Source organism: Shewanella sp. AC91-MNA-CIBAN-0169 (assembly GCF_040310165.1).
Classification (GTDB): domain Bacteria; phylum Pseudomonadota; class Gammaproteobacteria; order Enterobacterales; family Shewanellaceae; genus Shewanella.
The window spans coordinates 57672-115342 of record NZ_JBEOPM010000009.1 but is presented as its reverse complement, the minus strand read 5'-3'; the positions used below and the strand labels follow the sequence as shown (position 1 = coordinate 115342).

The window sequence follows — 57671 nt, the reverse complement described above, 5'->3', positions numbered from 1 at the left end:
GGTTGGCGATGTGGTCACTGCCGCGGTGATATTAGACCCAAATAAACCGATTGTTGGCCTTAATGATTCTAAGAAGCTTAGCGAGAAACGTCGTAATTCCTTATATCAACAGATTATGGATAATGCGCTAAGTGTCAGTATTGGCCGTGCCAGCCCTGCTGAAATCGATGAGCTGAATATTTTGCATGCCACCATGTTGGCCATGCAGCGCGCAGTAGCCGGGTTATCCATTTTACCAGAACGAGTGCTGGTTGATGGTAATCGGGTACCGGATTTTGGTATTGCCAGTCATGCGATAATTAAAGGCGACGGCTTAGTGGCTGCTATTAGTGCGGCATCCATTATTGCCAAAGTCACTCGTGATGCCGAGATGGACGCGTTAGACAATCTGCACCCGCAGTATGGCTTTGCTAAGCATAAAGGGTACCCAACCAAAGCGCACTTTGAAGCGCTAGCCTTGTATGGTGTGTTGCCTGAGCATCGTAGAAGTTTTAAACCTGTTGCGGAGCGTATATTGCTTCAGGATACATTTTGATAATAGCCAAATTAAGCGAGTTTATCGTTGGATAACATCGCGTAGTTTGGTAGTCTAAATCCCGCATTTTCGTGTTGTTTCATTCATCTTTTTCGAAGAAAAAATATTCTATGTCCGATCCTCGTTTTGTTCATTTGCGCGTCCACAGTGATTATTCAATGTCAGATGGCGTTGCTAAAGTTAAACCTATTATTGCTGCTGCTGAGAATCAGGGGATGGCAGCAATAGCGTTAACTGATCAAAACAACTTTTGTGGTTTGGTTAAGTTTTATGGTGCTTGTAATGGTGCGGGGATAAAACCGATCATTGGCGCAGATTTTTGGGTGCAAACACCTGGTTTTGAAAAAGAATTTTGCGCCTTAACCATTATTGCGATGAACAATGAAGGTTACCAAAATCTGACTCAGTTGATCAGTGAAGCTTATCTTCGTGGTCATGTCGATAACCGAGTGGTGATCGACCAAGATTGGTTAGTCAAATATAACAGTGGCTTGATCATTATCTCAGGTGCCAAAGATGGCGATGTCGGTAAGGCATTATTAAAAGGTAATCAAAACCAAGTAGAGTCGCTGATTGCCTTTTATCAACAACACTTTGAAGATCGCTATTACCTCGAGCTTATCCGCACTGGTCGTGCCCATGAAGAACGCTATTTACACATGGCGGTTGAGCTAGCATCAACCAAAGGTTTACCTGTAGTTGCCACTAACCAAGTGGTGTTTTTAAAGCAAGATGACTTTGAAGCACATGAAATCCGGGTGGCAATTCATGATGGTTTTACCTTAGTCGATCCTCGTCGCCCTAAAACATACAGCGATCAACAATACCTGCGCACCGAAGATGAAATGATCGCATTGTTTGCCGATATTCCGTCGGCAATTCAAAACAGTGTTGAAATCGCGAAACGCTGTAATGTCACCATTCGCCTAAATGAATACTTTTTGCCTAATTTCCCTACTGGCGACTTATCCATTGAAGATTTCTTGGTTAATGTGTCCGTTAAAGGCTTAGAAGAACGTCTCGAATTTTTATTTCCAGATCCACAAGTTCGCGCCGAAAAACGTGTCGAATATGACGAACGCCTCGAGATTGAACTGAAAGTCATTAACCAGATGGGTTTCCCTGGTTACTTCCTTATCGTCATGGAGTTTATTCAGTGGGGCAAAGACAACGGCATTCCAGTTGGTCCCGGCCGTGGTTCGGGTGCGGGTTCATTAGTCGCATACGCGCTTAAAATTACCGACTTAGATCCACTAGAATACGATTTACTGTTCGAACGATTCTTGAACCCTGAACGTGTATCCATGCCCGATTTCGACGTCGACTTTTGTATGGACCGACGCGACGAAGTCATTGATCACGTTGCCGAGTTATACGGCCGAGAAGCGGTATCACAGATTATTACCTTTGGTACTATGGCGGCCAAAGCCGTTGTGCGCGATGTAGGCCGCGTATTAGGTCATCCTTACGGCTTTGTTGAACGGTTAACTAAATTAATCCCCGCAGAACCAGGGATGACATTGGCGAAAGCCTTTGAAGTTGAACCCGCGCTTCCTGAAGCCTATGACGGCGATGAAGACGTTAAAGAGCTTATCGATATGTGTCGCCGCTTAGAAGGCGTAACACGTAACGCGGGTAAGCATGCCGGTGGTGTGGTTATCGCACCGACTCGAATTACCGATTTTGCACCGCTATATTGCGATGCCGAAGGCTTAAACCCAGTAACACAATTTGATAAAAATGACGTTGAAACTGCTGGTCTGGTTAAGTTCGATTTCTTGGGCTTACGTACCTTAACCATTATTGATTGGGCATTGCAGATGATTAATCCGCGCCTGATTAAAGAAGGTAAAGAACCCGTTAGTATCGAAGCCATTCCGCTTGCCGATCCTGCCTGTTTTAGATTACTGCAACGCTACGAAACAACCGCGGTATTCCAGCTGGAATCTCGCGGTATGAAAGACCTGATTAAACGTCTGCAGCCCGACTGTTTTGAAGACATGATTGCACTCGTGGCACTTTTCCGCCCAGGTCCTTTGCAGTCAGGCATGGTTGACAACTTTATTGAACGTAAGCACGGCCGTGAGGAAGTGTCATATCCAGATGCTGAATATCAGCATGAGTCACTAAGAGAGTTATTGTCACCGACCTACGGCATTATTTTGTACCAAGAGCAGGTGATGCAGATTGCTCAGGTATTGTCGGGTTACACCCTCGGCGGTGCGGATATGCTCCGTCGTGCAATGGGTAAGAAAAAACCTGAAGAAATGGCCAAGCAGCGCGGCACGTTTAAAGAAGGGGCGATTAATAACGGCGTCGACGGCGACTTGTCGATGAAGATCTTCGACTTAGTGGAAAAGTTCGCCGGTTACGGTTTTAACAAATCGCATTCTGCCGCTTATGCACTGGTGTCGTATCAAACCTTGTGGTTAAAAACCCATTTCCCATCGCAATTTATGGCCGCGGTAATGTCTGCCGACATGGACAACACCGACAAAATCGTCACCTTGGTTGACGAATGTGAACGCATGGGCTTGCCGCTAATTCCGCCCGATGTCAACAAAGGCTTATTTAAGTTTACTGTCGATGACGACCTTAATATTGTTTATGGTATCGGCGCGATTAAAGGCGTCGGTGAAGGCCCGGTAGATTCTATTTTAACAGCCCGTAAAAATGGACCGTTTACCGATCTGTTCGATTTTTGTGCTCGAATTGATTTGAAAAAACTCAATAAGCGAGTAATTGAAAAGCTTATCCTTGCAGGCGCCTTAGACACATTAGGCCCGCATCGAGCATCAATGATGGCGACCTTGCCTCAAGCGATTAGTGCTGCGGCGCAACATGCTAAAGCAGAAGCGACTGGTCAAAATGACATGTTTGGTTTACTCAATAGTGAACCTGAAGACAGTAAGCAAAACTTTGTCCATTGTACTCCGTGGCCAGACAAAATCTGGTTGGAAGGTGAGCGCGAAACATTAGGACTTTACCTTACTGGTCACCCTATTAATCAGTATTTAAAAGAACTTAAGCAATACACTAATGGCCGCTTAAAAGACATTCACCCAACCGAGCGCGGTAAAACCGTAAAAGCAGCTGGTCTAGTGGTGGCAACACGGGTGATGATCACTAAGCGTGGCTCTAAAATGGGCTTAGTCACATTAGATGATAAAAGTGCCCGTTTAGAAGTCATGCTATTTACCGAGCCGTTTGAGAAGTTTGGTCATATGCTTGAAAAAGATCGCATTCTTATTTGTGAAGGTGATGTCAGCTTTGATGATTTCTCTGGCGGCAATCGCATGAACGCCCGTAATATCATTGAAATTGGCGAAGCGCGCAGTCACTTTGCCAAAGCGGTTGAAATCAATGTTCATGGCGATGATGTCACGCCAGAGTGGTTACAAACCTTTGAGCAAACATTAACACCGTGGCGTAAGGGCGCTGTGCCTGTGGTGATTAACTACACCAAACAACAAGCCAGCGGCAAAATCGTGTTAGGTGAAGAGTGGCGAGTTAATCCTAGTGATGAGTTAATGTTAGCCCTCGAAAGCATGCTTGGTTCAACTAACGTCAAAATTGTGTTTAATTAGGCGCGCATCATGATTGAAAAGTCTTTGTTATCAGAGCAAATAAGTGCACCACAACTGCTAAGTTTGCTCGAACAAGCGATATTACCCCTTTATCAAATGAATGTAGTTAAAGGTGAATCATCGCCTAAGTTAGTACTGGCTTACAGTGGCGGCGTTGACTCAGAAGTGCTCGCATGTGGATTAAGTGCCTTGGCACACAAGCATCCGCATATTGCTTGCCTACTTATTCATGTTCATCATGGACTTAGTGTCAATGCTAACACTTGGGTACAGCACTGTATCACTCGAGCTAATCATTATCAGCTTCCAGTGCAGATTGAACGAGTTAAGGTTGAAAAGGGTCCTCGGCAGAGTTTAGAGGCGCAAGCCCGTGATGCTCGTTACCAAGCATTTGACCGTTATCTTAATCCCGGTGATATTTTATTGACCGCACATCATCAAGATGATCAACTTGAAACCTTATTACTCGCGTTAAAACGTGGCCAAGGCCCAAAAGGCTTAGCGGCAATGGGGGCGGTACAAGCTTACAAACAAGCTTGGTTAGTTAGACCATTATTAGATATCAGTCGCGATCAAATTGAGCAATTTGCGGCGCAAAAACAACTATCCCATATCGAAGATGAAAGTAACCAAGACGACAGCTTTGATAGAAATTTTTTACGCCTCGATATCATTCCAAGATTAAAACAGCGCTGGCCAAGTATTGCGATTACCGCAGGGCGTAGCGCCGCATTATGTGCCGAGCAACAACAGGTTATTGACGACGAAGTGAGTCATCGCTTACCCGAGTGGTTAATAGTGCCCGGCGATACAAATGCATTAATGACCGAATCAACCGGGTTTAAACTCACCGGGTTTGGTCAATTGAGTGCCGCTTGGCAAGCATTACTGTTTCGCGGTTATTTAATTCATTGTGGCGTTAGTTTACCTTCGCAAGCGCAATTACAGCAGATCCTGTCACAACTGTTAGCGGCTAAAGACGACGCGAATATGTCGATTCAGTGGGGCGATTATCAGGTTAAACGTTTTGCTGGCATCGCTTATGTGGTTAGTCATAAAGAGTTAGAGGTTATTGATGCAAGTACAGTGCAACAACCATTTGAGCAACTGCTTAAAGGCGAGCTGCAACAGATAGTGTGCCGCGTTGCTCACAAGCAATACCCGCTGGGTCTGCAAATTGCTGCGGACAATACGCCGCTACTTGCTTTACCCAATAATACCGCCGTGAGCATACGCTTTGGCGCGGCAGGTTCAATTAAATGTCAGCCACAATTTGCCACATCACAACGGCAAAAACCGCGCGAATTAAAGAAACTGTGGCAAGAATGCAATATCCCGCCATGGCGTAGACCACAAATCCCGTTAGTTTTTTATGGTGACACCTTAGTCGCCGCCGTTGGTTTATGGGTCGACAAACGCTACCTTGCCCAAACGGGTGAGCAAGGGATTTGTATACCGCTTTTTGACGCACGATGAAGAGTGATAACAGCAGGTTAAGACGATAACAAGCGATAGAAACAGGCAAAAGCGGTAACAGTCTGTCAAAATGGTAACAAGTGATAAAAACAGCTTAAAGCGATAACAAGCTACAGCCGATAATGCCCATGACTAAGTGCTAGAAAGCTTCACTGCTATATGCGATAAAAGCGTTAGGTTTAGGGTGATGAAGGCATAGCAGTAAAGCCTAACACTGCACTAAGTTACTATCTAAAATAGGTAGTATTAAATTGTTTCAGTTAGGCCACAGATGTTTAGCTTTCCTGTTAATTGACGGCTTGACAGATCCTTTCTGGCTGGAGCAATTTCTCCGCCTGACTTTCAATATGTTCTCCAGATCCTGTTTGACCGTAATTAAATTCAGTTGCAAAAAATGAAGCATCCATTTCTGTTTTATTTTTTAATGCTATCGGTAATACAGAGCAAAGTTTTTTAACCGCTAAGTCTATTTTGTTTGACTCAATCAATTGTAATGTCGTTGTCGACATTTGGATCTCTGCCGCGGCAACACTTTGCCCGCCATAAGCGAAAAACTTCAATGCAACAAAACCTGCACCTACAGCACCAAGTGTAAAGCTGATTAAAGCCACCATAATAAATTTCATGTATTTTCCTTTTCACATTAATTAGCGTTAAGAGATAGAGTGAGTAGTGCGAAATAACAACGGTACGCATATTCCATATCAAACTTACCCAGAGACATATTATCTTTGATATACAGCCTTTGACATAATATGTCTCACTATGTTTGCCAAGACATATTATGTCAACTTATTTTTGATATAGGCAAAATTAACTCAATATTATTATGTGAAACAGAGCAGAGTTTTATTTCCAACTTTTACGAATAATAATGTTTACTCTAATCCTTTTTTCAATGTGGCGATCTTGTTGCTACAATGGTTTTTCTTAATACTCAACAGAGGATGTTGTCTGTGAATACCTTTCGTTTATTAGCCGTGTTTGGTGTGTTACTTCTGCCAAGCGTAAACGCTACGCCATTTCAATTTGATCAAAAAACCTATCGTCAAGATGTGCAAACCTTAGCCAGTGATGAATTTGAAGGCCGTGGGCCGTTATCTCACGGTGAAAAACTGACGGTTGAGTATTTAGAGAACGCCTACAAAGCAATTGGACTCGCTCCAGGTTTTGGTGACAGTTATCGTCAAGCTGTGCCAATGGCTAAAATTACTGCCGATCAAACAATGCAGCTGAGTATGGGGGATTTAGTGTTTAACAACGGCACTGACTTCACCGCACGTACTGAACAAGTTCAGCCTCAAGTGAATGTAGATAACAGCGATGTAGTGTTTGTTGGCTATGGTATTAATGCGCCAGAATATCAATGGAATGATTACGCCAACATTGACGTTAAAGGCAAAACCGTGATTATGCTGGTCAATGACCCAGGCTTTGCGACTCAAGATCCTGCCATCTTCAAAGGCAATGCCATGACCTATTATGGCCGTTGGACTTATAAGTATGAAGAAGCTGCAAGGCAGGGCGCCAAAGCGGTGTTTATTGTCCACGAAACTGCACCCGCAGCCTACGGTTGGAACGTCGTTGAAAACAGCAACACTAATACTAAATACACTTTAGTTGATGACCACAAAAACCAATCACACATTGGCGTCATGGGTTGGATCCAACATCAAACCGCGCAAAAAGTGTTTCAAGCAGCAGGGCTAGACTTTGATAAAGTCAAACTCACCGCAGCAAAAGCGGGTTTTAAGTCTATACCACTTAAACTCAAAGCCAATTTAGTAGTAAAAAATACCATTGAATTAGCCACATCATATAACGTAGCAGGGTTGATACCAGGTACCAGCCAAGCCGACGAATGGTTGGTCATGCATGCTCACTGGGACCATTTAGGTAAAACCGTACAAGATGGTAAAACCGTTATTTTAAACGGTGCCGTCGACAATGCCTCTGGCGTGGCAGGTGTGTTACAGCTTGCTCGTCATTTTAAAGCGCAAAACAAAGCACCCAAACGCTCTATTCTGTTTACTGCATTTACCGCAGAAGAAACCGGACTCATTGGTGCGCAATACTTTGCTGCCAACCCACCCGTACCGACTAAACAACTGGTATCGTTTTTAAATATAGATGGCATGAATGTAGGCAAAGGTGTTAATTACATCCTGCGTTATGGCCAAGGCGTATCAGAACTTGAAACCTATTTAGACGATGCCGCCAAAGCACAAGGCCGCACTGTAAAAGCTGATCCTCGTCCACAAAATGGCTTAATGTTCCGTTCAGACCACTTTGCCTTAGCCCAACAAGGCGTCCCCGGGTTAATGTTCATGAGCTTAGGCGACACTGATCCAGACTACATTGCCCATAAGTACCATCAAGGTGCAGACGACTACGATGCCAGCTGGAATTTAGGCGGGGTAGAGCAAGACTTAGCTTTAATCAGCGACATCATTGAAAAGCTTGCCAACAACAAAGACTGGCCAAAATGGATTGAAGATTCAGACTTTAAAAAACGCAGAGCGGAAGACGGTAAGTAGTGTTAGCTAGTTGGATAAAGAGAGGAGGCGAAAGCCTCCTTTTTTATTAGATATGACCTACGGTCACCAACGTCGTGGCGCTTCACCCACACCAGACTTTTTCAAACTTCGTTTGAAGTAAGATCGCAAGGTTCCACCCTGCACTGGCCAAGAGGGGATCAACAGCAATCCCCTCTTGGATCACCTCTGCCGTACCGGCAACATTTTCAAACAGCGAAAAGGTCGCGACGGAAATTGATCCAGCTTTTAACTTCGTCTTAATGTTCTTCGGCCTTATTCGAAAATGCTAACGCTTCCGATGGTACATCCTGTACCGCGAAAGCTAGCCTGACATCCATGTCATGCTCACGCTATTTTCATCAACGTCCTCAAGTTCAAAGTTGAATCACACCTATTGAAAGTAAGGTATACAAATCATTTATGTCGGGTAGACGACACTTGTTGCCAAGTGCCGCCCCCCTAAGAACCCAGCGTGCAACTTTCACTGCACTAGGCTCAAGCCTCCACAAAAGTATCGTTTGATACCCAGCAACTTATAAAGCAGTGAGAGCAGGTTCATTCCAAGCGTTACGAGCTTGCCTTTTCGATTTTCTCCTAGCCAAGTATTCTTGGTATTGAGGATCGAATGGTATAGCCGCACTTCGAATTTTCACATGTCTCTCAATAGGCACTTTGGCTATTTGGAATAGATTGAATTGGCAATCCATATCCTTGACCTTCTGCCAACCGTGAAATTGCCATTGGCCTTTTCGGTTGATGAAGTATTTAAGGGCTACCCAAGTCTTAGACTTTGTTGGGTGACGCCTTACTGCCCAGTGCCATAACGAATAGAATAGTTTGTGCCCAACATACCCGAATACTTGTTTAGCAACACAATGACGATAATAATTCGCCCACCCCCTTAGTTTCGGATTTATCAGTTTGATAAGGTCGTTAACAGGGATGGTTGCGTGCTTTTTGATGAGTTCGCGCAGGTTACTCAAGAACAACAGCGTGTTGGATTTACTCGGTTTAATGAGTAATTTTCCTTTGTACTTCCTATGATTGAACCCTAAGAAGTCAAAACCATTGCTGATGTGGGTAATATGCGTTTTCTCTTCGGAGAGTGTTAAGCCTCTTTCCGCTAAGAAATCAGCGATCAACGGTTTGATATCGTTCTCGAGCACTTCCTTTGAAGCGCAGGTGACGACGAAATCGTCGGCGTATCCAATAAAGTTGGCTCTGGCACCCTTTTTGAGTGCTGTAGACTTTATGCGCTGCTCAAGTCCAGCAAGAGTCATTAGCTTCAAGGTGGGGGATATAACTCCTCCTTGTGGCGTGCCCTCATCAGTACGATAAAACAGCCCTTTGTCCATAAAACCAGACTTTAACCATTGTTCCAACATACGTTTATCGATGGCGATGTTATCAATTAGCCATTGATGCCCGATTTTGTCGAAGCAGGATTTGATGTCTCCCTCAAGAACCCATTGCGCTGATTTCTTTTGAACCAAGCATTTGAAGCACTGATCGACTGCGTCAGCAGTGCTACGATTGGGTCTAAATCCATAGCTGTTAGGGTCGGCAAGCGTCTCCGATATAGGCTCTAATGCAAGAAGGTGGAGCGCTTGTTGTGCTCTGTCTATCATGCATGGGATACCAAGAGGTCTAAGTTTGCCATTCTTTTTGGGGATATAGATACGCTTGAGTGGTTTGGCTTGATATGCCTTCCTGCTCAATTGATTTACTGCTTTCATGCGGCGGGTATCTGTATTCCAGATAACACCGTCTATTCCAGGCGTTTTACTGCCTTTATTTTGTGATACACGCTTAACAGCAAGAAGTTTTGCTGAACGCGAGTGAGTCAGTATCCACTGCAACGCTTTCGCTTTACCGTGTTTCCCTTCTCGTGTTGCCTTTGCAATACGCATCTGAAGCTTTAATACAGGCGGTTCAACGGATTTCCAGTCTATTGACTGCCATTGAGCGCTGTCAGGAGAGGCACTAATTTCTGTTGAAATCATCATTTGCGTTTCTCCTTGAATAAAGTTCTTCAAATTATCTTGCAACGGGAGACCAGTCGGAAGTGGGCTCACTTTCGTGACCAGACACAAGTCTGTATCTGCATCGTTACAATGCAGCCTTTGCTTTTTCCAACCTCCTATACCCACATCGCTATCGGCCAAATCAGCTTTCCCAAAGGGAGCGATATAGGCTTACCGTGTTCCGTATGTCGCGCAATGTCAGGTTAGATGCCCGCTATAGTGCGAAGAGCTTAACGATCACGAAAGAGCATGGGGCAATCTCTTTCCAACTCTCATGCCTTTTGGCTACAGCGTATTAACCACTTCCGCTGTTTCATCACATAACGCACCTTGCGCGGATTCACTTATGTTCATCATACTGACTACCTAGCACTCACCCAATTTGTGGTTATCAGGAGGATCGTTCTCTCACGATTTAGATCCCGATTGGTCTATAACCAATCTTCATTACATTGTCAGAGCCGCTACTTTATTCAGGCTCCTAGGTTCATCTGGTGATACAGATGGTTCACTCAAAAGTGGTGAACAGCGCTTCATACGACCTCACGTCGCACGCCCCAAAGCTTGTTAGGGTAATAGGTTGTAGAAGTAACAAAGAAAGATAAGCAGCTATATCTGTTCAGTTTAGACATAACTGCTTTTTGAGGGTGAGAGGGTAACGCTATTTCACTTCGTACCTAAGTAGAACTTCATTATCTAATACAACATTTGTTGACCAAATAAAGCTTGCTCCAGCACCGCTGAATTTCTCAATAAAGTTCATGTAAGATTTCTTGTTATTCACACCAATTTCATCTTCTGAGTACTCAGTCGCTTGAGGCCATGAAACTGCATCAAAATCTTTTGCCATCCAGTTACTTGGGGTTTCCCAGTGAGCTGCATAAGCATTTGCACCGTTATCTGTGCCTTGTGTTGTGCAGTTCTCCGATAATCGCTTCCCATCAACTTCACTCAGGCAACTTAAATCATAGATTGGTGCAGTATAAAATGTCTGAGCTTGCCAATCGGAACCCGTCACAGTGCCGTCACTAAAGCTTGCGATAAAGCCACCATCACCTGGGTGGTATGCCTTGCCTCGGTTATCTTCTGTACCTAAACCTAAGTTTTCTTCCCAATCAATTACTTTTACGGCAATAGTGTATGGCTTATTTACCTTAAACTTTACGATACTAGAGTTAAACGGTGTAAAAGGTACTGTGTCTACTGCAACGAGCTGACCATTAATATATAACTCAAAATAGTTGTCAGCAAAGATGTAACCAGTGATCTCTTCACCATCTGAATCAATAATAGCCACAGGGACAGAGTCTTCATCCACATTTGTTATGCTTTCGGGTGTGATGTTGGCGCACTCTTCATAAAGGTCTACAGCTTTTGACGCTGTTGTGAAATGGTTTTGAGCAGGAACTGTCCATACTTTTCCGTCAGCGTCAGCGATTTCACCAATACCTGCAACACGGCTTCGACCGTTTACACATTCAAAAAGATTTGCTTCTACTGTTTTTGCAAGACCTTGGGTAATGCTAGCTGAACCTTTGTAGTCACTAGTGCTTCCGCTTATTGTTAGGTCGGATGTTGGAGAGCAACCAGCCAACAATAAGGCGATTGATGAAAGGGCAATAACTTGATTGTTTGTAGTAATCATTGATAAAAATCCAGTAATAAGTAGGAATATTAAGTGTAATTTTTAATTTAGGTAGAGCAATAAGTTGAATTAGTCTCTTAATAAGGTGCATATATTAGTCGATGTATTGTAAATGAACGTAAACGATATGTAATATGCGGTAAACTCATTTCTGTCCAAAAACGAGTTAGTCTCAGCTTTCAAATGGTTAAATTCAACTCTGGACTTGAGGTCGTTGAAGAAAATTACGTGAGCTAGCCAAGGATGGCGAGCTAGCTTTCGAGGGGAAGGGACGCCCCATCGGAAGCGTTAGCATTTTCGAATAAGGCCGAAGCAGGCTATAAATGCAGTTAAACGCTAGATCAATTTCCGTCGCAATTTTTTCGCTGCTGTTGTTTGGTTAAAAAGCGAAAATGTTGCCGGAACGGCAGGGGTGATCCAAGAGGGGATTGCTGTTGATCCCCTTTTGGCCCGTGCAGGGTGGAACCTTGCGATGTTAATCTGGTATGGGCGAAGCGCCACGACGTTGGTGGCCGCAGGCCATAAGAACAAAGCTGGATTCCAGTTCAACAGCACTACCAGAACGACAGTAAATTTGACCTGATCAAGGTGGAACCTTGCGATCTCAATTCAAACGCAGTTTGCAAAGCCAGTTGTGGTTGCAGGCCATAAAAAGCTTAACCATCTTAAGCCAAAGATGATTTAACCACTAGACAAGACACCTGTTTCTGCTTCCCATACTGCATCACTTGCGCCAGCTCTGACTGACTAATCGGTACATACGCTGCATTAATCGCATCTTTTTGTGCTTCAACAAATGGGTCGTGAATAAACATGAACTGCTCGTTGTAACCGCTTAATACCACCCAATGTGGGCCTTTCTCGCCATTAAAGCGATAAGTACTTATCATCAGCAAAACGGCATAACCGCTGTCAATCCAATGTTTAATTTGAACCAGTGTAGGTGCCGCGTTGTGTGTCTCAATACCTTGCGAAATCAGCTGTTGGCAAAAATCGTCATGCACAATCGTAATGACGGCTTTTTTATTGCTATCACGGACGCTATCAATAAAAGGAACCGAGGTTGATTGGCTGTACATTTCAATTTGTAAGCCACGCTTAATCGCTGCTAAGGCTAAGCCATGAACACTGCAACCGCCGTGGCCGCTGGTCATAAAAATAGTGGTGGCTTCGCGCCAGATGCTCAGCTCATCAACTCGACTTGGATTATATTGCGGCTTTACCGCACTCATGGCCATCATTAAGCAGGCCGCGCCACAGGTAAATGGGGTGGTTTGTACATACAAAGGCATCTTGATGACTTTGCTTGGCCCTGGTGGGTCTAGGCGTTTGTGCATGCGCACGCCATCAGCCAAGTCGTCATAATAATGCACTAAGGTTTTTAGGACTTTATAACCCATTTTTAAATAAAGATTTTTGGCAGCGATATTGTCGTTTCGCACTTCTAGGCGTAATGTAATGAAACCACGCTCGACTACTGTGTGCTCACATTGTGTGACCAGTTCGAAGGCAATGTTGCGACCTCTAAATTCGCTTGCAACGGCAATAGAGTACAGCCTGGCTAGCCGAGTGCCTCGATGAAACAGCACCAGAGCATAGCCTGCAAGTGTGCCGTCTATTTCGGCCACTAATAAGCTGTCCAGAGGTGAATTGAGAAAGCGTTTCATCTGCCGAGAACTGATTTTATCGCCACTAAATGCATTGTTTTCGATGTGGTTTAGTTGCGGTAAATCGCTGGGGGTCGCTTGACGAATAAGCATGAGTCGGCTCGAGTTGGCAAAACATGATAGTGGCTTAATTTACGCGCTAAACCGCACAAGAGGCAACAGATATTTATGGCTCATTTTTTAATTGTCACCGACGATGTTAATGATTGGCGTCCCTATTTGCCCAGTGACCATATGGTCACGGTTCATGATTATTTAGAAATGGGTGCATTTGCAGATCAAAGCGCCATGCAAGTGATTAACTTGTGTCGTAGTTATGACTATTTAAGCACAGGTTATTACTGCTCGTTAATGGCGGAAGCCCGTGGGCATCGCGTGATCCCTCGGGTAATGACCATTAATGATTTATCTCAGGACCGTTTTTTTAGTTTGCCGCAATCAGGCTTAGATAAGCTGCCAGAGACGGTGAATGAAATCAGCATGAAGCTGTATTTTGGCTATTGTGATAATCCGTTGCTAGACAAGCTTGCGCGTAAAATATTTGAACGCTTTACTGTGCCTGTATTGCAGGTGAATTTGTTAAAAATGTCAGGTAAATGGCAAGTTAACACCATTGAGCCTGCTGCGTTTCAAGATTTAACCGAGCCTGAACAAGATTTATTTGCCAAGTATCTTGAAGTGTTTTCACAAAAAGTATGGCGTTTACCGAAACCGTCGAAACGTTATCGTTACGAAATTGCCATGCTGGTGGATGAGCATGAGAAAATGCCGCCATCAGATAAAGCCGCGTTAAAGTTATTTACTAAGTCGGCTAATCGTATTGGCATGGATTTAGTCCAAATTGGTTCTCATGATCTGGCTCGGTTAAGTGAATTTGATGGTTTGTTTATTCGCTCAACCACTAATATCAGCAACTTTACTTATCGGTTTGCTAAAGCGGCTGAGCAACTTGGGCTAGTGGTAATGGATGATCCTGAATCCATTATGAAGTGCACTAATAAGGTGTTTTTAACCGAACTATTAAACAAGCATAAAGTGCCCGTACCCAAGAGTTTAATCTTTAAAGCCTCAGATAAAAACTGGGCCGATAATGTTATTAACACCATAGGGTTACCAATTGTACTTAAAGTACCCGACGGCGCATTTTCGCTCGGGGTGGTTAAAGTTAAAGACCGTGAAACTTTACTTGAACAAGCAGCGATAATCTTTGAGCACAGTGCGCTAATTTTAGCGCAGGCGTTTATGCCAACCGATTATGACTGGCGTATCGGCGTGCTAAATCGCCAACCTATTTATGCCTGTCGTTACTTTATGAGTCGTGGTCATTGGCAGATTTACCAACATCATCAAAGTGGTCGTGTTAGCAGTGGTGATTTTGACTGTATCGATTTGAAGATGGTGCCACAAAATATTGTCGATGCAGCGGTTAAAGCGTCTAATTTAATTGGTGCTGGCTTGTATGGCGTCGACTTAAAAGAAATCGACGGTAAGGCTTATGTGATTGAAGTCAATGACAATCCGAGTATCGACCATGGCGTTGAGGATTTGTTTTTAGGTGATTTAGTCTATGACCGAGTGATGACTGAGTTTTTAAGGCGTATTCAGCTTCGCGGTATGTAATTACCATACAATAATCAACCAATAAAAAAAGACCTGTTAAGGTCTTTTTTATTAATTAGTTGTTACTACATAAGTATAAGGTTGTGCTAATTAGCGCAAATTCGGTAGCAGTTACGTCCGGCAGCTTTCGCGGAATACATGGCTTTATCGGCACGCTCATATATATTTTCTGCTTGTTGCTGCGGTTTGGACTCCGCAATACCTAAACTGCACTGAATGTTATATTCGGTGAGCTCAGAATGTTTTGGCATCATATCAATGATACGTTGGCATACTATTGCAGCGGCCTGGGCATCCCCTTGGGTAACGATCACAAACTCATCACCGCCAATTCTAAAGGCTTGGTCTGTATTACGAATGGCTTCATTAATTAATGCGGCAAAGCCTACTAATACAAAATCACCGACTTTATGGCCATGCGCATCGTTAAGTTGTTTAAATTTATCTAAATCTAATACAATTAAAGACACTTGGCCTTGCTGGCGATTAGCTCGTGCTAATGCGATGTCGATTGCCTGGCGGTAATAATAACGATTACCTAATTGGGTTAGTGCATCAAACATGGCTTGATTAGACATATTTTGATACTTCAACGCATTATTCAACGGTTGAATTAATATGCCTTCAAGTTGCTCTAAAGTGTGTTTTTGCGCCGAACTAAGTGCTACAGACAACTGATAGGTTATGATAAACGTATCTTGGTTATCGTTAATAGTACGTTGCAGTTCAATACCGTAGTGACGTCCCCAAACAAACTTTTGTTTGTCTAGGTTCAATTGTAGTCCTTTAATCGGCAAATGTTGTCCTAGGATCTTGCCGAAGCAGGCAAAAACTGTCCGAGGATCTAAACTTCCATGTAGTTGTTGAATCACTTGAATAAGGTCCAGTTCGGGTTCCATATTCAAGTAAGCGTCTGAACGGTACCAGTAATCTTCAGGATATAATTCTGTCGCTATTGAAAAATCCATAATATTGGTTCCAGTACGTTACAACTAATTACCATATTGTTAGCAATAATCGTGCCTATGAAAAATTTTCTATAGTTATTAATTGGTTGTTGTTTTACTGTAGTGCTAACAAAACGTTTTATTTCCCTTTCGACAGTTTTTTGACAAGGAGCCAAAGCCACAATGGAACACAGTATTTTTATCCATATTTTGTTGATGCTTGTGATTGCTATTGTGGCTATTGCATTGTTACGTCGACTCGGCTTACCGGCCATTTTAGCTTATTTACTCACCGGGGTTGTTAGCGGCCCCAGCGGTTTTCATTGGTTTACCCAATTACAAATGCAATCTGTGGCTGAGTTAGGCGTAGTGCTACTGATGTTTACCCTAGGACTTGAGTTTTCGGTACCGAGGTTGTGGGCAATGCGCCGAACGGTTTTTGGCCTAGGTAGCGCCCAAATGCTGGTAACAGCCTTTGTGGCTGGCGGCATTGCTATGTTGGTTGGGCAAAACTTAGTGGCTGCGGTGGTGATCGGTTCGGCTATTGCGCTGTCGTCAACGGCCATAGTGTTAAAGCTGCTTAATGAACAAAACTGGTTAAGGCGCAGACACGGCGAGCTGTCGGTCAGTGTATTATTATTTCAAGATTTAGCGGTGGTGCCGCTATTGATTTTAATGCCGCTATTAGCCAAAGGCGGTGCTGAAATGAGCTTCAATAGTATCGCGTGGGGATTACTCACCGGTATTTTGGCCTTTTTAGGATTAATGTCATTTGGTAAATGGATATTGCCACGTATTTTTGACGAAGTAGCTCGCTCACGTTCAAATGAGTTATTTGTATTATCTACCTTAGTTGTCGCTTTAGTGACGGGCGCGTTTACTCAATGGCTTGGATTATCGATGGCGTTAGGGGCATTTATTGCTGGGATGTTACTTGGCGAAAGCCAGTATCGACGCCAGTTAGAGGCTGACATAAGGCCATTTCGTGATTTATTAATGGGTTTGTTTTTTATTTCCATCGGCATGCTACTGAATTTCGATTTAGTGATGCAATATTGGTGGCAAGTGTTATTGATTTTGGCAGGTGTGGTGCTCGCCAAAATATTAATCGTGCACGGTTTACTCAAACTTGTGGGTGAAAATACTAAGGTATCACTCAGTACCGCAATCAGTTTAGGTCAAGTCGGTGAGTTTAGTTTTGTGTTACTGGCATTAGCAGTAAATTATCAATTACTCGATACCGAAGTAAGCACTGTGTTAGTCGCCGTGGCGGTGATATCTATGTCAATGGCGCCTTGGTTGATCCGTCACAGTGTTGATATTGCCAAAAAGGTTAGCGGCAATAAGCTGCCACCTAAAAATGAACCGATAGAAATTGTATTGCCTCATTCTGACGAAAGTGATGTGGTACTGATTTTAGGTTACGGCCGCGTAGGGCAAACGATTGCACGCTTTTTGAAAACAGAAGCGGTGCCTTATATGGTGCTTGATTTAGATCCCACCAGAGTGACAGAAGCGAGAGCCGCAGGCGAAAATATTCATTTTGGTGATGCTTGCAAAATGGCGCTATTGAAGAAGATGGGCATTCGTCAAGCGAGCTTAGTGGTGGTGACATTTTGCGAACCAAGGCAATCTGAAGAGTGTTTAGCCGTGGCGCGTAAACTGGCTCCCGATGTAAAAATATTGGTGCGCACTCGCGATGATGCCAACTTACATGAGCTTAAAGAAGCGGGGGCGACCCAAGTTATCCCTGAATCACTTGAGGGCAGCTTAATGCTGGTGTCGCAAGTGTTGTTTAAATGTGGCGTCCCCTTAGCGCGGATTATTAAACGCTTGGAATCTGAACGTCGTAATCATTATCAATATTTACACGGTTTCTTTTCCGGCACCGAAACTGACTTTACCTTAGATTTACTCCATGCAGTGTCACTGGCTTCAGGTGCTAGTGCGGTGGGTAAAACCGTTGCAGATATTCCATGGCAAGCTTTGGATGTTGAGCTTAGAGCGGTGCGGCGTAAGGGCGAGGAAATTGATCCACCACCCCCTGAGTGGATATTAAGGCGTAACGATATTTTAATGCTGGTGGGTAAACCGCGCAGTATCGAGAAAGCTGAAGAGTATTTACTGCAAGGTTAAATATAGCTTCATATTATTGCTACCAAGCACCATGCTGAAAAGTGATGGTGCTTTTTTATTTTATTTTATTTTATTTTATTTTATTTTATTTTATTTATTTTGCATCCAATATTAACTTTGGTTCGTATACACGCTATTGGGGCTTTTTTATCAATATATGCGCAATTAGCCTGTATCAACTATATCGAACCATCATAGGGAAACGTGGCAGATTATGGATCAAGACACCTTACTTAACTTATTAAGTGCTAGTGCAGATGGAGATAAACAAGCATTTGCTGATTTATACCAATCTACCAGTGGCCAGTTATTCGCAGTTAGCTTAAAAATGCTCGGTCGACGTGAGTTAGCCGAAGAGGTATTACAAGAAGCCTACGTAAAAATTTGGCATAACGCGACAGAATATCAACACGGAAAAGGATCGGTTCTCACGTGGATGATCAGTATTGTTCGTTACCGAGCCTTAGACATGTTGCGTTATCAAAAGGTCAGAAAGGAAGATCCACTTGAAGATGGCCAAGAAGCCATTTTTGAAGAGCATATCAATGATGACGGGCCTCAGGTTCATAAAAATAAACTCGACCAGTGTATGGGAGAACTCGAGCCTCAGCAGAAACAAGCAATTCATCTCGCTTACTATAATGGTTTATCGCATCACGAAGTTGTGGGGCACTTAGATTTACCATTAGGCACTATTAAGAGTTGGATCCGTCGTGGTTTACAACAATTACAGAGGTGTTTATCGTTATGAATTATCGTGATCCTCAATTAAAAGACGCATTAGCAGCAGAATATGTGCTTGGTACATTGCGTGGCCAAGCTAGACGTCGGTTTCAAAAATTAATGATGCAAATTCCCAGTCTGCGTGAAAGCACTTGGTTATGGGAGCAACATTTACATGGCATGAATCAATTGTTAACGCCGATAACCCCAGATGAACGGGTTTGGCAACAAATCAGTATGTCGCTAGGGTTTGTTGATAATGTGGCCCAAGCACCATTGCCAAAAACCTCAAATGTGGTGCCTATGGCAACACGTAACCGTTTATGGAAGGGATTGGCTTCAATGGCAAGCGCAGCAGCCATTGTTATGGCTGTTTTAGTTGTGAATAATCAGCCTGTGCCAGTTGCTACATCGCAGCAAGTTGCGGTAGTGCAAAGTGCACAATCTAAAGCATTATGGCTGATTGAAGTCACCTCCAATACGATTGAAGTGCGCTCTACCAGTAACCTTAAGCCACTGGCGAATAAAGACTATGAGTTATGGATGGTGGCTAAAGGTGTCGAAAATCCAATTTCATTAGGCTTACTGCCTAAGTCAGGCAAGTTAACATTGGTGAAAAACAGTCAATTTGATGACATGGATATAGTGGCTCTGGCGGTAAGTTTAGAGCCTTTGAACGGCTCACCAAATGGCTCACCAACAGAGGTATTGTATACCGCAGAGCTAGCAACTTTATAAAGCCTTAATGATAGGGTGATGTTTCAAAGCATTGATGTGTTACCACGCTGACATTTAAGCGGCCAATAGTGAGACTATTGGCCGCTTTTTTATGGTTGCAACTATCTATTGGCGATCGATGAATCACCGGTTAACGGGAAATTGTTAACGACTCATTTCTGAGCGTTCACATACTAAAGGATTGTATTGAAGAAATTGTATAGAGGGGCTGTATTGAAAGGACCATATTGATAGTTCATTATGCAGAAATTAACATTTTTATTAAATTAGCAAAAATAGTTTATTTATAAATTCATTTAAATTCAGTGTGTTAATTTTTTATTTAATTTATTTCAACAATAATTGCTAAAACCTGCATCCAAAATGGAACCTGAGCCGTTTACTGATATGACTCTACTACATAACAAGGAAATGGTCATGAAAGTACTAAAAATATCCCTAATCGCCAGTATCGTATGCAGCACTTTATTAGGCGCTAATGCATTTGCGTCAAGTCACCGAGAAGCACCCAATATCACTCGTTTTCCAACATTAGACTCTACCGACTTCTACGCTTTTAATAGCTACGAAGCTGGACGTGAAGATTACGTCACTCTTATCGCCAACTATATTCCACTGCAAGATGCCTACGGCGGACCTAACTATTATGCGATGGATCCTGCTGCGGTATACAGCATTCATATCGATAATGATGGTGATGCTATAGAAGATTTAACCTTCCAATTTAACTTTACCAATGAGCTTGCCAATAATAATCAAGGTATTGCGTTAACGGTTGGTCCTGCTGACAATCAACGTAGTGTGTCAGTACCGCTTAAAAATATTGGTGGCATTACTGCTGCGGATCAAAGTGCGGCAAACTTTAGCGAGTCGTATGAGTTAACACTTGTTAAAGGACCACAAAATAGTGGTAGCGCAACAGCGTTAACCAATACTTCAGGGGCGATGTTCCATAAGCCACTGGATTACATTGGTAATAAGAGTTTCGGTGATAGCAGCGCGTATGCAAGTTATGCGGGTCAATTCATCTACGAATTTAATCTCGATGGTTGTGCAAGTCCTGGCAAAGTGTTTGTTGGCCAACGTAAAGACCCTTTCGTGGTTAACTTAGGCAAAACCTTTGATTTGGTCAACTATGTGCCTGTAGAAGGTGATAGTGCACCGGGCGCTGGCGACCAAGGTGGATTTCCAGGTGGCATCACTCAATCTGTTGATAATGATGATTTGATGGATAAAAATGTCACAGCCATTTCAATTGAAGTGCCAAAGTCTTGTTTAACGACTCAAGGCAACGGCACCATTGGTGCATGGACTACCGCCAGTTTACCGCAAGCGCGTATTTTAAATCCAAATGCCAAAGTGGGTAAAACTGAAGTCAACGGCGGCGCATTAACTCAGGTATCTCGTCTGGGTAATCCACTGGTTAACGAGTTAGTGATTGGCTTAAAGGATAAAGACACTTTTTCGACTTCACATCCTAAAGATGACACTCAGTTTGCTGACTATGTGACGCACCCGAGCTTACCAGAGTTGCTTAACATTCTGTTCAAAGACGCGGTTAATCAAACGTTGGGAACAAACATTGAAACGTTAGCGCCAACTAACTTCCCTCGTACCGATCTTGTTACTGCATTTCTCACTGGTTTTGCTGGTGTTAACCAACTTGAGATGGTGACGCCTTCAGAAATGTTGCGTCTTAATACTGGCATTCCGGCAAAATCACGTGATATGCAGTCAGCTTTTGGTGTGGCTGGTGATGATTTAGCCGGTTTCCCAAATGGTCGTCGTCCGGGTGATGATGTGGTTGATATTGCACTGCGCGTGGTAATGGGACGTTTATGTTACCCCATCCCAGTCAATGGTACTGACACAGATTTAGGCCTTTGTACTAGTGATGATGCCAGCGTTGGTAACGTGCCATTTACAGATGGTGCCCCTGTTGACGCGACCATGATGATGGATCACTTCCCTTACTTAGCGACGCCGCTTTCGGGCTCAAAATAAGGAACATAAGATGAATACTTCTATTCGATATGCGACGCGTCAAGCGCTTAATAATCTCGCTAAACCAGTGGTATTAATCAGTGTGCTCAGTGGCGGTTTTTTAGCTGGTTGTAACTCAGATGATGATGCGATGACCATGGTTAAAAACAGTGCGCCAATGGTGAACAGTGTCATGCTATCCACCGTGACTGAAACGCCAGTGACAGATCAAGTGATAGCCACCGATAAAGATGGTGATGCACTAACGTTTACTGTTATGAGTGAACCCACGCTTGGTACGGTTAGTTTAATGCCAAACGGCGAGTTTACTTATACTCCTGCCAATGAAGTGACTGGCATGGACAGTTTTACCGTTGCAGTGACCGATGGCGTAAACGACCCTGTAGCAGCAATGGTGAACATTACCATTGATGCAGAGCAAGTGATGTTTTCAAGCTTAAGTCGTCAGGCATTTTTACAACCAAGCCAAGCTGCACCTTTACGTGTTAATGGCCGCATGGTTGAGAACGATGTTTCAACGGCTGATTTTTACGACGACTTATTACTGGATTAATAGTGCGAGTTCTATTCGCTAGCTTAAGTTTATAACACAGGACCAAATATCTATCTTATTCATCCAATGAATGATTATCTCAGCTGAGAAGTAATGATTAATTAGATCGATATTCATAGCCAAGGATGGCATTAAGGAGGCGTTATGCAAGCGATATCAGGGCGATTAACACCAATGATTAAGTACCCTCAATTTAGCCTCAACATTCAATTTTACATCAATATTGTAATGGTTGTCAGTGCATGTTTGTTGATGGTAGGCAACAGTACTGCGGCGCCATATACACCAAAAGACACCAGTGAAGTTATTGCGACCTGGAAAGTGTTTAATGATACCGACAAGCAGATGAGCTTAGACGACATCAGTGATTTTATTGAACAAGGACAATATCCCGGTGAAGCTGATTATCGCTACGGTCGTGCAAAAGCTTGGTTACAAGCCAAAATGGCCAATGCCAGCCCCGATGCGCAGACCTATTATTTATATGCTCGAGTATTACAGCATCAACACCAATTTGATCGGGCGATAAAGGCGTTAGAGCGCTCCATTGAATTAAAACCGACTGCGATAAATAGTTGGTTATTAAAAGCCAATATTCATCTGGTACAGGGGGATATTGTCGGTGCAAGGCAAGCGTGTTTAACCCTAATCGGTAAAGCCGATATTTTATTGATTTCTACCTGTGCTTTAGAAGTGACCAGTCAAAATGGCAAACTGGCCGAAAGTTATCAAGAGTTAGCTCGGTTGTACCAGTTGTATCAACCTAATAATGAACCAGAAAAACGTTGGATAGTGCAAATTCTTGCTGACATGGCATTTAAGCAAGGTATGTCAGAAGAAGCATTGAGTTATTTAAATCAATTAGATATGGACAATGCTCCGGTTAGTTTATTAGCGCTATGGTCTGATATTGAGTTGGCATTAAATCAACATCAACAGGTGTACGATATGCTCTCCAGTGTCGTCAATAATAACGCTGTTCAAGACGACGCACTATTATTGCGCTTAGCGATAGCGGAAAAATCCCTTGGCAATACTGTTAAATGGCAATGGACTTTTGCCCAAAGAGTTAAACTGCGCGAGCAAAGACAAGACAGCTTGCATGCATCCGATCTGGCAAAATATTATTTAACTATTGATATTCAGCCCCAAAAAGCACTTTACTGGGCCAAAATCAACTGGCAGGTAGCACGTCAAGACAATGATCGGATACTTTTAGAACAGGCTAAAGCATTGTTGAGGAAGACTAAAAATGATAAAAAGTCAGTACAAGTCAGTCAGAACCTCGTTGTCGATCATGTAGCAAGTTAAGGATAAACCAGTGAAGGCATTTACACGTTTTTTTTCGGTGATGAAAGGTGGATTATTACTGCTAATGTTACTGTTTAGTCATGGCAGTTTAGCCCATCAAATGAGCACCAGTTATTTGTCTGTTAACCTCGATAAGCACGGGCAAATTCAAGGTGATTGGCAAGTGCGTTTTTTTGACATAAACCAAGTTGTCCCTATTGATGATAACCAAGATGGTGAGCTTACTTGGGGAGAGTTGCAAGCTCATCAAATTGCGATAGTAGATTATTTACGTTCATCTTTGGCAATCAGCCGAGAGCAAGATTGCCCACTGAGTTTTAACCCAACGCAGCAAGTTGACCAACACTTTAGTGAAGGTTATCTAGTCAGTTCATTTCAGGCTGAATGTGATAGCCCTGGAGTGTTGACCATTAATTATCAAGCTTTCTTCAATATAGACACTGATCATAAAGTGATTACCACCATTGCAACGCCCGATCATCAATACGCTCGAGTGATCAGTAACGATAACCCGATAATATTGATTAACTTAGCAGAAAGTCAGCTCAGCGATACATTTACAGAATATGTTTACCAAGGGATTATTCATATTTGGAAGGGCACTGATCATATCTTATTTTTATTGGCGTTGTTATTAACCTGTGTGTTGGTGCGTGAACAACAAAAATGGCACCCGATAGATAAGCCTAAGCAAATATTTAAAGACACAGCATGGATTATTACTGCATTTACATTAGCGCATTCGGTAACGTTAACAGCCACCGCATTGGGACTGATTAATTTTAGTAGTCACTGGGTTGAACTGGGCATTGCATTGTCGGTGTTGTTTGCGGCGCTTAATAATGTCTGGCCGATTGTATTACGTTTAGGCTGGATTACGTTTGCGTTTGGCCTGTTACACGGCATGGGATTTGCTGGAGTATTAGGCGAGCTTGGCTTGCCTGAAAATCAAAAACTATTAGCGATTCTTGCGTTTAATGTTGGCGTTGAAATCGGCCAGCTGGCGATTTTAGCGCTAGTGCTGCCTGTATTGATGTTTCTACGCCATAGACTTTGGTATCGACATTGGGGCATGCAGCTAGGTTCAATTGCGATTGGGCTCATGGCGATTCAGTGGTCTGTAGAACGTTTTTAGTGTTTGCCAATGAATAACTAGTCAGCTTTGGATAGTGGCTAGTTATTCATTGAGATTGTATTGCTTAAGTAACCTTGTATTCGACCGTCGCTAACTTATGCTCGGCTTACATTTGCCATATGTTCGACTTATGTTTGAGACGGTGTACAAATAACCGACGTCAGTAGCCATTAGTCAGACATTCGCCCACCTTAAATTCCTCTTGGTAATATCTCCCAACGACTCAAGGTTAAAATTGGCTTTAGTGGTAAGCAAACTTTTGTGTATGTTAATTCGTATGATGATACAGATTATTGCTGTATCTGAGCTTTAGCGACCACCCAATATGTGTAATCGCAATAATATAGCGTGTTTGAACGAGTTTTTTGTTCGAAAGATCAGCAAAGCCTAGATATTGCCTGCTTTCTTCCATAGAATGGCAAGTTAACTTTTTTATCAGCAGCCATTGTTTATTTTGCTGCGGTTTTATTAGGTATATTGATGTCGGCGAAACTGTTTAATCTCCCCATTAAGCTTTCATTAGAGATGATTGCGAAACTGTTTTCGGCCACCCAAATTCAAAAAGCGCAAAACTATTTGATCCAAGGTCGAGTTCTAGAAGTTACTGCCAGCAGTAATAATCATGATATTGAGGCCTATGTTGAAGGATCTGCTGCTGAACCCTATCGTCAAGAAATCACCCTAGTTAATGTGAATCACAAAATTGTGATGCGTTCACATTGTACTTGCCCTGTTAGAACAAATTGTAAGCACGTTGCCGCAGCAATGCTGGCACTGGTCGATAAAAAGCCGGTTGAAGAGCAGCGTATCCACCAATGGTTACGCCAACTTGACGAGCAAAAAACGGTTGCCGAGTTTGAAGAAGAGGACGAAGAAAAAGACCGCATTATTTATGTGTTATCTAACGATCCTCATGGCATTTTTGTCGAATTTAAACGCAGTAAATTTAATAAAAAAGGTCAATACAATAAAGGCAGCAAGCTAGCATTAGCCGATATTCGCTATAGCATGCCATGGTGGATTGACCCTGAAGATAAACAGATTATCAGCTTATTATTGTCATCAAATAATCATGGCTCTAAAATTTATATCGAAGGTGAAATTTCATTTTTAGCGCTGACTAAAATGCTCACCGCCGAAGTGTGTTTTTGGGAAGAAAATCGCATCCCACTAACATGGGCTAAATCTGTTGTGCCTGAGTTTGTCTGGTGTGAAATTGATAAAAAACATACCCAAATGCAAATGCGCATGCCTGGGCTGGATAATTGGGAGTTTATTGCTACCGAGCCACCTTTGTATGTTGAATTAGACTATTTGCATTTAGGTAGAATAGATACTGACTTGCCAGTTAAAAAGTTAAGTTTATTGCAACATATGCCGCCAGTGCCCTTGGCTCAAGTAGATGCCATTAGTCATAAAATGCTCCAGCATTTTTCGCCTAAAACCGTGCCTGTGCCGAGTGAAATTGATTTTTGCGAGATAACAGACTCACTGTTAACACGCTTAACTTTTACGCGTGAGCTCATTGCCAACAACCCGATTCTGCAACCGGTTATTCGAGTTGATCATTGTTACGGTGAAATTACCTTTAATGCATCGACTAAACCCGAACGCATAAGCTTAGTCAAAAAAAATCAAGTTCAGTATCAAGTGCATAGACATGTCGAGCAAGAACTCGCGGCATTACAGTCATTAGCGGATATAGGCTTAGTGACGCTTGAGCCAGACGCTACGCTGGCCAGTTCACAACAACCCTACTATGTCAGTGTCGGCTTATTACCCGAGTCGATTTTTGAATGGTCTGAATTGACCGACAATGGTCTTGATGCGTTAACTGCGCTGGGTATGGATATTCATTTTGATGATGACTTCGACTTACAAATTACCGATGCACAGTTAGATGTCGACTTAGTTGACGATGATGAGTCTGGCTGGTTTTCGTTATCGCTCAGTGCCGACATCGATGGTCAAAGTGTACCGTTATTAGCCTTAGTTGCCCGTTGGTTACAACAAAATGGTGAACCAGCAGACGATGATGAATTGCTATTACCTGGCCCTAACGGTGGTTTTATTAAAATCAAAGCCAAAACCATTAAGCCGCTGATTAGTATTATCCAAGAATTATTTAATCGTCATTCTGGCGATGTCATTTCGATACCACGCAACCGTGCGCATATTTTGAATGATTTATCTGCCAGTGACGTGCGTTTACTCAATGGCGAACGTGTGCGCAATTTAGCCACCAAACTCGCAGAGTTTAAAGGGGTGGTTCCGGTTGAGTTACCCGATGGCTTAAATGCGACATTACGTGATTATCAAAAACAAGGTTTTGACTGGTTGTGTTTTCTTAAAGAATATCAACTAGGTGGTATTTTAGCCGATGACATGGGCCTGGGTAAAACCGTTCAAGCATTGGCATTTTTACTCAAAGCCAAGCAAGACGCTACCGAGCGTCGTACCAGTTTAATTGTTTGTCCCACTAGCTTAGTGGGTAACTGGTTAAAAGAAGCCAATAAGTTTGCTCCGTCGCTGAATGTAGTGGTGATCCACGGTAATAAACGCCAGCCGTTATTAGATCAAATTAACCAGTTTGATGTGGTCGTAACAACCTATCCATTAATGTTACGTGATGAAGCCATTTATTGTGAATATGTGTTTGAGCATATTATTTTGGATGAAGCACAACAGATTAAAAATGCCCAAGCAAAAGTCACCCAAGTGATTAAAACCCTTAGAGGTAGATTTCGCTTATGTTTATCGGGTACGCCGCTTGAAAACCATTTAGGCGAATTAAAATCATTGATGGATTTTTGCTTGCCAGGTTTATTAGGTCAGCATACTTACTTTAATAAACAGTTCCGTGGTCCGATTGAGAAGCAAGCCGATGTTGAAAAGTCGCAGTTACTGAGTCAGCGTATTGCTCCTTTTATGCTGCGCCGCACTAAAAAAGAAGTGGTATCAGAATTACCTGAAAAAACCGTGATTATTCAAACTCTGGAACTTGAAAGAGATCAACGTAATTTGTACGAGTCTATCCGTTTAGTGATGGAGAAAAAATTGCGTGAACTGTTTGCCAAGAAAGGAGTATCGAGTAGTCATATTGAGTTTTTAGATGCATTGTTGAAGTTGCGTCAAGCCTGTTGCGACCCGCGTTTAGTTAAGCTTGAACAAGCTCAACAGGTAAAAGACAACGCTAAAATGACTTGGTTAATCCAAAACCTGCCTGAAATGATTGAAGAAGGTCGTAAGATCCTTATCTTCAGCCAATTCACCGGCATGCTGGCACTCATTGAAGATGAACTGAAACGCTTAGCTATCAGTTATAGTAAGTTGACAGGCCAAACTCGTGACCGTCAGACCCAAATTGATTCGTTTCAAGAGGGTGATAACTCGGTGTTTTTGATCAGTTTAAAAGCCGGTGGAACCGGACTTAACCTTACTGCTGCGGACACGGTTATTCATTTTGACCCGTGGTGGAACCCTGCCGCGGAGCGCCAAGCGACCGATCGCGCTCATCGTATTGGCCAGTTAAATCCAGTGTTTGTTTATAAACTCATTGCCCAGGGCACCGTTGAAGAGAAAATTCAAGAAATGCAGCAGCACAAACAAGGTTTGGCAGACAGTATTTTATCCGATGGTACTCAAGGTCCATGGCAGGGCAGTGCGAACGATTTATTAGCATTGTTGAGTTAATAGTTGAGTTAATCGTTGAGTTAATCGTTGCGTTAATGACACGAAAATCACTTGAACTAGCGTGTAGATTCGCGAAACTCAAGTGATTTAGCGGTTATCAATTACCCTAGATGAACTCGATAACATTGGCTTAAAAACGTTGACTCGATACATTTTGGCTCAATAAGCTTTGGCTCGATAAATATGGACTCGATACACGTTGACTCGATACACGTTGGCTCGATACACGTTGGCTCGATACACGTTGGCTCGATACACGTTGGCTCGATACACGTTGGCTCGATACACTTTGACTCGATACATTTTGGCTCAATAAGCTTTGGCTCGATAAATATGGGCTCGATACACGTTGACTCGATAAACATTAACTCGAAAATGGAGATGAACCTTGGTTGCAATGTACTTTAAACGTGGTTCATCAGCGCCAAGACAACGGCGTTCGTCTCGTGCGACGCCTGCTGAGCACACAGCTTATTTTGAACAGGTGTTTACCATTCTTCGGCTTCATCCTGAGAAAATTGCCATAGTTAGACGTAATATTGCTGAGTTCCAAGCTCAACCTTATTTGAAAAAAGGCCTGCACACGGCAATTGATCGGTTACTGTTGGTGTTTGAAGACGATAACGACATTGAACTGCTATATAGGCAAGTGATGAGTGATGATATTGGCCAACGGGTAAGACGCTACCCGCTGATATTTAAAGGCATAATTTCAATAGATTCAGATGCTGTGTAATTTCATTCAGTGAGTGCCTTATCAAATATAAGCACTCATCGTTATGGGCGTTCAATCACGCTAACCGTCAGACGTTCCACAAGTGGATATGCCAAACCTTTTGCGCTATTCCCATTCACTTTGCCATCATCAATATCGATGTTGTGTACTGCGCCAAATTAAACAACAATCATGTTGCTGACACTCAATACCTAAACCGATTACCTATATTCGGCCATAACCTTATTGTTATTTATCTTTTAGCTTGAGTCCTTTGACCGCTTGTAGTGGTTCCCTCCAATACCGTGGTTATCTCAAATGGTCGTTAGATTAATTCACCAAATGGCACGCCTTGCTTATTCGCCCTTATTTATTTGCCCTTATTTAGTCGTATTTATTACTAATAGTCATTATTGGGTTAGATATTGGCCATATATTTCAGCGAAATAGGATTGAGCGTTAAACAATATTCATATTGTGGATAAAATACTCAAAATGTTTACGTTTAATGGTAATACTAGTTAAGTCGTAATGCTCAAGATGATTGGGGTTCATTTTTTTAAATAATTGAAGCTATGCTGATAGTGATCAATATTATCTAAACGAGGTCGTTTAAATGATCTTTGACTAAAATTATCTTCGGTCAACACCAGCCTCGATTAATACCAACCTCGATTAACAGTACAGGGGCAGAACCGTTAGTGAGTACGATGTTGTGGAGCTATTTTGTGAATGTTCAATAAGGAGTTTCAATATGTTAAGGACTGTTAATATGTTTTACGATTCACCGTTAAAAAATATGCTTGATAAGCGCTTTTCTGTGCAAGCTTTGGTTCATCTCGTGGTATCACTCTTTTTAGTTTCATCGGTAAGTATTGCTTATGCAGAAACGCCAATATCCAAAACTGATGGCAAGCCATTCTCCCATGACACAGTCTTAGAAGTTGCTCAAAAACTGTCCCAGACCCCCTTTGTTGAACCCAAACAAGCCCCCGAAGCACTGACTAAAATAGATTACTCAACCTATCGTCAAATTAATTTCCAACAACATGCTGCTATTTGGGGCAATGCGCCCACGCCTTTCTCGATACAACTATTTGCTCCTGGGTATATCTATAAACAGTTGATTGATATCGACGTGGTCGAGAATGGTAAATCATTTCCGGTAGCAGTATCTGAATCATCCTTCAGAGTGCCAGATGAATCAATTGGCAAATTACTGGAGCAAGTCGGTAAATATGCAGGTTTTCGTTTGCATTACCCGATCAATCGCGATGATTATAAAGATGAATTTATTGTGTTTCAGGGCGCCAGTTATTTTCGTGGGGTCTCTAAAGGGCAAGCGTATGGCTTATCTACCCGCGGACTTGCCATCAATGTTGCCGATCCTAAAGGTGAAGAATATCCTTTATTTAAAAAGTTTTGGATTGAACGTCCATCCAGTCATCAAGAGGCGATTGTGGTCCATGCGTTACTAGACAGTGTGAGTGTAACAGGAGCCTATCGTTTTGCTATTTACCCTGGCGATCCGACTCGAATGGGTGTCGATGTTAAGCTTTTCCCAAGGCAGGATGTTAAGAATGTGGGTCTGGCTCCGTTAACGTCAATGTTTATGCATGGTGGCATCGATCGCGCTGATACTGCTGATTACCGTCCTGCGGTGCATGACTCTGAAGGCCTGCTAATGGAAAAAGGTAATAATGAGAAAATCTGGCGTCCGCTAAATAATCCTCGTGGATTACAGGTGAGTTCTTTTATGGATGAGAATCCTAAAGGATTTGGTTTGATCCAGCCACATCGAAAATTAGATTATTATCAGGACCTTGAAGCAAATTATCATCTTCGTCCATCGGCGTGGGTTGAACCAACAGGTGATTGGGGTAAAGGTAGAGTTGAACTGGTTGAAATTCCATCTGATTCTGAAGCCAATGACAATATTGTTGCCTATTGGAAGCCAGAACAAGGTTTGAAAAAAGGCCAGCCATTCGCCTATTCATATCAATTGACCTGGGTGGATCAGATCCCTAAAACCGAAGGCAAAGTAAAAGTGGTTCGAACTGCTGGTGGTCGCAAGTTATCGACGGATAAAAATGAGATTGTTATCGATTACAGTCACATTAATGCCAACGATATCAGCCATATTCGCGTCGATGCCAGTATCAGCAGCGGCGCTATTTTAGAATCACGTATTGAGTCTAATCCCAGTGTTGATGGTGCCAGAGTTTTTATCACGTTCGATCCGCAAGATGCTGAGGTTGCAGAATTACGTGTACAGCTAAGCAACAAAGATAAACCGCTTGGTATGACATGGCTGTATCGCTTTACTGCAGAGGACTGGCCTTTATGATAGACAATAATAATCCTCTGTCTGCTCACGTTAACAATACCTATCATGATGCACGTGCATTGCCAGAGGAATCGCCACTGCTGATGTCTCGTCATGAGGTTTCTGAACCAGGTCATAGATTAACTCCGAATCAACAAACTGTGTGGTTTACGCTACGCACATTTGTTGCACAGTTATTTGTGTTTATGGTTACAGCAGGCTTATCGACTTATGGCATAAGAGAAATGTATTTGGTGCTTAACACCAATGCCATTACCAGTTTGCAAATGGTTTTTTTGGTGTTGTTTAGCATTAACTTTCTGTGGGTTACTTTTGCTTTTTCACAGGCACTATTGGGTTTTCTGTTGCATCTCAAACCACGCCTAATTAAAAAGAATGAGACAGAACCAGAGTTCAAAACGGCGGTATTGCTGCCTATTTATAACGAAGATCCGCTGCGTATTCGGGCCACAATAGAGGCGATGAGTGCAGATTTAATCGCTACCGCACCGGGTAAATATGCTTTCTTTATTCTCAGTGACACTAATCGAGCTGATGCATGGATTGCTGAGGAACAGACTTTTGTGGATCTTATCAATAACAGCCAACCACAGTGTCCGGTTTATTACCGTCGTCGTCACCAAAACAGTGAACGTAAAGCCGGTAATATCGGCGACTGGGTTCAGCGTTGGGGCGGTGATTATGAGGCAATGTTAGTGCTTGATGCTGACAGTATCATGAGTGCAAAGTCGATGGTGACATTATCACGTCGTTTAGCTGGCGCACCTGGCGTCGGTCTTATTCAAACCTTACCGACACTGGTGTTTGCCAATACGCTTTATAGCCGTTTGCAACAGTTTGCCAATCAATGCTTCGGTCCTATTTATGCCGAGGGTTTGTCGGCTTGGCATGGTTTGTCCTCAAATTTTTGGGGCCACAATGCCATTATTCGCACTAAAGCATTTGCTGAGTCCTGTCATCTGCCTATTCTGTCCGGTAAAGCACCTTTTGGCGGCCATGTATTAAGTCATGACTTTATCGAAGCGGCGTTGCTGCGTCGTGCAGGTTGGGGAGTACGTTTTGATACCGATATTGAGGCTTCATTTGAAGAAGCTCCACCGTCGTTAATTGATGTGATGATCCGTGACCGACGCTGGTGTCAGGGTAATTTACAGCATTCAGCATTTATGTTTGCTCGCGGTTTCTCATTGCCGACGCGGTTGCATCTTTTGTCTGGGGTGATGTCTTACCTGAGCGCCATTTTTTGGTTAGCGCTGATTATGGTCGGGCTTGCGATTGCGGTTCAGGCGGCATTTATACGTCCAGAGTACTTTGCCAATCCATCGCTGTTTCCAACCTGGCCAGTGTTTGATTCTGAGCGCGCATTAAGCCTGTTTTTGGTGTCAATGGCCATTGTGCTGGCACCTAAAGCATTTGGCTGGTTTGCTGCCTTGATTAATATTCCGCGGTGTTTACGATTTGGCGGGCCAATACTGTTAACTCTGAGTACCTTGTTGGAAATGGTCATGTCTGCTTTGTATGCACCCATTCTGATGGTGTCGCAGTTTGGAGTGGTGTTGTCTATATTTCGAGGCAAAGACAGTGGTTGGATGCCGCAATCTCGAGACGATGGTGCATTGAGCTGGATGTCAGTGATGCGTGCTCATCTTGGTCATACCGTATTTGGGGTTGCGCTGGCTTTGACCGCACTATCGCTCAGTACAGAACTCTTTTACTGGTTATTACCGATTACAATAGGGTTGATGCTATCGATCCCTTTGTCGTGGTTAAGCGGCGGCGCGAGGCGAACTAAATGGATTAAAACCGTCGGATTACTGCGAGCGCCTGAAGAAAAAAAACCAATTAACATTTTGGTTAAAGTGAAGGAAAACGAGGCTAATTTGCCCCATCTACGACACATGCATCCGTTCAGTCGGTTGGTTAATAATCCTTTATTACTCAAATGGCACCTTGCTCAGTTACCAGACGTAGGTGAACAAAAACCGACGTTTTATGCCCCGAGAATTATTGCGGAATGGAAATTAAACCATGCTGAAAGCTTATCGCAATTAGAATCATGGTTGGAACCCGCAGAGGTGATAGCATTATTAAGCAATGCGGATTATCTACATAAATTGAAAACAATCGGTAACTAATTTCTATCACTCGTCTTTGTAACAAGTACTAAAAAAGCCGCTCAATAATGTGTTATTAAGCGGCTTTTTTAGTACTTAATACTCAGCAATTAAGATTAGATTTAGGCTCTAGATCATTATTTAGGCAGAGCCATTGCTGACGTTAGAGCATTATTTATGTTGAGCCATCACTCGGGTTGCAAACTCACTTGGTCCGGCCAAAATAGCCCGGCCCACAGCCACTAAATCAACCTGTTCAGTGGCTAAAATGGTTTCGATGTAATCAATACTTTCAATGCCGCCGACACCAATCACGGCCGCTTTCGTTGTACCTGTCAGCGGCGCTGCATCTTCAACTAAAAAGCCCTCGCCGCGTTTGTCTTTAGGGCGATTCCAGCCCCCAATGCCTGATGAAACATTAAGTATTTCAACCCCAGCATCAACTAGCCATTGGCTAACGTGGCCCATATCGTCATGAGACAAACCACCAGGGTAACCGTCTTGCCCAGGAATGCGGGTCATTACTGCTAATCTTGGCGCTGCTTGTTTTATTTTACTGACTATTTCGATCAATATTCTGGCGCGATTTTCAAGGCTGCCACCGTATTGGTCTTGGCGTTGATTCGTCAGCGGAGATAACCATTGATTAATACCGTAACCGTGGGCACAGTGCAGCTCGACTAAATCAAATCCGGCTTTGTCAGCACGAATGGCAGCACTAACAAAATCCTGCTGCCATTGATTGATATCATCCAATGTCATGGCTCTAGGGGTTGGTAATACACGATCATATGCTGGCACGGTAATGCCTGACGGCCCCATAATATCAGCGCTAATACCTGCACTGTCTTTGCCGCCGCAATGGGTAATTTGTAAGCCTGTTTTTACCCCTGCATTATGTAACGTCGCGGCAATTTGGCTTAAGCCGGGTAAGCAAGCATCATCATGCGCCCCAAGCTGATTAGACTCACTTCGTCCTGCTAAGTTGATATGGCTGTATTCTACCATCACCAACCCTGCACCCGACTGGGCTAAATGATGGTAATGATTGATGGTCGTTTCAGTTGCTAAGCCATTTAGGTCTGCGGTTTGTGACGCCATTGGCGGCACCACTAAACGGTTTTTAAAGGTCAGTCCGTTTGTGAGTGTGAGTGGGGTAAAGCGTAACGCGGTCATTGCAACATCCTATATATTTATGGCTATCAATATGCCAGCAATCAACATAATACTGCCTGCAGTACGATTCATTATCGTTGCCGCTTTAGGGGAGGTAAATACCTGTTTTGCACTTGATGCCAAATATGCATAAGTGAGGTTAACTGAACCAAAAGCCAAGGTTGCAGTGGCGAGTATAATCATCACATCGGTAAGGTCTACATGGGCCATAGGCACAAAAGCAGGAAAAAAGCTGACGTAAAATATCAATGCTTTAGGGTTGCCAAGGGCAATAAGCAGGCCTGTGATTAAATTTTTAAATTGGCTCACTTTAGGTATTGTCGCTAATTGAACACCTTTGGCGGTTGCACGCAACATACTGAAACCCAGCCAACATAAATAAAGCGCACTGGCGTACTTTATCAGCTCGAAAGCAGGACCCATGGCATTGGCAATGGCGGCCAAACCGAACAAGGCTAATAGGATATAAGCAAAGTCGCCCATCAGTACGCCAAGGGTAATAAAAGCGCCATGCTTGAACCCATTTGAAAATGCTCTTGATACCACGGCAAACACTGCCGGTCCCGGTAGTATCGCCAAAATTAACATAGTGAAAAATAATGCAATAACTTGCTGTAGTATCATTAAATAACCTGAACTTGGGTTTATGGGTAGAATACGGTGGTTATAATCGATTAGGTCGCGACACTAAATCGATTTTTCGAGAGTATATCGTATTTTCATAGCGTTAATGTATTGGTCTATCGTAAGCAGTCGTTTCAGGTTATTGAATTGTGTTTATCGACGTTATGTTTTTATTACTTTGGTATTGCGGTATGTCATTACGGCGTTAAGCGGTTCATTTTATAGGTGTTATTTTTAAAATTATGTTGAAAATTATTTTACTAACGCATTCACGAGAAATGGATCGTGCTAATAATACCGGCCAATTAGTCAAACACGTTTTAGGCGATAGCGCGCGGGTGGTTGAGTGGCACCGCAAACAGCCCGATGCTGAATTATTGGCTGCGATTGAAGCGGGTAAAGTAGGCTTAGTGTTTCCAAGTGATGACACTACGCAAGAGGCTGGTTTGTCATTAGCGTCGCCTGAATATTTAGTGATTATCGATGCCACTTGGCAAGAAGCGCGCAAAATGTTTAATCAGAGCCCTTATCTAAAGGAATTGCCTAAAGTGTCTTTAGTGAATCCACCTAAGTCGATATACCCACTTAGGCGCAATCAAATTGAAGGTGGTTTATGCACAGCAGAATGTGTGGCATTACTGCTTGATCATGCGGGTGAAAGCGCATTATCGACAAGGCTAACCGAGCAACTGATGACATTTATTGAGCGTTAACGTTTGGAGCTGCCTGCGCCAACAGAATAATGTGGCGCAGGCAGTTGTTGGGTTATAAGAGACTAAGTTGAACCGCTAAGGTTTGGCTTTATGTTGATAGTCAAAGCGTTTACGCAAACGAATGTCGGCAACCGATGCGCCAATCATCACTTCAAACTGGCCTGATTCGGCTAACCAATTATTAGTGTTAACGTCCCAAAACGATAAGTCGCGTTGGGTTAGCGTAAAGCTAGCTGTTTTGGTTTCACCTGCCTTTAACCATAACTTATCAAAGCCTTTTAGCTCTTTTGCGGGACGCGGTACGCTGGCTTTAACGTCGTGCAAATACAATTGCACTACCTCGGCACCATCGACTTTACTGGTGTTAGTGACATCGACAGTAACGGTGATAGTTTCATTGCCTGCAATGTCATCATTTGTCATGTCATTATTTGCCATGTCAGCGCTTGAAAGACGGATGTTGCTGTAATCAAATTGGCTATAAGACAAGCCATGGCCAAAGGCAAATAACGGTGCAATATTTTGCTGTTCAAACCAGCGATAACCAATAAATACCCCTTCGCTATAAAGTGATTCAGTGGCGTTGTAATCGTTTAACGCTATTGGCGCAGTGTCGGTGAGCTTTTTCGGTAAGGTAATTGGCATTTTACCGCTAGGGTTTTGATTGCCCAATAACATATCCGCGTAAGCATTACCGGCTTCCATACCGCTATACCAGCCCCACACAACCGCTTTAGCGTTATCTGCCCACGGCATTTCTACCGCAGAACCGCCAATCATAAACACCACAGTATTTGGATTCACTTTGAGCAGTTTGGCGATGACCTCATCTTGTTGGCCAGGCAATACCATGTCAGGTCTGTCGATAGACTCGCGGTCATCAGCATGACTTAAGCCGCCAAAGTAGATCACCGCATCGGCTTTTTTAGCTGCGGCTAAATACTCTTGTTCGGTATTGTACAAACTGTTGGGTGTTTCCCAGCCTAAGGTTGCTTGCTTGTCGCCTTGGTAACGTAAGCTCACCGCGTAAGTCTCACCAGCAGTTAAGGTCATGGCTTTACTGATAACATGTCCTTGGTTTGCTTGGGTGCTGGCGATCAGCTGTGTATCGTTAATGTACAATGCCACTTGGCCGTCAGCTTTTATGTTAAAACTGTGGCTGCCCGTTTCAAGAGGTTTGATGTTGGCTTTAATATCGACAAACTGTTTTTGGCCTTTGGCATTAAATTGCGGATCGGCTATCCATGATTCACTGGCGAGCTGGGTCATTTTGTTGTCATTGTAATAATTAATTTGCCACGATGGCGTGCCTGTCCAATGACGAGTGGTGAGATAGTCATTGGGTATCGGCATAAACTGGCTGCTGGCTGGACGCATTAGTTGAATGTCGACCTTGTCACCCAGTTTGGCTTTTAAACCGGCTAATGGGCTGATTTCGTAGAGTGCTTTAACTTCTGATGAGCCGCCACCAAATCCATGGCGTTTATCAGCATTGGGACCAAGTACCAAGACATGTTTAAGTTTGTCAGCGTGAAGCGGTAATACCTTGTTATCGTTTTTAAGTAATACAATGCCATTGGCAGCAAGTGTGCGAGCATCATCACGGTGAGCTTGAGTGTTACGCTCGCCGGATAAACGGTGTTTATCCATCATGCCGATGCTGAGTTGCACCCGTAAAATACGGCGGACTTTATCATCAAGTACCGATACTGGTACTTTGCCAGCGTTAAGCATCTCGAGTAGCGGTTTTGCCATAAAGTAATCGTCAAAATCAGCGACATCTGTGCCCATTTCGATATCAAGGCCGTTCATGGCGGCATCATAAGTGTTGATGTCGACGTTCCAGTCGGTAAGTAGCACCCCTTGAAAGCCCCATTCGCCTTTTAAGATAGTATTGACTAAGTGCTCGCTCTGATTGGCGTTAGTGCCTCTAAATTCGTTATAGGCGCCCATAATGGCATGTACGTTGGCTTGTTTTACCGCCGCTTCAAATGCTGGTAAATACACTTCACGCAAGGTGCGCTCATCAGGTGTTGCATTGACTTTTGTGCGGTTTAGCTCTTGGGTATTAAGGGCATAATGCTTTACGGTGGCGCCGACATCATTGGCCTGAATCGCTTTAATTTCGGGCACTACTAAGCTAGCTGCTAAAAATGGGTCTTCACCCATGTATTCAAAGTTACGCCCATATAACGGTAGGCGCGCGAGGTTTACACCAGGGCCCAAAATAAGATCTTTATTGCGATGACGTGCTTCGGCGCCAAGCACATTGCCGTGCAGCGTGGCCATGTTGAGATCCCAACTGGCGGCGATGGCAGTTAATGGCGGTAAATAAGTTGAGTAATCGTTAGTCCATCCTGCGGGTGCCCATGAGTTGCGATCGATCTCATAGCGCACACCGTGTGGGCCGTCTGACATCCACATTTCATGTATGCCTACGCGCTCAATAGCAGGTATGTGAAACTTGCCCGCAGCATGCACTAATGACACTTTTTCCTCTAAGGTTAATTGAGGTAATAAGCGGTTAATGTCATCTTCGACTTGGCTGATACGATTGCCAATACGCAGCTTTTCATTATCTGGTAACACCGTTAATGCATGTAAGGTTTGTGGGGTAATCGTTGGGTGTGCCGCCAGTGCAGCGTGGCTGACACCTAAGCATATAAGTGATGAAACACATGCTGTAAGCGCTTTCTTTTTATTATTTGACGAGATGTTGCCGTGCTGTGGCTTAGCCATAACGAGGTCCCTGTGTTATTTGAAATTGATAAAGATATTCGCGGTTAGTCGTCCTGTTTTAGGACTGCTGTCGATGTCGGTTGCTGGGTTGACTAACGTCGAGTGGAGTAGGTTACCGGGATATATGACTAAACGATTTGGCCGATATTGAACCTGATGATAAAGGGTGTAGTGATCATTACTATCGACCACATAATCAGGCGTCAGCGCTTGTTGTGCATCGACAACCGGCTGTGCCTGATTAAAGTAATGGTCAATGTTGTGTGGTGTTATCTGTTCATATTGCGTGGCGTTATGGCGAAAAAATCCAGTATCCCCATGAGCACCATCATTGAGATAGTGCAGAATCGCAAAATAGTGCGGGTCTGGGGTGTCAAAGTGTGGCATGCATTGCAGCGGCAATAAACGTTTTGCAGGCTTGTCGATAACCGAAAACACGCATTGTTGGGGCTTTATGCGTAACGAGTGTGACACCTTGTAGGTATCATATATTAACTGGTATACCGCATTAATCACGTCGATTACATATTGCTTGGGCAGCGGTGCGCGCTGCCCTGGATAGTATGAACCTTGGTCTTGATTAAATTGACTATCATCTATCGCAATATCGATTAGCGGCGAAAGATCAGCGCCAAAGTCATCAATGATAATCACCGGCGTTTGCTGTAGGCCAATAAACTCAATGTGGGGCGTAAATGGCCCCACCTTGATAATACTCTTGCTTGATATCGTTTGGTTGTTCGATGAGTCGGTTGTCATGTTACAACCTTACATGCTGGCTGATTTACAGTAATGCTGCACAAAATCATGGTGCGCTGGCAAGGTATCAACTTTACGTTTTACCGTTGCTTTAATGCTGTTTAAAAAGCTGGTTAATTCCGCTTCGTCCATCATGTCGACAATAGGATGATATTCTTTTGGCATTAAGCCTTGGCCCATCATCACTTGTATCCACGAGCTTTCACCAAACAATTCATTGCCGTATTTATAGACTTTGCCTGATTGGCTGAACATGTCAATACGATGTTGTAATGAAGCTGGAATTGGCATGTTTTTACAGTAACGCCAAAAGCGACTGTCTTCGCGATCAGTGACCTTGTAATGCAAAATAATAAAGTCGCGAATGTTATCCATTTCAACTTTAGTTTGTTGATTGAATTCAGCAATATCGGTATCTATAATGCCTTGCGACGGGAACAGCTGTAATAGGCGCACTATGCTGCGTTGGATCATATGAATGCTGGTGGACTCTAATGGCTCTAAAAAGCCGGCAGCTAACCCTATTGCTACACAGTTTTTGTTCCAATGTTGACGACGAGTACCCGTTTTAAACTTAATCACCCGTGGTTGATTGATCGGCGCGCCTTCAATGTTATTGAGCAATAATTCAGTCGCATCAGCATCAGAAATGTATTTACTGCAAAACACTAAACCATTGCCGGTGCGGGTTTGCAACGGAATACGCCATTGCCAACCAGACTCTCGGGCAATCGAGCGAGTATATGGAATTGGTTTTTGAACCGCTTCAGTTTGTACTGCTATCGCACTGTCACACGGTAACCAGTGGCTCCAATCTTCAAAGCCAGTGTTTAAGGTTTGCTCAATAAGCAACGCTTTAAATCCGGTGCAGTCGATAAATAAATCGCCTTCAATTAACGCGCCATTTTCAAGCTTTAACGCGCGGATATTACCCGTGTCGTCGTGTTGTAATACGTCGGCTATTTTACCTTCGATGCGGGTCATGCCATGGTGCTCGGCAAATTTACGTAAAAATTTAGCGTAAAGGCTCGCATCCATATGGTAAGCATGGTTGTAGTCTTGATTGGGTAATACGGCAAATCGGCCTTGGCGAGCAGCTAAATGCTCGGTGCAATAGTCGCCAATGTCACTGACTAGGCCTTGTTGCTTGCCTTTAAGCCAAAAGTGCTGAAAGCCACAAGCCCAGCAGTCTTTACCTAAAAAGCCAAATGAATGCAGGTAGTCTTTGTTGACGTCATGCCAGTTTTCAAACTGGATACCGAGTTTGAAGGTGGCATTAGTGGCTGCCATAACGTCTTGCTCTTTTAACCCAAGTAAACGATGGAAAATATGCAAGGTTGGAATAGTGGCTTCACCGACACCAACAGTACCAATTTCGTCAGATTCTACTAATACAATTTCAAGATTTTTGCCCAACAGTTTGCTAAAGGCGGCTGCGGCCATCCAACCTGCGGTTCCACCACCGGCAATGACAACTTTTTTGATTGATTTATTCATCTTGAGCATCCTGTTTGGCTTGATATCTTGCTGTGTTCAGCATTATCGTTTTAATTTATTGATTAAGTCTGCACGTATTTTGCGGGCCGTTAATTCGTCTAATGGCTTAGTTTGCATGCCTTTCACATTGTCGGGAATATGACTGTCATCAACATCGTCATGATCGAAAATGTAGTGTTCGAATATCGATTTCCATGCTTGGCGCTGAGCTTTAGGCAGAGAGCGTAAGCTTAATATACTGTGCAATAAGGCATTGTTAGGGCGGCCTAAAAAGCCAGGAGTATCGCGCCACCAGTGGGTAATGAGTACGTTAAAGTCATCGACGCCACGAACATGGTGCCACCACATGCTGGGAATAAATAACACATCACCAGGGCTTAGCTCTGCTGTTAGGCTGGCGTCTAATGCCTGCTGAAAACGCGGGAAACGTTCAAAGTCGGGGTTCGCCATATCAACGAGACTGATGTCTTGGCCACCGGGTGCCAGTTCCATGGGGCCAACATACAAATTACTAATTTGCTCGGGTGGGAATAGGGTAAAGGTACGCTTACCAACCACGTTACACGCCAGATTTAGCGGAAAGTCATAATGAGCAGCCACCTTGGTTTGATTGCCCAGCCAGATGCTGGTTAACGGTTGCATGGGCGCTAAATCTAAACTGTTTTGTGCCCCTAAACCGGGTAAACATTGGTGGATATCGGTCGAGCCCATGTACATTCCCGCAGGCATGTCTTTAATCATTTCTTGGCTTAATCGGTCTAGCAGCTGATTAAAGTCCAATCGGCCGGCTTGATAATTAAAACCATCAAGTTTTTCATTGTAAAACACTCTACCCTGTTGCTCTGGCGGTAAATAATACGCAGTTACTGGCATGCCTTGATAAAACTGTCGCAGGTAAGTCATCGCACTTTGTGCCGACTCTAATCCTGCCTGGACCAACGGCCAATGGCGACACAGCCCTTTAAATACCATGGGTTTGTCTGCATCACGGATTAAGTCTATGACGTTCTCTAATGTACATTCATTGATACGTTCGACTTGCTGCAGTGTTTTGACCGTTGTCATCACTATTAACCTTGCGCATTCTTGAGGTTAAGTAAGTCTCTTACATTGCTTTGCGAGGCTAATGTCATGTAAATGGCTTGCAAGTAACCTTGCTGGTGCAGCTTTGCTAATGCGTCAGCAGACAATCCGGCTAAGGTTTCTTCATTGATGGTATAAAAACCGATCATCTGATTTTTTTGACCGTTGTCTAACTCAATATCTAAAGTGAATGATTCCAGCAATTGATGTTCAATCAAGGCATCGACAAAGCGTTGACCATCTTGTAAACCATGATGTATGACCTCAAGAATTTCGCCGACTTCATCGAGTAATGGCGTGTTACCGCCGTAAGGTAAAAATAATGCTTCACCTTCGGTTTCGCTGACTCTAGGGTGGTCTAAGTCCACATGAATAACGCGTTGCTGACGTTCTACACCGTCTTCAAGTACGGTTTGTTGACCGATTAAAAAAGGTTGGCGACGCACAGTAAGCGGCACGTATGATGCGCTCCAGCCTTGTTCACTTAAAAACACGTTATCATTTTGCTGAAAACCAAATAGTGCCACCGCGTAAAACTGACCTGTGGCAGTATCTTTATGAAAAAAGATCGGGTAGTGGGCTTGCACGCTGCGAAACTCTTGCGGAAATGTCACGCTATACCAAAGGTTATCGCCTAGTGCAGCAGAGCGATGAGTCATCACTTTTACGTCTTTATGTTCAATACTGTTTAGTAATACATGTTGGCTCATTTTGATGTCCTATCTTGTTCGTTCAAATACGTCGTATTTTTATGATTATTGTACGTGAATTTTGTCTGTAATCTTATTTGCGTTGTTATCGTGATTATTTATGTCATGTCTTAAAGCTTAGGGAAACCATATTGCGCAACTTTATCGAGTAACTCGCGATTACTCGGCAGGTTTTTAGCAAGCGCTTGGGTGCGCTGTTGATTGTCATTAAACAGTCGCTGTGCCAATTGTTGCATTGACGGTTTCACATGATTGGGCAATTGGGTGTTATAGCCCATGCCATAAAGTACATATTGAAAACTGGCTGCCGGAAATAAGGCTTCTTTATAACTAATATCTTGTTGGCTCGGTGTTTGATAACGCCATAATTCGAGCATGGCTTGTAAGCTGTCGGGGATTGAGTTTGACTCACGATGGTCACGCCAATAACCATCAGCTTCACGTCGGCTTATCACATAATGCAGCTTTAAAAAGTCGATAATTTGTTGCCAGTGTAGTTGATAGCGCTCGTTAACACGCGTAGCAATCGTGTCCATCACCATACGATTGGGTGGTAATTGTTGGGCTAAGGTAGACGCAGTCCATTCGATTAATGCCAAAGCCGACGCTTCTAGTGGTTCGATAAAGCCTGCTGCCATCCCGATAGCAATACAGTTATTTTGCCAGCATTTAGCACGATACCCAGGGTTAATCGTCAGTTGTCTCGGTTCCAATTTGTCAGCTGCAGCGCCATCAACACCGAGATAATTAAACAATGTTTGCTGTGCATCTATGTCATTGGTATGGCTTGATGAATATACATAGCCGACACCTTTACGCGTTGGTAGGCCTATATCCCAAATCCAACCGTTTGACTGTGCAGTTGAGTGTGTGCAAGACGCAATAGAGCTATTTGCATCAGTGTAGGGGACTTGTATCGCTAGTGCGCGATCATTAAAAAGCACCGATTTTTGACATAAAAAAGGCACTTGCAAGTGTTCACCTAACAGTAGAGATTTTGCGCCGGTGCAGTCGATAAATAACTGGCCACTGATTTCGCCATGTTGTTTAGTGATCAGCTTGTCGATGTCGCCATGATCGTTATTAATAATTTGACTGACATGGTCGCGAATATGGGTGACGCCGAGTTTTTGAGTGCAATGCTCTGTGAGTAACTGACTAAACTTAGCGGCATTAAGGTGGTAGCCGTAGTTATTTTGAAAATGATACTGAGCAGTGGCAATGCTTTTGGGGGCTAAACCAAGCTGAGTTAATACTTGCTGGCTACAAACGGCTTCGGCAAAGCTGACTTGTTCGGCATGAGGCAGCCAATATTGGCATAAGTCGAGTTCTTGGTGACCGTGGGGCAAACTAAATGGATGTAAATAGCTGTCAGTGACCTTGCTTTGTGGGTCTGCACACCAATTGATAAACCGAGAGCCCTGTTTAAAGCTAGCATCACATTGGCGAATAAAGTCGTTCTCATCGATACCAATTTTGCTCAGGGTTGAGCGCATTGAAGGCCAAGTGCCTTCACCTACGCCAATAGTGGCCACATCCGGTGATTCGATTAAAGTAATATTGAGTTTGGGAGACTGAGCTAAAACACCTTTATCAACATTATGTTCAGCGGCCAACAAACCGGCAGTTATCCAACCAGCGGTACCGCCTCCAACGATGACTATTTCGGTTATTGGTTTTTGCATCATCTTTACCTACGCTTTTGGCGTGATTATTATTTTTATTCTGATGAATCTAAAAATCTGATTGCTTAAAGAACACATTAACTAGCATTCAATAAAATGTCAGCACATTCAAGTAATAGTTTTTTTATGTTTTGCGTGTATGGTTTCAAACAACTAGGCGTAAAAAATAGTAACGTCCTTGTTACTCAATATGTTGCAATAAAAGGAGGTGACAAAGGCTGGCACCTCAACGACCTGAAAGGGAACTTGAGTGAATTCCGTTTAACACTGGGGTATTAGCCGAAATATCACTCAATGACTATTGCATTACGCTATAGGCTATAGGCTAGAAAGTGTAGCGAGCACCTAAACTATAACGAGCGCCGGTTTCGGTTAGGTTTAACACTTGCTCTTCTGCACGACCGTGAACACGGATGTACTCTTCAGTAATGTTAAGTCCTTCGAAAAACACGGTTAAGCCTTCAACAGATTCGACATCATAACTAACAGACAAATCGATTTGCGAGTAAGCTTCTGTGTACTGTGGGTTAGCGCCAGTACCTTGACCTGTAGAGTTTAAGAACTCATCACGCCAGTTGTATGCGATACGAGCTTGGAAACCATAATTCTCGTACACCAATACCGCATTAGCAGTGTCACTGATACCGATTAATGCTGACTGTGCATCAAATGAGAAGTTGTCGTAAGCCTGATCACTATCAACCAAGGTGTAGTTGGCTATTACACCAAATCCGCTTTCGCCGAAGAAGTGTTGAGCCGCAAACTCCCAACCATCAATGACTGAGTTATTAGAGCTATTTGATGGCGTTGAAATATTAAAGTTCAACAATTCATCATTATTAGCTGCACTGCCGCTAATAATTTGATTGGTGGCATCTACAGCAGCATTATCAGCATAATTTGCGAAAATATAATCACGAACTGCGCCAGCTTCAGTTGTCCCCGTTGCGGCCACAGCAGCTTTATATAAATCACCAGATGCTGGGTTATAAATGCCGTTAGTGGTTTTAACTGTTTCAGAACTGATAAAGTTCTTAGTGTCTTTACGGAAGTATCCTACAGACACGTAGCTCGATGGCGCGTAATACCACTCTGCCGAGAAGTCGATATTTTCAGACTCGAGCGGCAATAATGTAGGGTTACCTGCAGAACCACCACCATTACTACGATTGGCAAGGGTCGCTAATACCGTACCGCCTTGAATATCTGTGTAGCTAGGACGACCAATAGTTTCGCTGTATGCTGCACGGAGCATGACATCTTCTACCACTTCAATATTGAAGTTAAAGCTTGGTAGTAAGTAGTCGTAATCACCGGTTTTGGTTTCAAAAACTTGCTCACCAGTACCCACTAATGCAATTTCAGTTTCAGCAATCCAATTTGCGCCATCATAACCAGCAACGGCTGCGGTCGAGGTGACATCAGTTTGCTCATAACGAAGTCCGAAATGCACGTCATATGGCATGCCGGCAATTTCATTATCGTAGTTGTACTGTACATAAACGGCTTGTGATTCCTCTTCAGTGTAACGGTCTGTTTCAGCTGCATAGTTTGTTGAAGGGCAGAAGCCATTACCACAATCACCGCTTACTGCAGAAGCATAGTTTGCTGCTGCAAAATCACGTACTGACGCAAAGTCCCACATGAAAATGGTATCTAAAACATCGAAGTTACCGTCTGAAAGTGAGAAGTCACCGCCATTGGCGTCAAATTTGTCATGAATGGTGTCAACTGGGAACCATGCGTCTTCAAAGTCACCTGCAGAGCCTACTCCACCCCAATCGTTACGCTGAACGTTGACGCTTTGTGAGTGATTGTTTACGTTCGTTAACGCAACACCAAAGTCAATGCTGCCAGCATCTTCAAATAAGTATTCACCGTCAAATTGGTATTGATCAATTTCAGACTTATTACGTGCGTTACCAAAAACAGAACCGGTAAGCATCATGTCTGCAGGTGTCACTGCATTACCACCACCAACAGCAAGCACTGGTAAGTCACCGCTAAAGTCAGTTGCCGCGCTGGTACGCACAAACGCTGCAGTACTTAAATTGTTGTTTGAACCATAAAGGTTGTTTGGTTTGTTTTCCGCGACCGAGTTGTGCGCATCAAATGTCAGCTTTAAGTTATCTGTTGCTTGCCACTCAAGGTTAAAACCTAAGGAACCACTTTCGTTACGTACGCCATAATCACCAGCCGCCATAGATAAATCAGCAGGTGAACCATAAGTTTCAGAATAAATAAGTGGTGAGGCGATAGGGCCATCAGACCATACGTTTTCAGACGGAACGAAGTTAAACCATGCTGATACGTCATTCGATTGAGTGTCGATGTCGTTACGCATGTAGGTATAATCTAAGCTTGCGACTACGCTATCAACAGGGCTGTACTGCAATACTAACTGGCCGTTAGTACGGGTACGTTGTTGTTCTTCAAAACGATAAACAGTGGTTTGCGGAACTGAATAAATATCGCTATCACCAGGACGATTAACTTGGGTGCTGTCTTTAGCAACGCCGCCCCAATCACTGTTGTCAGCAGAACCTGGGAAGCTACGCCAGCCGGTGCCGACCTGTGCTTGTTGGTTGCCACTTTCACGCTCTTGATAACTGGCCGAGAGTGAAATACCAAATTTATCATCAGCAAACGTGTTTGAGTATAAACCAGATAACTCAGGGGTAACTGAGCCATTATCGGTTGATTGATCATCAACTGCTTTTACACCAAATGTGGCTTTTAAGCCCGGAGAGCTGAATGGCTTATGCGTTAAGATATCAATAGTAGAACCAATACCACCGGTTGAATCTGAAGCTTGGCTAGTTTTGTGTACTTCAACACCACTGATACTTTCAGAAGCGATGTTAGCAAAATCAAATGAGCGCGAACCTGTAGTCACAGGCATTTGACGACCATTGAGGGTGATCAAGTTGTAGTCTGGACCAAAACCACGCACGGATACTTTACTGCCTTCACCGTTAGAACGGTCAATCGATACACCAGTAATACGCTGTAACGATTCCGCTAGGTTGGTGTCAGGAAACTTACCAATGTCTTCAGCTGAAATAGAGTCAACGACTCCACTTGATGAACGTTTCACATCCATTGATTTAATTAAACTGCCACGAATACCAGTAACCGATATTACTTCGATATTTTCTTCACTTGCTTCATCAGCAGCATAGGCTGGTAACATACTGCTCACACCAAGCACTAGCGATAAACTGGTCGCAAGCTTAGTTTTTGTAAATTTTGTTGTTTTCATCTAGGAAATCCCCATTGACTAGATTTTACTTCTCTCAATATTGCGGGTTAGGCGCAAATCGTTTTTTTAATTCTCTATCCACGCAGTAATCATTATTTATAATTGTAGGGTTATAAAACATCTAATGTAAGCGCTTACATAAAACTAGTGTAAAATGTGACCGCAGTCAACAAAAACAAGTTCGAATTATTACATTTCATTAACTCAGATGTAGATTTTTTTATACTAAATATTGTTATCCATTGTTTTTAAACATTTTTAATTTAATATTTATTTCCGCGCTAAAATGTAAGCGCTTTCTTTTGTGGGTTAGATTGTTACCAATTATATTTATGACTTATCTTACTATTGGGCTCGAATAAGGTGTGCTCAGAGGCATAAGCTAAGGTGTTGTCATCTATTTGGGTGGCATGGTTGTCAATCAATAGGGTTAATACTCACGCCTTTGACTTCATCCTATTACTATCATCAGCGCTGGCTCGTTCAATATAGATACCTTGTGAAAGCAACAATGGTGGTGAAGGTGTTACATTGAATGTTAGATACGTTGGACTATTATATTGTCTGGTGAAAAGGGGAGCTGATAAGTGACTTGAACATGCCAGTAATCACCTAGCTCAGGTAATCGTAATAATGTCAGTCGTGAGCAGGTATTGGAGTTTCACTTAAATACTAAGTGTTATGTTAGCGGTGAATATGTGAGAGGTTTGCTTTTTATTAGTGGGTCGTATCAAAAATCAAATGTTAATAGTTATTACACTCGTTGATAGTTGCTGTATTAGCTAATAGCGACTGCATTATGAGCCAATACCGTTGCTAAATAACATGAACAATTAATGATATATGCTCATGTTATCTGTCTTGTAAATTCAGGTTATTGACTTTTTAGGTTAACTGCTTTGGCTGAATCACGAATAAATAATTCTGGCTGAAATGAGCGTTCAATTACCACGTCTTTATTGTTGTAAACTTGTCGAAGTACCCAGCGAGCGGCCATTTTACCCATCTCGTTAATGGGGTTACTGACGGTAGATAATTTAGGTGAAATATATTGCGGGAAAGGGATATTATCGTAACCGATAAATGAAATATCTTCCGGAACACGCAATCCATGCTCTAAACACACTGCAATAGCGCCTGAGGCCATCTGATCATTAGCACACACTACAGCTGTGATCGGTTTGTTCATCGACAATAAACGTTCCATCGCTTCACAACCGCCAGCTTCTTTAAAGTCACTTTCAACGCAAAGGGTGTCATCAAAATCGATATTGTATTGTTGCAATGCTCGTTTATGTCCTTTTAGGCGATCTCTCACATCGAGCTTAAACAATGGCCCTGAAATGTATGCGATATCTTTATGGCCAAGTGATAAAATGTGCTCGGTAGCCATGAAGCCACCTTGTTCATTTTCAAGATAAACACAGCGTTCTTTGATAGCGTCGATATAGCGGTTAATAAATACCACCGGCGTTGAACCTTTACTGAGCTCGATTAGGTAATCGTCTGATACAGCCTCAATGTCCAAAATAAGGGCATCACAGCCGCGACTCATTAAAAACTCAACCCCTTCTTTCTCTTGTTTCTCGTCACTATGACCAGCAGCAATAATCACGTGCTTGTTAGCTGTTCTAAGGGCTGTTTCAATTTCGGTCATCATGGGACCGTAAAAAGGACCGTCAAGCTGAGACACCAAAACCCCGACACTGTTTGAACAGTTCGAGGCGAGTGACTGTGCAATCGTATTAGGCCGGTAACCTAACGCTTTCATTGCATCGAGTACTTTTTGTTTGGTTTTATCGCTTACTTTGGTGTTGTTGTTCATGACTCGGGACACAGTCGCCAGAGACACACCAGCCATCACTGATACATCGTAAATAGTTGCCATATAATGAGTATTAAAAAGCCGTCTTGGAGCACATGGCTCCAAGATTAACATGCTTTTATTTTGCTTCTCTATTTAATTCTAAGTGAATTTGGTCCACTTTTTGATTATCTAAAGTGTACCAGCGCATTACAAAAGCCACGACTAAAGATCCAATCGCAGGGTAAATAGTGAATGATAATAATATACCTTGCTGAGTATGCTCCGTTTGCATGGTATCAGGCTGATAACCATAACCTGCTAATAACCACCCCGCAGAAGCACCACCAATGGCAACACCCAGTTTGATAAAGAAAATCACTGAGGAATAAATCATCCCGGTAATGCGTACGCCATTTTTATATTGGCCATAATCGACAACATCAGCCATTTTTGCCCAAAGTAATGGGGTGGCCATGTTGAACGTAAAGCCCCAGATAATAAACATTCCAAAGGCGAGCACGACTTGATCGCTAGGTACAAAGTAGCTCACTACACACATCGCTGCCGCAAGCAGTTGCAAAGTGATATAAGCTTTGACCTTACAAAAGCGTTTAGCCAAAGGCTCAGCTAAAATACAACCAAATATATTACCAACCATACCCAGAGTGATAAATAGGGTGATGGAGTCCGGCATGTTAAGGAAATATTTAACGTAGTAAATCGCTAAGCTAGTGCGTAACACCATGCCTGATAATAAACACACTGCCGCAATAGCTAACACACGCCATTGGTCATTTTTGAGCATATCGGTAAAGTCTTTTTTAAAGCTAGACTGTTGATCCGCTGGCGGGTGTAAACGCTCTTTAGTACCCCAAAAACAGGCAAGAAACATCGCAACACCCAAAACGCTCATGGCGGCAATAGTCAGTTGGTAACCTTTGGCTTGATCGCCTTCACCTAAAAATTCGACTAGGGGTAAGGTTAAACCTGACACCAATAAACCACCGAGCATTGCAAATACAAAACGGTAAGATTGTACTGACACTCGCTCTTTTGGGTCGGCTGTTAACACGCCGCCTAATGCACAATATGGGATATTAATGGCGGTGTAGACCATCATGAGTGCGGTATAAGTAACGAAGGCATAAATCATTTTGCCGTCTTCAGTTAAATCAGGAGTAGTAAAGGCTAAAACACTGATAAAACCAAAGGGTAGGGCAAACCATAATAGGTAGGGTCTAAACTTACCCCAACGGGTATTGGTTCTATCTGCCAACGCGCCCATCAATGGGTCGGTGACCGCATCAATTAAGCGTACAGCTAGAAACATGGTGCCGACAAATGCTGGCGAAATACCGAAAATGTCGGTATAGAAAAAGGTTAAAAACAGCATAACAGTTTGGAAAACAATATTACTGGCAGTGTCCCCGAGCCCGTAAGCTATTTTTTCTCTGGTGCTTATCATACATGCCTCAATTGTTGTTATTTGTTAAAATGATGCAACTGTTTGAATAGAACAAAGCCGTTTTATACAACGGCTTTATCTGGTTAACATATTATTTTCTTAAGTTTATAAATTCTCGATACGCATAGGCGCTGGCTTTCAGGGTGCGTTGTTGAGTTGTATAATCAACATAAACAATCCCAAAACGTTTTAAATAGCCTTCAGCCCATTCAAAATTATCCATTAAACTCCACGCAAAATATCCTACAACATTAACGCCTTGTTCAATGGCATTATTTACTGCATTTAAGTGAGCGTTATAGTATTCGAGTCTGTCTTGATCATCCACTTTACCGTCTTGCAATTTATCATCCATTGCCGCACCGTTTTCGGTAATGTAGATCGGCGGTAAAGGATAAAGTGCATGCAAAGAGGTTAATAAGTCGGTGAAGGATTGTGGGTATATTTCCCAGCCAATATCTGTTTTAGGTTTGTCGACCATATCGATTTGGCTAAAGCCATTTACTGGGTCTGCTTTATAGACCGCACGGGTGTAAAAGTTTATGCCTAAGAAGTCGATAGGTTGAGCAATAATATCAAAGTCGCCTTGTTCAATAACGGGCTTATCTTCAGCGGCGAAGTCATTAATAATGTCAGGGTAGCAACGGTCAAACAGTGGTTTGATGTACCATTGATTAAAGTACTGATCGGCTTTACTTGCGGCGTTAACATCTGCTGCAGAGTCTGTCGCGCTATAGCAAGGCGTGAAGTTAAGTACGATACCATTTTGGCTATTAGGACTGTTTTTTTGCAATACTTTCATGGCTAAACCATGAGCCAATAATAAATGGTGTGCAGATTGACGACCGAACGCTTTGGTTGCTAATCCAGGCGCATGAACGCCAATTTCGTAACCTAAGTAAGAACTGCAAAATGGTTCGTTAAAGGTTGCATATGAATAGACTCTGTCACCGAATGCCTGAGTGATTTTGTCGGCGTAGTCTGCAAATAAATAGGCCGTTTCGCGATTTAACCAACCACCATTATCTTCAATATGTTGTGGTAAATCCCAATGGTATAAGGTCACAAAGGTTTTAATACCACGACGATTTAATTCATCGAGTAAGTCGGTATAAAACGTCACACCTTGCGGATTGAGGCTGCCATCTTTATGCATTACGCGTGGCCATGAAATCGATAAACGGTAGGCGTCAACGCCTAGCGATTCAATTAGATCGACATCTTCACGCCATAACTTTACATGCTCGCATGCTTGCGAACCGTCAGAACCATCACGAATTTTGCCTGGAGTCGCACAAAAGGTATCCCATATACAAGGAAGACGAGAATCCACTGCGCCTTCAATTTGAAAAGAAGCAGTCGCCACACCAAAGGTGAACGCTTTTGAATGCATTTTAGAATCGGCTGGTAACATAATTTTCATATTTAAATTCACTTAGTATTATTTAATTGTGTCTATTTTTATGACTAACTTATTACGTTGAAATACCCTGATAAAAGGCCTTGCGCCGTGATAGATACGCAGTAAAAAATAAGCTCTCGCGTTTAAAAATCGTTGACATCAGTTATCGATATGTTAAAAATGAAAGCGCTTACATTGAGATTAGTGATTAATTATCCAAAGGTCAATAATTGATTTGGTTAATTATTGAATGCTTATCTGCTTGCTCAAGTGTGGAAATGATCACCAGTCAAATGTCTAGGGTTTACGGGGAATTAACTCTTGGCGTGAGATTATTGGTATCCATTCAATGGCGTTATGTACTGCAACCCAAGATAACTATTAACAACAATAAGGGAATGTCATGGCGACTTCACCGCTTCAACCTGAGTTGGCAAATGCCGATTCGACTCACCAGCAAGGCAACTTTCGTTTTGCTTTGATAGCGTTAACCTCGTTATTTTTTATGTGGGGCTTTTTAACCTGTTTAAATGATATTTTAATCCCTTATTTAAAAAACATGTTCGACCTTAATTACACCCAAGCAATGCTGGTACAGTTCTGCTTTTTCGGAGCCTATTTTATTGTGTCTATTCCGGCAGGAGCCCTAGTCGGTAAAATTGGTTATCAAAAAGGTATTATTACCGGATTGGTTATTGCATGTGTAGGGTGTTTACTGTTCTATCCATCGGCCAGTTATGGCTCTTACAATATGTTTTTATTTGCTTTTTTTGTACTGGCTTCGGGCATTACCATCTTGCAAGTATCAGCAAATCCATATGTGAGCGTATTAGGCCCAGCCGAAACCGCATCGTCTCGTTTAACCTTAACCCAAGCATTTAATTCATTAGGCACCACGGTGGCGCCATTTTTTGGTAGTTGGTTAATTTTATCGACCGTTGAACATGACAGCAAAGTCACTGAGGTTGGCGAAGTGATTGGCCAGCTATCGATTCAGCAACAAGCCTCTGCAGTACAAACGCCTTACCTTATTTTAGCGGGTGCGTTGTTTGTATTAGCATTCATTTTTATGTTGTTAAAACTGCCTTTACTGGGCAAACGAGACACTCAGTCTAATGCCGCTGTAAAAGGTAGCGCATGGCAATACCCGCATTTGGTGCTGGGTGCCGTGGGTATTTTTGTTTATGTGGGCGCTGAAGTAGGGATTGGCAGCTTTTTAATTAGTTTTTTAACTCAAGATGATATTGGCGGCGTGTCGGAATCGGAGGCTGCGCATTACATTGCTTACTACTTTGGTGGCGCGATGGTTGGGCGCTTTATTGGTGCTGCAGTCATGCAAAAAATTAACGCAGGCAAAGTACTCGCGTTTAATGCGCTATGTGCGTGTGTTTTAGTGGCAGCAGCCATGTTGAGTGCCGGTACCGTTGCCATGTGGGCATTGTTGCTAGTCGGCTTGTGTAATTCAATCATGTTCCCAACCATTTTCAGTTTAGCGCTACAAGATTTAAAACAGCACACCAGTCAAGGTTCGGGTATTTTATGCTTGGCCATTGTCGGAGGTGCTGTTTTACCATTATTACAAGGCATGTTAGCTGACAGTTTAGGCATTCAATTAGCCTTTATTCTACCTCTGTTATGTTACGTATTTATTGGTTATTACGGTTTGATTGGATGTGCTGCAAAACGTCCAGTATTCGCAGATAAGGTATAAGGGAAGACCATGAGATTAACTCAATTACAGTGCATGCATAAAGTCAGCACACCGACAAAAACAAGCTTGATAGCCTTAGGCGTATTGCTCGGCTTAAGTGGGTGCGGCGAGAACAATAACGCCACTCAACAAGATAAAAAAACAGCAGTTACCCCTGCCATGGTTGGTGATACAGCAGCTAAGTCGTCATTAGCCATTTGGCCGGATCTTAAGCCTGCTATCGCCAAAGATGATGCTTTAGAAGCCAAAATTGATGCGTTAGTGGCTAAAATGACTATAGAGCAAAAAGTCGCGCAAATGATCCAACCTGAAATTCGCGATATTACCGTTGAAGATATGCGTAAATATGGTTTTGGCTCGTATCTCAATGGTGGTGGTGCATACCCTAACAATGACAAACATGCTACGCCTGCAGATTGGATTGCACTGGCGGAATCTTTGTATCAAGCATCGGTCGATGACAGTGTTGATGGGATTAATATTCCAACCATGTGGGGCACCGATGCCGTACACGGTCATAACAATGTTATCGGCGCGACTTTGTTCCCACATAACATTGGTTTAGGGGCGGCTAATAACCCTAAGTTAATTGAAAAGATAGCCGCTATAACTGCAAAAGAAGTGATGGTGACCGGTATCGATTGGGTATTTGCACCCACAGTTGCCGTAGTGAGAGACGATCGCTGGGGTCGAACTTATGAAGGTTATTCAGAAGACCCACAAATCGTCAAAGCCTATTCTTACGCCATCGTTGAAGGTCTACAAGGCTCAGTTAATGGTGACTTTTTATCTGATCAACATGTGATTTCAACGGTTAAGCACTTTTTAGGCGATGGCGGCACTGAAAATGGCATCGATCAAGGCGATAATATTGCCAGCGAACAAGACTTATATGACATACATGCACAAGGCTATGTGGGGGGACTCAATGCTGGGGCACAAAGTGTTATGGCATCATTTAATAGCTGGCACGGGGTTAAAAATCATGGCAATAAATATCTATTAACAGATGTACTTAAAGATAAATTAAATTTCGATGGTTTTGTGGTAGGTGATTGGAACGGTCACGGACAAGTCGCTAACTGTACCAATGAGTCGTGTGCGCAAGCCGTTAATGCCGGTTTAGATATCTTTATGGTGCCAACTGCCGCTTGGAAACCGTTATATGAAAACACCATTGCACAGGTGAATAATGGCGAAATAAGCCAAGCGCGTATTGATGATGCGGTTAAACGTATTTTACGGGTTAAGTTCCGTGCAGGTTTGTTTGACAAACCTAGCCCTGCCAATCGGCCGTTATCGGGTAAAACTGAATTAATTGGCCAAGCAAGTCACCGTGATGTGGCACGTCAAGCGGTACGTGAATCTTTAGTACTGCTTAAAAACAATCAAGGTTTATTGCCTTTAGCGCCTAATGCAAAGGTGTTGGTTGCAGGTGATGCTGCGGATAATATCGGTAAACAATCGGGTGGCTGGACCATTACGTGGCAGGGTACTGATAACCAAAATAGTGACTTTTCTGGTGCTACGTCAATTTACGCTGGTATTGATAAATTGGTCACTCAAGCTGGTGGTACAACAACATTAAGTGTTGCGGGTGAATTTGAACCACAGCAAAAGCCAGATGTTGCGATTGTTGTGTTTGGTGAAGAGCCGTATGCAGAAGGTAACGGCGACATTGATAACTTAGAATATCAACGTGGAGACAAGCGTGATCTTGCTTTATTGCAGAAGTTAACAGCGCAAGGTATTCCAGTGGTATCTGTGTTTATTAGTGGCCGTCCTATGTGGGTTAATGCTGAGTTCAACAGCTCTGATGCATTTGTCGCAGCCTGGTTACCGGGTTCTGAAGGGCAAGGCGTTGCAGATGTGTTATTTACTCAGGCTGATGGCAAAGTTGCTCATGATTTTGTCGGTAAATTGTCATTCTCATGGCCTGCGACACCTCAGCAAACTCAGATTAATGTGCCATTAGCCCAATACAACACTAAACAAGCACAAGCTGATTATCAGCCGCTTATACCTTATGGCTATGGCTTAACTTACCAATCTACTGCCAGTGATGCGGTTGTGTTAGACAATTTGTCGGAAGACAATTTAGCTGCAACTCAAACACTAGAAGATTTACCTTTATTTGAGCGCGCAGTAAAATCGCCTTGGTCAATGTTCATCGCTAACGCTTCTGAGCGCCAAGGGTTAACCAGTAGCGTAGCGCAAAATAGCGCATTAACCATTCGTACTATGGATCGTGTAGTTCAAGAAGATGCGCGCTTAGTCTCTTTTAACGGCAATGAGCTGGGCACTGTAGGCTTAATTAGTAATTTCCCCCGTGATTTAAGGGCTTACAGTAATAGTGATGCCACGTTATCAGTGAGTATTAATGCAACACAAGCACTGCAAAAGCCGTTATGGCTAGGTATGGCATGTGAAGGTGATTGTCGTAAGCAAATCGATATTGCCAAGCAGGTGAATACTCAATTAGGTGAATGGCAACGTTTAAGCTTTTCATTGGCATGTTTTGCTGATGAGCCAATGGATTTTGCTAAAATTGTGATGCCATTTTACCTTGCCACCGACGCGGCAGTTGAAATTCGTTTCAGTGATGTGGTCATTCAAGCTGCTTCAGCAGAAAACACCATACAATGTAACTAATTAAAAGCGAATTAGCCCTATCTGAGTCATCAGATAGGGCTAGTTAAACTCAATTTTAAATAGTAATGGTTGGCGACGCTTGTTGTTTTACTACTGCGTGCGGCAAACAGAGAACGATAAATGGATAAGGACAAAAATGAACAAACTCAATAAGCATCATTCATTTGTATCCTGCTTAACTGCGTTAACTTTGTCGGTCATATTTCTGTCTGGCTGTAATGCTGATGATGTAACAGAACAAGCAACAGATACAGTGATACCCAATACCGCAGTATCAGGTTGGCAACTGGTTTGGCAAGATGAGTTTGAGGGTAACCAAATAGACACTGCTAAGTGGAGCTTTGCTGTTGACTGTTACGGTGGCGGCAATGATGAGGCTCAGTGTTATACCGCACGGCCTGAAAATACTGCAGTTAGTGATGGTTTGTTAGCGATTACGGCATTAAGAGAAACCTTTTCTGGGCCTGCAGTAAATGATTCTGATCCAAGCTATGACGTAAACGATACATCGAAAACATTAGATTACACCTCTGCTCGTTTAGTATCGAAAAACAAAGGTGATTGGAAATACGGCCGTTTTGAAATTCGCGCCAAATTACCGCAAGGTCAGGGGACTTGGCCGGCGATATGGATGTTACCGACAGATTGGGTATACGGTCCTTGGGCTGGATCAGGTGAAATAGACATTATGGAGGCCGTAAACCTTAAGGTTGTTACCGACGATAAGGCGCCAGAGTCTGCAGTACATGGCACATTACATTACGGTAAACAATGGCCCAACAATGTTTATACGGGCACAGAATATCGTTTACCACATGACCTCAATCCTGCAGACGACTTCCATGTTTATGCTGTTGAATGGCAACAAGGTGAAATCCG

The 57671-nt window shown here is 43.1% G+C and carries 38 protein-coding genes (2 of these 38 cut by a window edge); 20 read left to right on the top strand and 18 right to left on the bottom strand.

Annotated features, from left to right (window positions below):
• The 3 genes from rnhB to tilS form a co-directional block, all read left to right on the top strand.
• A protein-coding gene (rnhB, locus tag AAEY98_RS10005; RefSeq protein WP_162023505.1) for a ribonuclease HII crosses the window boundary here: on the top strand, positions 1 to 535 show its 3' portion. 104 nt of this gene lie to the left of the window's left edge; 535 of the gene's 639 nt are visible here — the last part of the coding sequence; the start codon falls outside the window, past its left edge; its stop codon occupies positions 533 to 535.
• Positions 536 to 645: 110 nt separating this feature from the next.
• Positions 646 to 4122, top strand: a complete 3477-nt coding sequence (gene dnaE, locus AAEY98_RS10000; RefSeq protein ID WP_335691347.1) for a DNA polymerase III subunit alpha — start codon at positions 646 to 648, stop codon at positions 4120 to 4122.
• Between the two features lie 9 nt (positions 4123 to 4131).
• Positions 4132 to 5598 (top strand): tRNA lysidine(34) synthetase TilS, encoded by a 1467-nt coding sequence (tilS, locus tag AAEY98_RS09995; protein WP_351016695.1) that lies wholly within the window; start codon positions 4132 to 4134, stop codon positions 5596 to 5598.
• Between the two features lie 287 nt (positions 5599 to 5885).
• Here tilS and AAEY98_RS09990 read toward each other — a convergent pair whose 3' ends face one another.
• Positions 5886 to 6224: a hypothetical protein gene (locus AAEY98_RS09990; protein WP_351016692.1), complete on the bottom strand. Its 339-nt coding sequence runs from the start codon at positions 6222 to 6224 to the stop codon at positions 5886 to 5888.
• Between the two features lie 321 nt (positions 6225 to 6545).
• Between AAEY98_RS09990 and AAEY98_RS09985 the strand changes: the two genes are divergently transcribed.
• Positions 6546 to 8135 (top strand): M28 family metallopeptidase, encoded by a 1590-nt coding sequence (locus AAEY98_RS09985; protein WP_351016752.1) that lies wholly within the window; start codon positions 6546 to 6548, stop codon positions 8133 to 8135.
• Between the two features lie 533 nt (positions 8136 to 8668).
• Here the strand turns inward: AAEY98_RS09985 and ltrA are convergent.
• The 3 genes from ltrA to AAEY98_RS09970 all read right to left on the bottom strand — a co-directional run bounded on the left by ltrA (position 8669) and on the right by AAEY98_RS09970 (position 13564).
• Positions 8669 to 10141, bottom strand: a complete 1473-nt coding sequence (gene ltrA, locus AAEY98_RS09980) for a group II intron reverse transcriptase/maturase (RefSeq protein WP_351016749.1) — start codon at positions 10139 to 10141, stop codon at positions 8669 to 8671.
• A 679-nt stretch (positions 10142 to 10820) separates the two neighbouring features.
• Positions 10821 to 11804 carry a hypothetical protein gene (locus AAEY98_RS09975; RefSeq protein WP_351016689.1) on the bottom strand — a complete coding sequence of 328 codons (984 nt, stop codon included), beginning with the start codon at positions 11802 to 11804 and terminating at the stop codon, positions 10821 to 10823.
• A 665-nt stretch (positions 11805 to 12469) separates the two neighbouring features.
• Positions 12470 to 13564 carry a peptidase C39 family protein gene (locus AAEY98_RS09970; RefSeq protein ID WP_351016686.1) on the bottom strand — a complete coding sequence of 365 codons (1095 nt, stop codon included), beginning with the start codon at positions 13562 to 13564 and terminating at the stop codon, positions 12470 to 12472.
• Positions 13565 to 13639: 75 nt separating this feature from the next.
• Here AAEY98_RS09970 and AAEY98_RS09965 point away from each other — a divergent pair, with 75 nt between their 5' ends.
• Entirely contained in the window at positions 13640 to 15091 is a 1452-nt protein-coding gene (locus AAEY98_RS09965; RefSeq protein ID WP_101086647.1) for a RimK family ATP-grasp domain-containing protein, read from the top strand.
• An 86-nt stretch (positions 15092 to 15177) separates the two neighbouring features.
• Here the strand turns inward: AAEY98_RS09965 and dgcS are convergent, their stop codons facing one another.
• Positions 15178 to 16059, bottom strand: a complete 882-nt coding sequence (dgcS, locus tag AAEY98_RS09960; RefSeq protein ID WP_101086648.1) for a diguanylate cyclase DgcS — start codon at positions 16057 to 16059, stop codon at positions 15178 to 15180.
• A gap of 162 nt (positions 16060 to 16221) precedes the next feature.
• Between dgcS and AAEY98_RS09955 the strand changes: the two genes are divergently transcribed.
• From AAEY98_RS09955 to AAEY98_RS09920, 8 genes are all read left to right on the top strand, one after another.
• Positions 16222 to 18174 (top strand): monovalent cation:proton antiporter family protein, encoded by a 1953-nt coding sequence (locus AAEY98_RS09955; protein ID WP_351016682.1) that lies wholly within the window; start codon positions 16222 to 16224, stop codon positions 18172 to 18174.
• Positions 18175 to 18388: 214 nt separating this feature from the next.
• On the top strand, positions 18389 to 18925 hold the full coding sequence (locus AAEY98_RS09950; RefSeq protein ID WP_011636768.1) for a sigma-70 family RNA polymerase sigma factor: 537 nt from the start codon (positions 18389 to 18391) through the stop codon (positions 18923 to 18925).
• A complete protein-coding gene (locus AAEY98_RS09945) occupies positions 18922 to 19635 on the top strand; it encodes an anti-sigma factor (RefSeq protein ID WP_351016679.1) in 714 nt (237 codons plus the stop codon). The genes AAEY98_RS09950 and AAEY98_RS09945 overlap by 4 nt, the downstream gene beginning before the upstream one ends.
• A 417-nt stretch (positions 19636 to 20052) precedes the next feature.
• The gene (locus tag AAEY98_RS09940) at positions 20053 to 21639 is read left to right on the top strand and encodes a DUF4331 domain-containing protein (RefSeq protein ID WP_011636770.1); all 1587 of its coding nucleotides are present in this window, start codon (positions 20053 to 20055) and stop codon (positions 21637 to 21639) included.
• A 10-nt stretch (positions 21640 to 21649) separates the two neighbouring features.
• Positions 21650 to 22192: an Ig-like domain-containing protein gene (locus tag AAEY98_RS09935; RefSeq protein WP_351016675.1), complete on the top strand. Its 543-nt coding sequence runs from the start codon at positions 21650 to 21652 to the stop codon at positions 22190 to 22192.
• 144 nt (positions 22193 to 22336) lie between these two features.
• Positions 22337 to 23503: a tetratricopeptide repeat protein gene (locus AAEY98_RS09930; RefSeq protein WP_351016672.1), complete on the top strand. Its 1167-nt coding sequence runs from the start codon at positions 22337 to 22339 to the stop codon at positions 23501 to 23503.
• A gap of 10 nt (positions 23504 to 23513) precedes the next feature.
• Positions 23514 to 24638, top strand: a complete 1125-nt coding sequence (locus AAEY98_RS09925) for a HupE/UreJ family protein (RefSeq protein ID WP_351016669.1) — start codon at positions 23514 to 23516, stop codon at positions 24636 to 24638.
• A 480-nt stretch (positions 24639 to 25118) separates the two neighbouring features.
• Positions 25119 to 28331, top strand: coding sequence for a DEAD/DEAH box helicase (locus AAEY98_RS09920; RefSeq protein WP_351009981.1), 3213 nt, complete (start codon positions 25119 to 25121; stop codon positions 28329 to 28331).
• Positions 28332 to 28461: 130 nt separating this feature from the next.
• Here the strand turns inward: AAEY98_RS09920 and AAEY98_RS09915 are convergent, their stop codons facing one another.
• Positions 28462 to 28644: a hypothetical protein gene (locus AAEY98_RS09915; protein WP_351016666.1), complete on the bottom strand. Its 183-nt coding sequence runs from the start codon at positions 28642 to 28644 to the stop codon at positions 28462 to 28464.
• A 75-nt stretch (positions 28645 to 28719) separates the two neighbouring features.
• Here AAEY98_RS09915 and AAEY98_RS09910 point away from each other — a divergent pair, with 75 nt between their 5' ends.
• The 3 genes from AAEY98_RS09910 to mdoH all read left to right on the top strand — a co-directional run bounded on the left by AAEY98_RS09910 (position 28720) and on the right by mdoH (position 33528).
• A complete protein-coding gene (locus AAEY98_RS09910) occupies positions 28720 to 29067 on the top strand; it encodes a hypothetical protein (RefSeq protein ID WP_192115275.1) in 348 nt (115 codons plus the stop codon).
• Between the two features lie 778 nt (positions 29068 to 29845).
• Entirely contained in the window at positions 29846 to 31393 is a 1548-nt protein-coding gene (locus AAEY98_RS09905; protein ID WP_502959640.1) for a glucan biosynthesis protein G, read from the top strand.
• Positions 31390 to 33528 carry a glucans biosynthesis glucosyltransferase MdoH gene (gene mdoH / locus AAEY98_RS09900; RefSeq protein ID WP_351016660.1) on the top strand — a complete coding sequence of 713 codons (2139 nt, stop codon included), beginning with the start codon at positions 31390 to 31392 and terminating at the stop codon, positions 33526 to 33528. The genes AAEY98_RS09905 and mdoH overlap by 4 nt, the downstream gene beginning before the upstream one ends.
• A 150-nt stretch (positions 33529 to 33678) precedes the next feature.
• On the opposite strand, the gene AAEY98_RS09895 is transcribed toward mdoH, so the two are convergent.
• Both AAEY98_RS09895 and AAEY98_RS09890 read right to left on the bottom strand, forming a co-directional pair.
• Positions 33679 to 34683, bottom strand: a complete 1005-nt coding sequence (locus AAEY98_RS09895; protein WP_351016657.1) for an oxidoreductase — start codon at positions 34681 to 34683, stop codon at positions 33679 to 33681.
• Positions 34684 to 34692: 9 nt separating this feature from the next.
• Positions 34693 to 35307 carry a LysE family translocator gene (locus AAEY98_RS09890; RefSeq protein WP_351016654.1) on the bottom strand — a complete coding sequence of 205 codons (615 nt, stop codon included), beginning with the start codon at positions 35305 to 35307 and terminating at the stop codon, positions 34693 to 34695.
• A 242-nt stretch (positions 35308 to 35549) separates the two neighbouring features.
• On the opposite strand from AAEY98_RS09890, the gene AAEY98_RS09885 reads away from it, so the two are divergent.
• Complete coding sequence (locus tag AAEY98_RS09885; RefSeq protein ID WP_351016651.1) at positions 35550 to 36020, top strand: DTW domain-containing protein; 471 nt, start codon at positions 35550 to 35552, stop codon at positions 36018 to 36020.
• Positions 36021 to 36095: 75 nt separating this feature from the next.
• Here the strand turns inward: AAEY98_RS09885 and AAEY98_RS09880 are convergent, their stop codons facing one another.
• From AAEY98_RS09880 to AAEY98_RS09835, 10 genes are all read right to left on the bottom strand, one after another.
• A complete protein-coding gene (locus AAEY98_RS09880; protein ID WP_351016648.1) occupies positions 36096 to 38759 on the bottom strand; it encodes a glycoside hydrolase family 3 C-terminal domain-containing protein in 2664 nt (887 codons plus the stop codon).
• A 15-nt stretch (positions 38760 to 38774) separates the two neighbouring features.
• Complete coding sequence (locus AAEY98_RS09875; protein ID WP_351016645.1) at positions 38775 to 39518, bottom strand: DUF6445 family protein; 744 nt, start codon at positions 39516 to 39518, stop codon at positions 38775 to 38777.
• A gap of 9 nt (positions 39519 to 39527) precedes the next feature.
• Positions 39528 to 41015, bottom strand: coding sequence for a tryptophan halogenase family protein (locus AAEY98_RS09870; RefSeq protein WP_351016642.1), 1488 nt, complete (start codon positions 41013 to 41015; stop codon positions 39528 to 39530).
• A gap of 42 nt (positions 41016 to 41057) precedes the next feature.
• On the bottom strand, positions 41058 to 42080 hold the full coding sequence (locus tag AAEY98_RS09865) for a cupin-like domain-containing protein (protein WP_101086662.1): 1023 nt from the start codon (positions 42078 to 42080) through the stop codon (positions 41058 to 41060).
• Between the two features lie 5 nt (positions 42081 to 42085).
• Positions 42086 to 42808 carry a SapC family protein gene (locus tag AAEY98_RS09860; protein WP_101086663.1) on the bottom strand — a complete coding sequence of 241 codons (723 nt, stop codon included), beginning with the start codon at positions 42806 to 42808 and terminating at the stop codon, positions 42086 to 42088.
• Positions 42809 to 42918: 110 nt separating this feature from the next.
• Entirely contained in the window at positions 42919 to 44496 is a 1578-nt protein-coding gene (locus tag AAEY98_RS09855) for a tryptophan halogenase family protein (protein ID WP_351016638.1), read from the bottom strand.
• Positions 44497 to 44818: 322 nt separating this feature from the next.
• Positions 44819 to 47755, bottom strand: a complete 2937-nt coding sequence (locus tag AAEY98_RS09850) for a TonB-dependent receptor (protein WP_351016635.1) — start codon at positions 47753 to 47755, stop codon at positions 44819 to 44821.
• Positions 47756 to 48629: 874 nt separating this feature from the next.
• Positions 48630 to 49643 (bottom strand): LacI family DNA-binding transcriptional regulator, encoded by a 1014-nt coding sequence (locus AAEY98_RS09845; protein ID WP_101086666.1) that lies wholly within the window; start codon positions 49641 to 49643, stop codon positions 48630 to 48632.
• Between the two features lie 55 nt (positions 49644 to 49698).
• Positions 49699 to 51027: a glycoside-pentoside-hexuronide (GPH):cation symporter gene (locus AAEY98_RS09840; RefSeq protein ID WP_162023476.1), complete on the bottom strand. Its 1329-nt coding sequence runs from the start codon at positions 51025 to 51027 to the stop codon at positions 49699 to 49701.
• Positions 51028 to 51118: 91 nt separating this feature from the next.
• A complete protein-coding gene (locus AAEY98_RS09835) occupies positions 51119 to 52450 on the bottom strand; it encodes a GH1 family beta-glucosidase (RefSeq protein ID WP_182744528.1) in 1332 nt (443 codons plus the stop codon).
• Between the two features lie 382 nt (positions 52451 to 52832).
• On the opposite strand from AAEY98_RS09835, the gene fucP reads away from it, so the two are divergent.
• From fucP to AAEY98_RS09820, 3 genes are all read left to right on the top strand, one after another.
• Positions 52833 to 54140, top strand: coding sequence for an L-fucose:H+ symporter permease (fucP, locus tag AAEY98_RS09830; RefSeq protein WP_101086669.1), 1308 nt, complete (start codon positions 52833 to 52835; stop codon positions 54138 to 54140).
• A 33-nt stretch (positions 54141 to 54173) separates the two neighbouring features.
• A complete protein-coding gene (locus AAEY98_RS09825) occupies positions 54174 to 56792 on the top strand; it encodes a glycoside hydrolase family 3 protein (RefSeq protein WP_502959639.1) in 2619 nt (872 codons plus the stop codon).
• A gap of 136 nt (positions 56793 to 56928) precedes the next feature.
• Positions 56929 to 57671, top strand: the 5' portion of a protein-coding gene (locus AAEY98_RS09820) for a glycoside hydrolase family 16 protein (protein WP_351016628.1). It continues 349 nt past the right edge of the window; 743 of the gene's 1092 nt are visible here — the first part of the coding sequence; the start codon lies at positions 56929 to 56931; the stop codon falls past the right edge of the window.

Excerpts from the sequence above, each read along its gene's own strand:
- AAEY98_RS09885 (WP_351016651.1), top strand. The coding sequence starts at position 35,550 with ATGTTGAAAATTATTTTACTAACGCATTCACGAGAAATGGATCGTGCT.
- AAEY98_RS09930 (WP_351016672.1), top strand. The coding sequence starts at position 22,337 with ATGCAAGCGATATCAGGGCGATTAACACCAATGATTAAGTACCCTCAA.
- AAEY98_RS09855 (WP_351016638.1), bottom strand. The coding sequence starts at position 44,496 with ATGATGCAAAAACCAATAACCGAAATAGTCATCGTTGGAGGCGGTACC.
- AAEY98_RS09955 (WP_351016682.1), top strand. The coding sequence starts at position 16,222 with ATGGAACACAGTATTTTTATCCATATTTTGTTGATGCTTGTGATTGCT.
- AAEY98_RS09880 (WP_351016648.1), bottom strand. The coding sequence starts at position 38,759 with ATGGCTAAGCCACAGCACGGCAACATCTCGTCAAATAATAAAAAGAAA.
- AAEY98_RS09965 (WP_101086647.1), top strand. The coding sequence starts at position 13,640 with ATGGCTCATTTTTTAATTGTCACCGACGATGTTAATGATTGGCGTCCC.
- AAEY98_RS09890 (WP_351016654.1), bottom strand. The coding sequence starts at position 35,307 with ATGATACTACAGCAAGTTATTGCATTATTTTTCACTATGTTAATTTTG.
- AAEY98_RS09895 (WP_351016657.1), bottom strand. The coding sequence starts at position 34,683 with ATGACCGCGTTACGCTTTACCCCACTCACACTCACAAACGGACTGACC.
- AAEY98_RS09850 (WP_351016635.1), bottom strand. The coding sequence starts at position 47,755 with ATGAAAACAACAAAATTTACAAAAACTAAGCTTGCGACCAGTTTATCG.
- AAEY98_RS09935 (WP_351016675.1), top strand. The coding sequence starts at position 21,650 with ATGAATACTTCTATTCGATATGCGACGCGTCAAGCGCTTAATAATCTC.
- AAEY98_RS09835 (WP_182744528.1), bottom strand. The coding sequence starts at position 52,450 with ATGAAAATTATGTTACCAGCCGATTCTAAAATGCATTCAAAAGCGTTC.
- AAEY98_RS09975 (WP_351016689.1), bottom strand. The coding sequence starts at position 11,804 with ATGATTACTACAAACAATCAAGTTATTGCCCTTTCATCAATCGCCTTA.
- AAEY98_RS09870 (WP_351016642.1), bottom strand. The coding sequence starts at position 41,015 with ATGAATAAATCAATCAAAAAAGTTGTCATTGCCGGTGGTGGAACCGCA.
- dnaE (WP_335691347.1), top strand. The coding sequence starts at position 646 with ATGTCCGATCCTCGTTTTGTTCATTTGCGCGTCCACAGTGATTATTCA.
- AAEY98_RS09905 (WP_502959640.1), top strand. The coding sequence starts at position 29,846 with ATGCTTGATAAGCGCTTTTCTGTGCAAGCTTTGGTTCATCTCGTGGTA.
- tilS (WP_351016695.1), top strand. The coding sequence starts at position 4,132 with ATGATTGAAAAGTCTTTGTTATCAGAGCAAATAAGTGCACCACAACTG.
- AAEY98_RS09950 (WP_011636768.1), top strand. The coding sequence starts at position 18,389 with ATGGATCAAGACACCTTACTTAACTTATTAAGTGCTAGTGCAGATGGA.
- dgcS (WP_101086648.1), bottom strand. The coding sequence starts at position 16,059 with ATGGATTTTTCAATAGCGACAGAATTATATCCTGAAGATTACTGGTAC.
- AAEY98_RS09990 (WP_351016692.1), bottom strand. The coding sequence starts at position 6,224 with ATGAAATTTATTATGGTGGCTTTAATCAGCTTTACACTTGGTGCTGTA.
- mdoH (WP_351016660.1), top strand. The coding sequence starts at position 31,390 with ATGATAGACAATAATAATCCTCTGTCTGCTCACGTTAACAATACCTAT.
- AAEY98_RS09860 (WP_101086663.1), bottom strand. The coding sequence starts at position 42,808 with ATGAGCCAACATGTATTACTAAACAGTATTGAACATAAAGACGTAAAA.
- AAEY98_RS09875 (WP_351016645.1), bottom strand. The coding sequence starts at position 39,518 with ATGACAACCGACTCATCGAACAACCAAACGATATCAAGCAAGAGTATT.
- AAEY98_RS09940 (WP_011636770.1), top strand. The coding sequence starts at position 20,053 with ATGAAAGTACTAAAAATATCCCTAATCGCCAGTATCGTATGCAGCACT.
- ltrA (WP_351016749.1), bottom strand. The coding sequence starts at position 10,141 with ATGATGATTTCAACAGAAATTAGTGCCTCTCCTGACAGCGCTCAATGG.
- AAEY98_RS09985 (WP_351016752.1), top strand. The coding sequence starts at position 6,546 with ATGTTGTCTGTGAATACCTTTCGTTTATTAGCCGTGTTTGGTGTGTTA.
- AAEY98_RS09840 (WP_162023476.1), bottom strand. The coding sequence starts at position 51,027 with ATGATAAGCACCAGAGAAAAAATAGCTTACGGGCTCGGGGACACTGCC.
- AAEY98_RS09920 (WP_351009981.1), top strand. The coding sequence starts at position 25,119 with ATGTCGGCGAAACTGTTTAATCTCCCCATTAAGCTTTCATTAGAGATG.
- AAEY98_RS09825 (WP_502959639.1), top strand. The coding sequence starts at position 54,174 with ATGCATAAAGTCAGCACACCGACAAAAACAAGCTTGATAGCCTTAGGC.
- AAEY98_RS09970 (WP_351016686.1), bottom strand. The coding sequence starts at position 13,564 with ATGCTTATTCGTCAAGCGACCCCCAGCGATTTACCGCAACTAAACCAC.
- AAEY98_RS09945 (WP_351016679.1), top strand. The coding sequence starts at position 18,922 with ATGAATTATCGTGATCCTCAATTAAAAGACGCATTAGCAGCAGAATAT.
- fucP (WP_101086669.1), top strand. The coding sequence starts at position 52,833 with ATGGCGACTTCACCGCTTCAACCTGAGTTGGCAAATGCCGATTCGACT.
- AAEY98_RS09845 (WP_101086666.1), bottom strand. The coding sequence starts at position 49,643 with ATGGCAACTATTTACGATGTATCAGTGATGGCTGGTGTGTCTCTGGCG.
- AAEY98_RS09865 (WP_101086662.1), bottom strand. The coding sequence starts at position 42,080 with ATGACAACGGTCAAAACACTGCAGCAAGTCGAACGTATCAATGAATGT.